The following is a 57,061-nucleotide window of genomic DNA, read 5'->3' as shown; positions in this document are numbered from 1 at the left end:
CTCCTTTTGCTGAAAATGCTCCAGCCGCACAGGCAGAAGCAAGCAGCGAAGCAGTTTTATTACTTATTATCTCAAAGTAAACCGGTTCCTCAAGATTTAAGGTGCGGGACTTTTCTATTTGCAGTAATTCACCTTCGCTCATTCTCCTTACTGCTTCTGATAGAAGTTGCAATACCCTGAAATCATTATTATCAAGGGAAAGCAAAAGTCCCTTAGCCAACAGATAATCCCCTATGAGAACAGAAACTTTAGCTTTCCACAGAGCATATGTAGAGAAAAAGCCCCGGCGCTCCATAGATTCATCAACCACATCATCATGTACGAGTGTGGCAGTATGGAGCAGTTCAACCAGGGAAGCTGCACGGTAAGTTGTTTCAGTAATGCCGCCGCAGAGCTTGGCCGTGAGTAATACGAACATTGGCCTGAGTTGTTTTCCTTTCCGCTTTACAATAAAGCTTGTAATCCGGTCCAGCATTGGGACCTTACTCTTGACAGCGTCCTTAAATCGGCTTTCGAACAGTTCCAGTTCTGCGTTTATTACTGATTGTGATAATTTCATGCTTGGGTATAACCCGGCCAAATTACTACAATGCCTTTCATTTCCAAGCAGCAAACCTAAGTTTAGGATGGTCTAATTATTGATTCTGTTGAGGTTAAATCAATTTTAGATATTGAAAATATTTGGTATTTACGTGCCAATTGATATTTTTGTGCTTATTTTGGAATAACGTATCCTGTCAATTCTTTAACCATTACTTATAAAATTCGATTATGTCAAGCAAAAAATACACTGCACTTCTTGGATTATTGTGCATGTTTGCGTCTAGCTCGTTTGCCCAGATTGGAACGAGTTATGATGTGCAAGACTCTTCTCTTATCCCCCGTAAAAGTTTACCCCAGCACAATGAGTTCATGAACAACACCTATCCTTTCCCTGCAAAACCACGTAACCAGTGGGAAGTAGGTTTGAAGGTAGGAGCTTTCGGTGTTAGTGGAGATGTACCTGCAGTTTGGCCACAACTTGGCTTTGGCGCTCATGTCAGGAAAGCACTTGGGTATGTTCTTTCTATGAGGTTGGAGTATAATTATGGAATTGGGAAGGGGCTTCACTGGTCTTCTGCTACCAACTACCAGAAAAACAATGCTTGGACAGACAATGGATATCTTCCCCGGCGGAGGGGCTCTGACGGGCAACTCACGGGAGGTGAGCAGATCTATTATAACTACAAAACGAATATTCAGGATCTGACACTCCAGGGTATCTTTACCTTAACAAACATTCGCTTTCATAAGGCAAAATCTAACCTGAACCTTTATGCTATTGCAGGTTTTGGTGGAATGATCTACGATACTAAGGTGAACGCTCTTAATGGAGATTCCAAATATGACTTTAGCGGTATTGATGGAGGTGTTTACAAAAATCGTAAGGATACAAAGAAAGCACTGCGTGACATGATGGATGATAGTTACGAAACAGATGCAGAGGGATATGATGATGCCCGTGCAAAAATCGGTGGTAAAACTTTCCGTCCTGTTTATAATGTGGGTTTCGGAATTGCTTACAAACTGAATGAGCGTTTCAACATTGCATTGGAGGAAAAAATCACTATGACCAAGGATGATCTTCTCGATGGTCAGCGTTGGCAGGAATCAGCCGCAGGTGATGCAGTTTTAACCCGGGATTACGATACTTATAATATGCTTTCCCTCGGTATCAATATGAATCTGGGTAGCAAGCGTACTGAGCCTTTATATTGGTTGAATCCTCTCGATTATGCTTACCAGGAACTCAATGCTCCAAAGCACATGAAGCTTCCAAAGCCAATTCTTGACGATGCTGATGGGGATGGTGTAACTGACCAGTTTGATCTTGAGCCAAATACTCCACAAGGAGCGCCTGTTGACAGTCATGGTGTAAGTAAGGATACAGATGGCGATGGTGTGCCTGACTTTAAAGATAAGGAACTCATTACACCAACACAATGTCAGCCTGTTGATGCTGATGGCATTGGTAAATGTCCGGAGCCTGCTTGTTGTAAAGAGCTGCGTGAAGGTGGTTTTGCACCGAAATCAGCTTGTAACATAGGTGATCTTCCAAGCATTAGTTTCACAGGACGTACCGTTACATTGAATAATGACGCTAAAGCTGTACTTGCAAGTGTTGCTGAGAAGATCAGGAACAACCCAAATTGTAAGATTGCGGTAATCGGATATGGTGAGTCAAGCAAGTCTGCACAGCAGCTAAGCTGGGATCGTGTAAATGCTGTGATTAACTATTTCGTAGAGAAAGAAGGTATTAGTGCTGACCGTTTCATCTTCAAATATGGCGAAGGTGGTGGAGATGCGAATACTGTAGATCTGCGAGATGGTACCACTGAAGAAGGACCAAATGCGGTACCTGCACCTCACCCGAACCTGAGAAGGAAAGGATAAAAGGTTAATTTTGAGATAATTAAGCCCCGCTTCGGCGGGGTTTTTTTATATTTGGAAAATCAGTTAACTTTGCAGGCCCTTTATGAGAGTATTCCTATTAGTATTAGTTATTGCCCTTTCCGGATTAGGTTGTTCCAAATTTGCAAAAGTGCAAAAAAGCACCGACTATGATTATAAACTACGGATGGCCGATCAGTATTATGCTAAGAAAAAATATCATCTTGCCCAGCAGCTTTACGAGGAGCTTTTTCCCTTATTAAAAGGCAATGAGAAGTTTGAAGATGTGTATTACAAGTTTGCCTATTGCGCTTATTATATGAGGGATTACCTTAATGCCGAGAATCTCTTTAAAGGTTTTACCGAAGTATTTCCGACCAGTAAGCGTGCTGAGGAAATGGAATATATGCGGGCTTATACTTATTATAGGCAATCCCCTAAAGTTGAGCTGGATCAAACTAATTCTCAAAAAGCCATTGGGCTTATGCAGGCCTTCATTAACACTCACCCGGGTTCTGAAAAAAATAAGGAAGCAAGTGAAATTATTGATAAGCTAAGGGTTAAGCTTGAAACCAAGGAATTGAAAAGTGCTGAATTATATTACAACCTTGGCCAGTTTAAGGCTGCAGCAATTGCCTTTGCCAATCTAATGGACAATTATCCTGATTCAGACAAAAGTGATTCATATAAACTAAATGTAATACGCTCATATTTTGAGTATGCCACATTGAGTATTGATGAGAAAAAAGCCGAACGCTTTGAAAAGGTTGTAGAAGAATGCAACGAGTTCAACGATCGGTTCCCGGAAAGTGAACTCCGTAAGGATGTAGAAAATTACCTAAATTTATCGCAAAACAATATTAAAGCAATCAAAAATGAGCAAGTTAAGACGTCAGCTTAGTTCCAACACCAGTAATGTAGCCGAGGCAAAGAACCTGTTAGAAATCAAGGGCAAAACTGGTAACCTGTATGAGTCAATTGCTGTTATTGCTAAGCGGGCAAATCAGATAAACATTGCATTAAAAGAAGAACTTCACAATAAACTTGAAGAGTTCGCAACACATACTGATAGTCTCGAAGAGATCCATGAAAATAAGGAACAGATTGAGATATCAAGGGCTTATGAACGTATGCCTAACCCTGCACTCCTCGCTACACAGGAGTTCATGGAGGAAAAAATTTATTATAGGAAAAATGAGGATAAACTATTCAGCTGATCCCATTAACATACCCAATAAGATTTCCATGGTGCCTGATATTTATATGTCAGGCACCTTCTTTTTTTAGCTCCTGAGGGAAAAACGCTAATTTTAATTCATGTTGCACGGAAAGAAAATTCTGCTGGGCATTTCAGGCAGTATTGCTGCTTACAAATCCATAACCCTTTTACGCCTACTTATTAGGAGTGGTGCAGAAGTGAAGGTATTGATGACTCCTGCTGCCCGCGATTTTATTACACCGCTCACCTTATCAACACTTTCCAAAAATCCTGTTGGCATTGAAATGTTTGATGAGAATGCCTGGGTAAATCATGTTATGTTGGGGAGATGGGCTGATCTGATGCTTATTGCTCCGTTAAGTTGTAATACCCTTGCAAAAATGGCAGGTGGCTTATGTGATAACCTACTTTTAGCCGTATATCTTTCAGCTACATGTCCGGTTTGGGTTGCTCCAGCTATGGATGATGATATGTGGAATCACCCAACTACAAAGCGAAATCTCTCCCTTTTGCAAGATTATGGGAATAAAATCATTCCTGCTGAAAAAGGCGAATTGGCCAGTGGACTCTTTGGGATGGGAAGAATGGCGGAGCCGGAAGAGATATTGGCACGTATTAACAAGTATTTTGATCAGGCTTCCCATCTGCGTAAAATGGAAAGAAATTCTTTATGGGGGAAAAAGGTACTTGTATCTGCAGGTCCCACTTTCGAGCCTATTGATCCGGTAAGGTTTATTGGCAACCATTCTTCAGGTAAAATGGGGATTGCACTGGCATCAGAGTTGGCATCACGTGGAGCAGATGTAAACTTAGTTATGGGGCCCGGCGTTGAAATTCCGGAATTAGGTGGAATAGATGTCACAAAAGTAAAGACAGCAGAAGAAATGTACCAGGCATGCATGGGTTTGTTTTCTGGTTCCGATATCGCAATTATGGCCGCAGCGGTTGCAGATTACACGCCTGTTGAAACTGCAGTTGAAAAGATTAAAAAGGAAAATGGGGAGATGACCATACAGCTAAAGAAAACACGGGATATCCTGAAAGAGCTTGGAAAGCAAAAAAGGGATGGACAGTACCTTGTAGGTTTTGCATTAGAAACAAATAATGAAAAACAATACGCACTGGGAAAGCTCAAATCCAAAAACGCAGATATGATTGTTCTGAACTCCCTGAATGATGCCGGTGCGGGTTTTGGTTATGATACCAATAAGGTGACAATTTTTGACAAAGAAGGGGGAGAATGGGCCTTCCCTCAAAAATCGAAAGCGGAAGTAGCTAGTGATATTGTTGATCTTATAATAGAGAAAAATGGGATCTAAGAAACTAATTATAATGATTGTTTGTGTCTTCTCGCTGATGTCTGTAAAGGCCCAGGAGTTACAGGCAAAAGTGGTGGTAATGGCCAACCAGGTAGGCAGCCAGGTGGATAGAAAAATATTTACAACCTTACAAAATGCCCTGAATAATTTTCTTAATAATAGAAAATGGTCACGGGATACCTATCAGCAAAACGAAAAGATCGCTTGTAATTTTCTTATTAATATCCTGGATGCAAAGGATGGGAATGTATTTCAGGCTACACTTACTATACAGGCTGCGCGACCAGTATATAATGCTGCTTACGTTTCTCCCCTGGTTAATTTCATTGACGAAAATCTATTGTTCAGGTATGTGGAGTTTCAACAACTTGAATTCAATGAGAACAGAGTAAGCGGTAATGACCCGCTGGTTTCCAATCTTACAGCAGTACTCGCTTTCTATGCAAATATAATTTTGGGGATGGATGGAGATTCGTTTGCCTTAAGAGGAGGAGATCAGTACTTTATTAAAGCCCAGAATATAGTTAATAACGCACCTGATAGTCGGGATATAATTGGGTGGAAGGCTTTTGATGGACAAAGAAACAGGTATTGGTTAATGGAAAATCTAACAGGAAATAGATATACAATGGTGCATGATGCCATTTATGGATATTTTCGGTTGGGTCTGGATCAATTTTATGAAAAGGAATTTGAAGCCAGGAAAGCAGTATTGACTTCTTTACAGCAATTGAATACTTTAAATAGTGATATTCCAAATTCAATGATCATTCCTTTTTTCTTTCAGGGAAGAACAACCGAATTAGCAAAGATGTTTCGTAAATCTCCCCCGGATGAAAAATCGGCAGCCCTTGATATATTATCGAGACTTGATATTACCAATGCCAATACCTACAAACAGGAATTGAAATGAGGAATGCTTGTGTTTTAGTTATCCTGACCATTTTCTTTTTGAACGCCTGCAAGGAAAAAAGAGAAGAGCAGATCGTTTTATCAAATAAACAGATCGTGCCAATAGTGTATGATCTTATGCTGACGGATGAATTCACAATGCAGATGAAAGGGAAGGATACAACTTACGATTTGAGTGTAAACAGGTCAGAAAAGTATGACCAGGTTTTCCGGCTTCATAAAATAGATTTCAAAACATTCTCAGATAGTTATAAATATTATCTTGGTCATCCCGGTGAGTTAAAAGTTGTTTTTGATTCTGTGGAGGCACTTGCCACCAGGCGGCGCCTTCAGATAATGAATCCATCAAAATCTCTTCCTGATTCTGCGGCCAGGGCTATTGAATTGAATTAAATCTTATGAATAAAGTATTTTTTTCTGCTAATGAGGCAATTGCTGATATTCAGGATAATGCTACTATTATGTTGGGAGGATTCGGCCTTTGTGGTATACCTGAATCCTGTATTAATGCTCTGGTAAAAAAGGGTATAAACGGTTTGACATGTATTTCAAATAATGCAGGGGTAGATGACTTTGGTCTGGGATTATTATTAAAGACCCGGCAGATAAGGAAGATGATGAGTTCTTATGTGGGTGAAAACGCTGAATTTGAACGGCAGTTATTAAATGGCGAATTAGAGGTTGATCTTATTCCACAAGGCACTTTGGCCACCCGCATTCAAATGGCGGGTATGGGTATTCCTGCATTCTTTACACCGGCAGGTTATGGAACTGAAATTGCTGAAGGGAAAGAGATAAGGGTTTTCAATGGTAAGCATTACCTTATGGAAGAAGCATTGTATGCTGATTTTGCAATTGTCAAAGCATGGAAAGGCGATCGTTTTGGAAATCTTCTTTTTAGAAAGACTACCAGGAATTTTTCAACTTCCATGGCTAAGGCGGGGAGAATAACAATTGCGGAAGTGGAAGAATTAGTGGAGCCGGGTGAATTGGATCCGGATATGATTCATGTACCAGGAATTTATGTACATCGTATTTTCCAGGCTTCCGGATATGAAAAGCGTATTGAGAAAAAGACAGTGCAATTAAGCAGACCTGAATAATAATATCCTTGAAATATGTTTACTAGTAAACAACAACTGATTGGAGGAATGGGGGTTGATCCGGAAATTGCAGCTTTTTTTGTTGATCGCAATGTGCCAAAAGATAATCGTTACTGGAAAGGAAGATATCTCTATATAGCAAGAGGAACCGGCTACCTTTTCATTCCTCTTTTTTTCGATCTCCAGTTCAGAGCTGGCATGGCTAAGGAGGATATTCTTGACCCCTCCTATGTGAGTATTATGGAAAAAATTCTGGATTATGCAGCAAAGTTTGAATTCGGAGAAATAAGTTTTACGGATCAGATCGCGGCAATACAGACTATGATTGAGCCTTTGGCTAAGCATACGTGGCTAATGAATGACCTCAGGGAATATTTTAAGGTGGAACCTCTGAAAGCAACCGGCAATCTGGGTCTGGAAAACAGCGCATTGAACAGGGGAGATGCTTTACTTTATTTGCTATGTGTTAATCAGGCTCCAACGGATCTGATTAAAAAAGTTATAGGGTATTGGTACTTGTTAGTTCCATCCTTTCTGCTTCTGGATGATATTATGGATTTTAACGAGGATAGAAAGCACCAGGAGGAAAACGCATTATCTTATTATGGTTATGATGCTGCGGGTGTGATCAAAGCTATAGAAACAGTGGAAAGAAACTTTAAATCACTTGAGGATATCAATCCATTATTAGGGGAATTCTTTCAATCAACCCTCGAGCATAAAAAGAAGACTCCTTATTTTCAGCATATACTAAATAATTAAATTATGGCCTTGGATAAATTTGGAATTGCCCGGCGGATTGCACAAGAATTGAGGGATGGGATGTATGTAAATCTGGGAATCGGTATTCCAACCCTGGTAGCTAATTATATACCCGAAGGAATGCATATTATGTTGCAAAGCGAGAATGGTATGCTGGGTATGGGGCCATATCCAAAAGAGGAGGAAATAGATGCTGATCTTATTAACGCTGGGAAGGAAACGGTTACTATTTTACCAGGTGGAGCCTTTTTTGATAGCGCAGAAAGCTTTGGAATGATTCGGGCCGGCAAGGTTGATTTGACGGTATTGGGTGCAATGGAAGTGAGTGATTCAGGTGATATTGCCAATTGGAAGATCCCGGGAAAGATGGTGAAAGGTATGGGAGGCGCAATGGATCTGGTGGCCAGCGCAAGAAATATTATTGTTGCTATGATGCATACTAATCCAAAAGGGGAATCGAAGCTGCTGCCCTCATGTTCTCTTCCTTTAACAGGAGTGGGTTGTGTAAAAAAAGTAGTAACTGAGCTTGGAGTGCTTGACATTACTCCAGATGGCTTTAAATTAATAGAAAGGGCTCCAGGCGTAACTGTTGAAGAGATAAAAGCTAAGACGGCAGGAAGGCTCATCATAGATGAGAACGTGCTTGAAATGGCACTCTAATCGATCAGGTTGTTCTTTACCGCATAGAAGACTAGTCCCGCAGTATTTTTTGTCCCGAATTTTTCCATTAAACGGTCTTTGATTGCTTCTACTGTACGAGGACTAACTTCCATTTTCTGAGCAATTTCCTGTGCAGTAAACTCCATGCAGATATATTTTATTACATCTCTCTCCCTTTCTGTCAGGGTAATTTCACTACTAAGCGATGGAACTACCTTTTGTTTGGAATGCGATTTTTTAAGCAGTATGCGGTTTACGAAGTTGTTTAAATAATACCCTTTTTCTGCAACTTCCATGATAGCTCTCCTGATTTCTGACGGATCAGCACTTTTGAGCAAGTAACCATTTGCTCCAATTTCCATAAGGTGGCTTACGAAACGTTCATCTTCGAACATGGTTAGAACTACAATATGGATGTGGGGGAATTGTTTAGCAATATATTTTGTGCTTTCAATACCATCTTTTTGAGGCATACGCAGATCCATTAGGATCACATCGGGTTCTGATTTTGTAAGTCCTTCAATAAGTTCCTGGCCATTTTCTGCTTCCTGAACGAATTTTATATTGGTAAAAGTGCGGAGTGAGAGTATAACACCTTTCCGGAAGATTTTGTGGTCATCAGCAATGGCTACTTTGATTACTCTCATAGGTATCGTGCAGTTCGGCTCCTAAAAGTACAGATTCCCCGCTAAGGCTGCAAGGAATTATCCTCCTTGTTAAGTTCAATAGTTACTTTGTAATAGGTTTGGGATGGATCCTTTTCAAAGAATATCCGTCCCTGTAATACTTTTAACCTGCTTTGAATGTTTTTAAGTCCAAGTCCGGCAGAACTATAATTCATACGTTCGAAATCAGCCTGGGTTATTCCTTTTCCATCATGATGCATTCGGATATAGAATTTGTTTCCATTCATGTTCTGAGTTAAATGAATGAAACTGGCATTACTATGCTTGAGAATGTTATTTATAAGTTCCTGTATAACCCTGAATACTATAAGCTCGTTATCTGTTGCGAGGCGTTCCCGGTAATCATGGAATCGACAACTTGCATTGATAGATCCGGATCCGCTTATTTTTTGAAATAGATCATTTACAGCCGATTCAAGTCCAAAGTTTTTAAGGGTAGGTGGCATCAGGCTATGAGAAATGTTCCTGATCAGTTGAATAGTGTCGTCAATGATCTGTTTGGCATTATAAATACTTTGTAATTGGGTTGTTTTATCGAGATTAACGAGATTTTCGTTGAGATAGAGTCTGGCAGTTGCAAGGAGTGGACCCGCATCATCATGTAAATCGGCGGCAATTCTTTGTCTTTCTTCTTCCTGAAGCCGTATAGATGCATTTAAGAGCATTTTCTGCTGTTCATGCTCCATTTTTTGCAGGGTCATCTGGTACCTGATCACCTTCCTTTGGTGGAAAATGATAAAGACGATCAATCCGATCGTCAGTGCCAGCATTCCAATTGTGCCAAAAAACAGCACTATCGAAACATTGGCATTTTGGTTACTTACCTGTAAAAAAAACATTTTATGGGCTAGGGTTTGGGTTAGTTAGTCAAGTTCTTTGAATAAGGAAAATTCTGTTTTTATTTCATTTTCAATATGGTAAGGGTTTTCTTTGGGTAAATAAAATGCAATAGAGAATAGAATGTTTTTTAAGATTATGCATACCCAATTGATAATCCAGTAGCTGTATTGTTCTTGTGAAGAGAGCTCGGAAAATTGAAGGAATAAAAAGAAGGTTCCAGCAAAATAGAGCATTATACCTACTACAATCCAAAAATTAGATTTACTGTAAATGAATGAAACTTCTGGATTTTGAATCTGCTCAAATAAATATAAAATACTGAATATTATTAACGTAATAGCACTGATACTAATTGGAATTGTGCTAAATATGTTCTGATTTTGAGTTCCCTTAAATAAAAAGAAGAAATCAATAAGAGAAACTATCAGAAAGATTGATATTCCAAAATAGATAGCCTTTCTATTGGATTTATTTTTAATTATGAGTAGGAAAAAGGCACTAAAGAATAAGAATTCTACAGTTGTAAATAATGATGAGAGAATAGATTCAACATGAAGACTGTTTGAATTTTGCTTGTTTTTTACAAAAGTTATAAGGATGTCATTAAGAATTGAATAAAACTGGTATAATGCAATAACCCTTACTGGTTGATTATTATTTCTTTTAAAGAAAATAACAAATACCAGTAAGGGTATAAAACTTGTTAAATATGTTCCGTAAAATAGAATACTATTCATGGGATTGATATCCCAAATATAGCAATACCAATGAGTTAATAAAATACAAATGACTAATTAAGCCCACCAATCAAGAGTAATCCCAGTTTCTTTGGTACCAGGTCTATTAATTCGATCGGCTACAATACCCTTTTCTTTGGTTAATTGACCTTCCGTAGAAATAGTAGTGTATTCAACAATAATATTTTCCTGTGCATCAATACCAACAAATACCAGGGTTTTATTGCCATCTTCATCAATAGCATTGTACATTCGAATTCCTACGCAACCAGGTTGAGAAAGAATTTTGTCTAAAATGTTACGACCAGCATAAAACCACTCTGTTTCATTTGGATTGTTATCCTGGAAATCCTTAACCATTTTGGCGCCCAGCTCTTGGCCAATATCTTCTCCAACAGCTGCCAGGTTAGCGGTCAAAATTTCATTTTGAGTCATAATAGTAAGTTTTAGTAAGAAGGGTTTGGTTTTCAGAATGTGAATAACCCGCAAAAAAAAACCAGTATCAATAGGGCTTATCATCAGGAAATTGTTATAAATTGACTAAAATTCAATGCCCTAGTGCATTTACGAAGATTTATTTCGTAAACATACGAACTAAAATTTAGTAAAACTACTATATAAATATAGTAAAAATACGGTCAATGAAATTGAATTTCAGCATGAATTATTTTTTTCATAATGGTTTCTGGGTATAAATAATAAGTTTTTAGTAGCTCTAACTTCTTCTTTAATACCATTTTAGCGGTTAGTTTTACGATAGTAATTTTCCCAGTCCATTCTTATTGATGCTATTTATTTGTTTCCGGAAAAGTGAAATTTTCGCGTGGAAATACGAGAATGTCCTTATTTGCGTTAAATGAACCAAAAGAAGATCCTAAAAAACTGCCTATACCTATGAGTACTGAGTTAAGTATCAAGATTAGTATTGCAGATGACCATAAGATTTTTAGGGACGGTATTCGTATGGCCCTTAAAGACAAAGATTATCTCAAAATATTATGGGAAGCAGAAGATGGGAAGGATCTTATGCACAAGATGCAGTTAAAAAAGCCTGATGTCTTATTAATGGATATTAGGATGCCAGAAATGGATGGTGTAAATGCGATTGGTTTATTACGTAAAGAGTATGATGATGTGAGAATCATTGTTCTTACGATGTATGATGATCAGGAAATGATCAGTAAGATGATGGAACTAGGTGCAAATGCATATTTGACAAAAACCACCGATCCTGAAGAGATATATCAAGCAATTTTAGCTTGTATGAATGAAGATTTCTATTTTAATGACTTAGTAAATAAAGCAGTATTATCAAAGCTTCAAACTAAAAAAGCAGTCAGACAATTTTATCCAAATCCCATAAAATTTTCAGAGAAAGAGGTTCGGATTTTAAAACTTTTGGCAGAAGACAAAACGACAGAAGAGATATCAAAGGAAGTATTTTTAAGCCCAAGGACAATTGAAACAATTCGTCAGAATATGAAGTCCAAGGTAGGGGCCAAAACTATTGCAGGATTAATTATGTATGGAATGAGAAATAAGATTATTGATTAGTAAAATATTATAAAATATTAGTTGGCACCTTAACAACAATGTTTGTACCAGTTCCTATAATTGATTTGATTTCCAAATCTCCATCTAACGCAGAAATTCTTTTTTTTATGTTTTTTAATCCGGAATGTAGATTATTTGGTGAATTATAATTATCTAATTCAAATCCAATTCCATTGTCCTTAAAGGAACATTCAATAAGATGGCCTCTGCATTTAATTTTAATTTCGACCTCAGATGCCTTGCCGTGTAACATTGCATTTTTTATTACTTCTTGAAAAATCCTATAAAGAACAATTTCGACTTCCTCACCAGGCCTTACAAAATCACCATCTGTATAAACGTAAATTTGAGTTCTATTCATTGAATTTATTCTCTCGCATTCAATCTCCATACTTCGCAGTAAACCAGTCTCCTTAATAAAATCTGCACCTAAACCTTTTGAAATATTGTTTAATTCCACTATGCCTCGAATTAAGAAATCTTGGGATAGTTTAAGATTATTATTTATTTGATTATTTTCCATTATTGCAATATCTAAGTTTAATTTTGATAAGGCTAATACCTGGTTAATGTTATCATGAATTTCTTTAGAGATTTTATCCATAGTGTCTTCTTGAGTTTTAATTTTGGATATTAAAACTTGTTTATCCTTTTCAATGATTAAATCTCCAATTAACTCAGTCATTTCAGACTTGTTTTTGATGTGTAGGATTATTAAGCGATATACAAAAAGTAGTAGAATTATTAAACTCACTACTGAGACTGAAATTGTCCAAGTAATAATTTGTGTTGTTGATATTTGCATATAAATGCTTTAATGAATATTAAATGCAAGCAGATATTTAAAATCACAAAAATGGTGAATAGAATCTGCGATAGTTCGTAATTGAGTTCTTCGATATTGCTTAATTTGAATAAGATCTCACTTATCCAATAAGGTATTGATGCAGTATAGCAGACAATAGTTCCCAATATTATCCAATAATGTGGTGTTGTACTTACATTGACATTGTTCTTGTGAGTAATTAAAAATTCTAAATACAAGTAGCAGTTGTATGATAAGTATATTCCAGTAATCAGCATTGGAAATAATGTGTAATCGTGTAGAAGTATATATGAACAGATAGGTGACAGGAAGCAAATTGCAACAATTCTAAGTGTGTATTTTTTTCTGCCAATTACAGATGAAATATATTGGGATATAAAAAAGATTTCACACCATGAAAAAATAATAATTATAATTTGAAAATAATTTGGATAACGGCCGATTAAATGATTTATCACTATTACCCCTGTAACAACTAAATCAATTATACAAAAAGGAAGTATGTAGGTTTTTTCTGGGGATTTCCCTTCCCTTAAAAGTCGTAACCCAACTAAACAAGTTGCTAAAATTACTACGAATTGAACTACCTGGAATTTTTGATATAGTTCCATGCCCTTGAATTTGACACAAATTAATACCTGTCAAATTCATTTAAAAGGGTGAAAACACCCAATTTCAGCTTCTAATGAGTAATCGTATGAAGATATCTTTCCACTCCATCAAAGGAATCGGTAAAAACTGCTAATTTTCTAATTACGTCTTCTACAATTGCATCGGGGCACGAGGCTCCACTTGTAATTAATATCCTAACCGGGCGGAGACTTGGTAAATAATTGGTCGAAACTAATTCCCTTTTAGTATGAAAATCAAAATGTTGGATCTCGTTTGGGGAGATTAATTTATCCGGGTTATTTATAAAGTAGGTGGGTAATTTCTTTTCGCATAACTCAACCAGGTGGGTAGTATTAGATGAATTGTATCCTCCCACAACTATGGCAAGATCAGCAGACGTTTCAAGCATTCCTGACACTGCCGTTTGATTGTCATTGGTTGCATAACATAGGGTATCACGGGTGTCAGCAAATCTTTGATTAATGGTGGAAGAATCTAGTTGATAATGTTCCATTACCAGCATTTTTAAATATTCCGCAATTTCCTGGGTATCGCTGGCAAGTTGCGTAGTCTGATTAACCACACCAAATCGGCCAAGATCTTTCGAAACATCAAAGCCCTCAGTATAGCGCCCCTTGAAAATCTCATAAAATGAATCAGGCGGTAATTCCCCCTTAATGAATCCACCCAGGATTTCAGCGTCGTGAAAGTCATTTAATATAACCGCGGGCGCATTGGCAGCAGCATGGGAAAATGTCGCACGGGTTTCTTCATGCATGGGTTTACCATGTATTATAATACTATATCCTTTAGAGGCGATCTGCTCACTTCGATTCCAAACCTTTTCAACGAAAGGACAGGTTGTATTATATTTTTCAGTTTGGATGCCCTTATCGCGAAGCATTTTTTCAATTGCCAGTGTGGTGCCAAATGCCGGAATCAGAACAATGTCATTTGCATTTATCTCATCGAACGGAATGATTTGTTTGCCGTAAGTGTCCTGAAGAAATTGAACTCCGTGCTTTTGTAAATCTGCATTTACCTGTGGATTGTGGATCATTTCACTTAACAGAAATATTCGCTTTCCGGGATTTTCATCTACCGTTCTGAAAGCAATCTCAATGGCGTTTTCCACTCCATAACAAAAGCCGAAATGACGTGCAAGGAAAACCTTTAAATTGCCCAGGTCAAGTTCTGTTGGGGTAAAATCTTTTTTTAACCGGTCTTCCAACTTTCTTTTCTCCTTCACGGCAGTTATCAAAGGACTACGGTATTTTACAGGCACATCAAATTGCTTCATTACTTCTCGATTGATGATCTTTTCACTTAAACAATTGCAAAGTTAGTTGGTTTGATCATGCAGTGCCTTTGCGATTTTTTATCTTATTTTCACCCCGCTCAACTCTCAAAACCTATATAAAAATGAGTAATGTTGTTTTCGAAGCACTGGATTGGGTCCGCTCTACAAATGTTTACGAGGTCAATCTCCGTCAATATACAAAGGAAGGCACCTTTGAAGCTTTTAGCCGTGAAATGCCCAGATTGAAAGAGATGGGTGTTGAAGTATTGTGGTTCATGCCCATAACACCAATCGCAACCGAGCAAAGAAAGGGAAGCCTCGGAAGTTATTATGCCTGTTGCGATTTTACCTCTACAAATCCAGAATATGGTTCTCTTGACGACTTCCGGAAAATGGTGGCGAAAGCCCATGAACTTGGATTAAAAGTTATAATTGATTGGGTAGCTAACCATACAGGTTGGGGGCATAGCTGGACGAAGACCAATCCGGATTTTTTCAAGATCAATGAACACGGCCATTTTTTTGACTCAAACGGATGGGATGATGTTATTGATCTTGATTTTAATAACAGGGATATGCGCCTGGCACTCATCGAAGCGATGCGGTTTTGGGTCAGGGAAACTGGTATTGATGGCTTTCGATGTGATATGGCAATGTTGGTGCCGCTGGATTTCTGGAAAGAAGCCCGCACGGAATTAGACAGGGAGCGAAAGTTGTTCTGGCTTGCAGAATGTGAAGAAGCTAATTATCATGAAGCATTTGACGCAACCTATACCTGGGAATGGATGCATAAAACGGCCGACTTTTGTAAGGGTAATACTGATGTTAATGGGTTGGACCACCTTCTTCATAAGTATGAACAACATTTTATTCCAGCTGCAGTGAGAATGTACTTCACAACAAACCATGATGAGAACAGCTGGAACGGAACTGAATATGAAAAATATGGAGAGGCAGCCCTGGCATTTGCTGTTTTCAGTGCTACCTGGAACGGAATTCCTATGATATACAGTGGACAGGAGTTGCCAAATAAAAAGAGACTAAAATTTTTCGATAAGGATACTATTGAGTGGAACGGCTCTTACCAATTACATGAATTTTATAAAGTGTTACTGAATTTGCGTAAAACAAATCCAGCATTAAGAGCCGGTGATAAAGAAGCTATTGCCCGACGAATATATACTGGTAGCAAAGAAGGATTGTTCTCCTTTATAAGAAAAAAAGGGAACAGAGAAGTGCTGGTTATACTTAATTTGTCTGCTTCCGATGCATCTGATATTTCGTTTAATAGGGAAGATGTAAGGGGTGAATTCACAAATGCATTTAGTGGAGATCTGCATGATTTTACCACCCAACCAACCATTAACCTCAAGGGGTGGCAATACCTCGTTTTTGTCAAATGATTTGGTTCAGCGAAATGAAAAAGCTACCTGAATTCAGGTAGCTTTTTATATTGGTTTTTCTGTTGTTAATCTAACTTCATTGGGTATCTGAAAACACCCTCATATCCGGGATACATTCCATCCAGCGTTACAGAGATTCCCGCCTTTTCCATTTCTAAACGAAAGTCATCTACAGTATTCACTTCTTTTCCATTCACCTTGAGGATCACAAAACCTTCTTCCATTCTGGTTTTAGAAAAGGCGCCATTTTCATCTATCGATTTCACGATCACCCCACCTTTGATTCCCATCTCTTTTGCAAGCTTTGCGTCTATAGTTGCCATTTCTGCGCCCAGTTTATCTAAAACGCTCGTCTTAACTACATCAGTTGTTCCGCTACTATTCCTCAAAATCACATCGCTTATCATTTCTTTTCCATCTCTGCGGAAGCCGATCTTTACCTTATCACCAGGCCTATAGGTAGCAATCTGACCCACCATCTCAGCTCCGGATCTTACAGGTACATTATTAATGCGAGTAATAAAATCACCTTTTTTAATACCTGATGCTGCCGCCGCACCATCTTTTGTAACATCCATTACAAAAACTCCTTCGCCAGATTTAATCCCCTCCTTGGTCTTTATTTCCTCGCTTAGATTATCAGGAGCATAGTTAATACCAAGATAAGCACGCTGAACTGTTCCAAATTTCATAAGATCCGCTACAATCTTCTTAACCATATTAACCGGAATGGTAAAAGAATAGCCTGCATAAGATCCTGTTGGAGACGCAATAGCAGAATTAATTCCTATAAGTTGTCCGGCAGTATTAATGAGCGGTCCGCCACTATTACCTGGGTTCACTGCCGCATCTGTTTGGATGAAAGACTCAATAGGAGTGCGGCTCTGCCTGCGGTTAATTTCAAGGGTCCGGCTTTTCGCACTTACGATACCCGCAGTAACCGTTGTTTCCAGGTTCAGGGGATATCCTATCGCCAAAACCCACTGTCCAACTCTTACTTCATCCGAATTGCCATACATCAGGAATGGCAGCCCCTTTGCGTCTATCTTGATCAATGCAAGATCACTACTTGGATCAGATGCCACCAACTTGGCCTTGTAGGATTTCTTATCACTCATAGTTACAGTAATATCATCAGCTCCGTCTACCACATGGTTATTTGTTACGATATAACCATCATCACTTATAATGGCGCCTGACCCGGAAGCCATTTGTGGTAATGAACGGGGCGCCATGCCTTCATCCCAGTCGAATCCGAAAAGATCGAATAAGGGACTACGTTTGGGAAGATTGTTGCTGGCAGTACGAGTACTCTTTGTTTTAATGTGAACTGTTGCTGGTATAGCGCTTGCTGCTGCATCACTAAAGTCTGTGGGACTACCATTAATACCGTCAAAAAAACCTGCATAATTGACAGGAACACGATTGCTGTCTGATCCGATATAGGTATATGCTTCTTTGCTTACATATTTATTGTAAGCATACATACTCCCTATTGAAGTGGCTGCACTGATCAGGATAACCGGTAAAATTTGCTGCAATTTCATATGATGATCCTTAATTTTTTAACTTGATGGTCAAACAATATGCCTGACGCACTACAAAATAACGAAGGTGACAAGGTTTCAGTTGCATCGTAATCCAGTTTAACAATAGTTTTACTAAGACCTTCGTAGATGACACTCATAAAGTTACCAAAAATGCCATTGTGTTAACACCGTCGGCATAATCTTCCCATCCAGGGCATTGAGCAGTTCCAAAAGGGGTATGCCCATGTCCTACCAGGCATTGGACAGAAGGGTTACTCTTTAAGTTTTCCAGAACCTGTTCTTTATTTTCATAATGCTCATAATGTAGCTGGCTGATGGGGGAGTATAAGGAACTTGCTTCAACCAGTAATATAGAACCATTGGTCATATAGTATTTATTATTCAGCAATTGAATGGCCAGTTGGTAATCGTAATTATTCTTGTATTTATTGTGCTCAAAAAAATACAGGTATTTATTCATGGCACCTAAGAGAGGGATGAAATCGTAATTATGTGGCAGGTAAAGTTTGGTAACATTTCGGCAGCCCAATCCAAAGTACATGTTAATATCATCTGAAAGGAGATTGAGTTCCTCACTTGTCTCAGTGCCATCCAGAATTGCTGCTGAAGTTCGATTACGGCGAATTATATGCGGGTATTTGGAAAAATAATAATCGAAGTACCTGGATGTATTATCGCTTCCGGTAGCCAGGTAGGCATCACATCCTTTAAGCAATTCACCAAAGATTGTATTCTGCTTTACCTTATCCTCCCACTCATATAGTTTTTTTATAAGATGTTCCAAAAGGATATTGTCTTTTGAGCTTAACTTGATCATGGCGTTATGCCCACTCATGAAAACACATAACCAATCATGGAAACCTACCATAGGAATATTGCCTGCCATTACGATCCCAACTGTTTTGGGGGATTTCTGAAGATTGGGAAGCTCGTATTTAGAAGCAACCTCGTCAAGTTTGGCCCGGCAGAGGAAATTATTTGCAATATTAGTAGCCGATATGTCAACAAATTCTTTCGTAAACCACGCATTGCTCAGGGATGCTTTTTGTTTAATATCCTGCCATTCCGGCCCATCTGCCTTGATATATTTACCCAATTCTACCAATAAATCGATCCTGTGTTGTAAATTCAACATGTACCTCTTAATTTGCGTGCAAAGTTAACTTATACAACCCACTAAAAATTTCTACTCATGGCTATCAAAATAACAGAAGAATGTATCAACTGTGGTGCCTGTGAACCCGAATGTCCGAATAATGCTATTTATGAGGGTGGCGTTGAATGGGCGCTCAGCGATGGAACATCCGTTAAAGGCAGTTTTGCTTTAATGGATGGCACCGTTTTAGACGCAGATCAGCGCAATACCCCAATAAGTGTTGACACCTATTATATCGTGCCCAATAAATGCACAGAATGCCAGGGATTTCATGAGGAACCCCAGTGTGCTGCTGTTTGCCCGGTAGACTGTTGTGTTCCGGACGAAATGTATCGGGAAACAGTAGATGAACTGCTCGCTAAAAAAGAAAGGTTGCATCTTTAAAATTTCCGATTTTCACCGGGAAAATGTATCTTACAGGAACACAGTTTAATTGTAGCGAAAGCTACTTCGTATAGGTGGGTGATATTTCCCATCGTGTAACGGGTGAAGGATAAGATCCTTCACCTTTTTGTTAAAAACCAATTGATTATTAAATGAGCGAGAGACCAGTCATCGCCTTCCTTACCGGTGGATATTCCGGTGAGGCAGAGATCTCCTACAAATCAGCTATTACCATCGAAAAGAATATTGATACGGACAGATTTGAAGTTTACAAGATTGATATCCGCAGAGATGGATGGTGGCATACTGCCGCTAATGGTGAAGACATTCAGGTTGATCGGAATGATTTCAGCTTAAATTTCCATAATCAAAAGGTGGTGTTTGATGGAGTATTTATTGGCATCCACGGAACTCCGGGAGAAGATGGGAAATTACAAGGCTATTTTGACATGATCGGTCTGCCTTATACAACATGTGATGCTGCAAGTTCAGCCCTTACTTTTAATAAGAGGTACACTGTTGCAGTTGCAGCTTTTGCAGGTATTCACGTGGCAAGGTCACTGCACTTGTTTAGCAACCGCCATGCCTCCGCCGTTTCAATTGCTGCCCAGTTGAACCTCCCGGTTTTTGTTAAACCTAACAATGGTGGAAGCAGTATTGGTATGAGTAAAGTTAATAAGGCAGAAGATCTTCCTGAAGCACTTGAGAAAGCTTTTCTCGAAGACGACCAGGTACTGGTGGAGGAATTTATTGAAGGAAGGGAGTTTACAATTGGTGTTTTCCGGCATAAAGGGGATATAGTTACGCTGCCTTTCACAGAGGTAATTACCAAAAAGGAATTTTTTGATTTTGAAGCGAAGTATGAGGGATTAAGCGAAGAAATAACTCCTGCAGTTGTAAGCGATGATATTGCCGGGAAAGTACGTCAAACAGCAGCAAAAGTTTACCAGGTTTTTAATTGCAGCGGTGTAATACGCATTGATTTCATTTATAATGAAGCAATCGGGCAACCTTTCCTCCTGGAGATCAATACTGTTCCCGGACAAAGTGAAGCCAGCATCGTTCCTCAACAGGTTAATGCTATGGGCTGGACATTGCGTGATTTTTACTCAGCGCTCCTGGATGAAGCCTTGACGGGTAAATAATTTTCATTTTCTTTGAAATCCATTTCTTATTTTAAAAAGTAGCCTGTGTTTGCATCACTCTCAAAAAAATCTGTTTGGCTGAATCTGCTGATAGCCATATTAATCGTGGCAGGATTGATTCTCTTATTCTTTAACTCACTTGATTTTTTCACCAGGCATGGAGAGGAGGTAAATGTTCCATCTGTTACAGGTAAATCTTTTGAGGAAGCAAGAGACCAATTAGAATCTATTGGCTTTGAAGTGGTGATTCAGGATTCTGTATACCGCGATACCATAAATGCCAGGGCAGTAGTGAAACAGTTTCCTGAACCCGAGGCCAAAGTAAAAAAGAACAGAACTGTCTATTTAACGGTTAACAGAACAGTTCCACCTGATGTGGTGATGCCCAATCTGGTCGGGATGAGTGTGAGAAATGCAGCCATAGTTTTAAAGCAGTTTGGATTAAAAATGGGTGACACTACTTACAAACCTGATTTTGCCAAGAACTCTGTTCTTACCCAATTAAAAGATAAAGAAGAGATCAAGCCAGGAACCCGCTTACCCATGGGTACTCCCATCAATCTTGTTCTGGGTAGCGGATTATCGAATATTGATATGGGGGTTCCTGACCTTTTTGGAATGACATACACAGATGCAAAAGAAATTTTGAATGCTAGTGGAATTAGTTTTGGGGCAAGGGTTCTGGATGATGATGTTAAGGATACTGCCAATGCATTTATTTACCGGCAAAGCCCTGAACGGAATACTCCCGACCGGAGGGTGAACAGGATCAGGCCTGGACAAATGATTGATGTCTGGTTAAGTACGCAAAAACCTCAGCGTGATACCACAACCAGGGTAGCACCTGCTGTTGATAACAACTATTAAACATAACCCGTAAATTTCTGATTATGGACATTATTACTGTTGAGGAACTAAAAAGGCGCATGGATGCAGGGGAGAAGCTGAACATCATTGATGTGCGTGAACCCGAAGAATATGCAGAGTTCAATATTGGAGCAAAGCTTATCCCTTTGGGGAAGATCCAGTCAATGCAAATTGATGAATTAGAAGACCTGAAGAACGAAGAACTTATAATCCATTGCAGAAGTGGTAAAAGAAGTATGACGGCCTGCCTGTTTCTGGAAACAATGGGTTTCATTAATACAAAAAATCTTGCTGGAGGGATGCTTGAATGGCAGGAAAAGTTTTCTGGAAAGTAATTAGTTTTAGAAATAATAAAACAAAAGCGTGAGAGATATGAATCCTCACGCTTTTTTTTGTTACCTGCCGCCGGCAAATAAAAAGACCAGGTAAAAGATCAAAATAATGGCGACGTTCAGGGCGATGGTTTTTTTCATCAGGTACGGATTAAAGTATCTGACTATAATCCTAAATGATGCCAAAGATGGTTTTTACATATAGGAGATATACCGGTAATTCTACTTCGTAATTGTTACAATCGAATATTTACTCCCGCCATCCAGTTTATTCCCGCCATTGGGTAAACGTAGTTTTCCGTAAATAAGGTTTTGTCGTAAATATAGCTGAAAGTATAACCGTTTGGTTCGTATAGTTTATTGAACACATTATTTACTTGCAGCACCAAGCCCAGTTCATCCACGATCTTTCCTTTTATAGTATAACGGAATCGTAAATCCTGCGTGTAAAATGCCGCCAGACTTCGATCTGCTGATGAAGTATTATCAAGAAATTGTTTGCCTACATATTTCCCGATTATTGCTAATTCTGCATTTTTAAACGGAGTAACTAAAGCAGTTGCTGTTCCTATGACTCCTGGCGAAAAAGATATATCTGTTTTATCATAAGAATTTAGCTTTTGTATACCCTCATCATAATCATCAATATATTCAGTGAATCCAATCACTTTGTTTTCACTTAAAGTAAGATTACCAATCAAATGCAGCCAGCTGGTGGGTCTTGTGGCTCCCTGTAGTTCAATTCCAACCCTATAGCTCTGGTCAATATTTGATCTCGTGTATGCGCCAACGTCATTTATTTTTCCGGTAAGCACCAATTGATTCCTATATATCATATAAAAAAGATTAGCACCAAATGAATGATTGCCACTCTTACGTTCAAGTCCAACTTCAAAATCATGTAGTTGTTCTCTTTGAGGTTGTTGTTCTTCACCCGCTTCAAAATCGTCACGGTTTGGTTCCTTGTTGCCAACAGAATAGGAAGCAAAAACGTTCCAATTATTTCTGGAATAACTTATCCCGGCTTTCGGATTGAAGAAACTATATTTAGTGGAAGTGGTTATTCCCGGATTGTTACGAAAACCGGTTATATCATAACTCACATTGCGGTATTGCAAATCCAGAAAGCTATGCCAATTCATTCCCAGTTTTTGCTGCCATTTCCCAAAAAAATTAAAATCCTTTTTCAAGGCATCATTGTCATACCACCTATGATCTTTACTTATTGCGTTAGTTGCCCAAATCACTTTGCCGAAATGGTTGCCATCATACTTTGTATAAGCGCCGCCGAAAGTAAGTTGGGTTAATTTATGTTTGTACTGTAAGGAATAAGTTGCTCCATAAAAATGATTGTCGAGCCAAAGTTGACGTACCAGATCTGTTGTTTCCAGTTCTATTCCGCCTGCAACCGGATTCTCTAACCCATAATCGTTGTATGATTCTTCTGCTTTATATTGTTCGTAGTATCCTCTCCCACGTGTAAGAAAAGTTGCGAGATTGAGAGATAACTTTTCTGAAAAAGCATGATTAAAGAAAAGTTGATAATGATCCTGTTGGTAGTTGTCGGTTTCATTGTCATAAGGTTCTCCCGGCTTTTCAGTGCCTGCACTATTGAAGGTACGATTGGTTTTGGCCTCTGCCTGTGGAAGGCCATTCCAGGCTTGATAAGTTTTTTCTTTACCTGAAAACATATTGAAACGAATACTCGACTTATCGTTAAGATAAGCTCCTGAAACATAAAAGGAAGAAAGGTTAGAGCTTGCCCTGTCAATATAGCCATCACTTGTTATTCGTGAAAGGCGTGCGTCAATAGTGAAATGATCACTTAATAGACCACTGCCCGCCTTAACAGTATTTTTCCACGTGTTGAACGACCCATAACTATTATTAATTTCAGCATAGGCTTGTTCATTGAATTCATTGGTGCTGATATTTATACTGGCACCAAATGCCCCTGCTCCGTTACTGGATGTTCCCACACCCCTTTGAATTTGAATGCTGCTCACTGAGGAAGCAAAATCTGGCAGGTTCACCAGGAACAACCCCTGGCTTTCGGCATCGTTATAAGGAATTCCATTGAGAGTCATATTGATGCGTGTGGCATCGCTCCCCCTGATCCTGATACCCGTATATCCCACTCCATTTCCTGCATCTGAACTTACCACCACAGATGGGGTCTGGTTTAATAAGAAAGGTAGGTCCTGGCCCAGGTTCTGCTTTGAAAGTTCTCTTCCCGAAATGTTAGTGTGGGCAAACGGACTTCTATCTCCGGCTCTCACCGCCCTTACCTCAACAGGCTGTAAGAATAGATTGTGCCTTTCCATTAAAACAGTATCAACTTCATTACTAATGGTGATTTTAGTATTGCGGTAACCAATACTACTTAGTAATGCAAAGGTTGAATTTGTGGGAATTATTGCATTACCCTCAGCATCCGTCACCACGGTATTACCGTTCGGTAATTCAATTGTTACCCCGGTAAGAGGTTGTTTACTCTGTGCATCAATAACTGTAAGCTGGCGTTGTTGGGCCAGCAAGGGGAGAACTGACAATAAAGCGCAAATCCCCAAAAGCAATTTTTTCATTTGAAATTATTAGTTTGAAAAAATGATTTGTGAGAAATGCTGCGAAAGCAAAAGGAGGAATGAATAGATTTGAACCACCTTCCCTGCGCAGGCATTACCCTGTCCAGGTTCTACGGGTATTATCTCAGCATCCGGCAAGTATTACGTAGCCGGGAGCACCCCGAGGAATCTGTTGATTACGATAGTAACCGAAGCGAAATTAAGGTCATTTTTTTTAAATAAGCTGTAACTTTTTGGAATTGTGGTCCGTCTCACTCAAAATACCTTTTTATGAAGAAGATAATATTGATGGCTTTCATGGTTATGGCTGCAGCAGGTGCGTGGGCGCAAACAACCACTGTTAAGGATAGTAATGCCCGCACAAGAAATGTGAGTGGTTTTAAAGGAGTAAAGGTTTCAGCAGGCATCGAATTATTATTGCAACAGGGTGATAAAGATGCAGTTGCGGTGAGTAGCAGTAATCCTGAATATACCGATCGGATTACTACCGTGGTTGAAAATGGCGTGCTTAAAATAGGGATAGATAATAAGGGGCTGGACTGGAAATGGCGCAGGAATGTAAAATTCAAGGCCTATGTTTCTCTCCGCGAATTAGAAAGTTTGAGCGCTTCCTCCGGTTCAATGGTCAAAACGGGAAGTGCCATTACAGTGGATAAGCTCGAACTTGATGCCAGTTCGGGAGCAATAATCAATGCAGAATTTAAGGCAAAAACTATTAGTTCCGATAATAGCAGCGGAGCAATAACGGAATTAAAGGGCACTGTTGACCAGCTCAGTGTTGAAGCCAGTAGTGGAGCCATTTTTAAAGGATATGATATTTCCAGCTTGAATTGTTCAGCTGATGCCAGCAGTGGTGCACTTATTCATGTAAATGTGTCAAAAGAACTCAGTGCTGAGGCTAGCAGTGGTGGATTGGTAAACTACAAAGGAACCGGAATTATCAGGAAAGTGAGTACTTCAAGTGGTGGAAGTGTAAAATCTAAAAGCTAATTAAGCCTAAAATACTATCATGAAAACATTATTTCTTTCGCTGCTTGTAACATTTGCCTCATTGGCGGTGAAAGCACAGAAATTCATCGTAAATGACCCTAATGCCCAGGTTCGTACAGTAAGTAACTTCAAAGGCATAAAAGCGGATACCAATTTTGATGTATATATTACCCAGGGAGATGAAGATGCCGTTGCCGTAAGTGCTTCAAGCGCAAATCAACGAGATCGGATAATCACCAAGGTGGAAAATGGTATTTTGAAAATAGGATTTAATGGGAATGGATGGAAATGGACTGGAAACCAGAAACTAAAAGCATATGTTTCAGTTCGGCAACTGGAAATGATAAATGCTGATGGAGCCTGTGACGTAGAGTTGATGGGAGTAATTAAAGTTGAGAAAATGAGCATTAAAATGGACGGGGCAAGCGATATCTACGGTGAACTGAATGTTAGCGAATTAGAAATGGTTCTTGAAGGTGCAAGTGATAGCAGACTAAAAGGCAGGGCAGGCTCATTGTCAGTAAAACTGGATGGAGCAAGTAAGTTCAATTCTTATGGACTCATTACTGATTTTTGCGAAGTAGATGCAGGTGGTGCTTCAAAAATGGAGATCACCGTTAATAAAGAACTCACCGTGAGTGCAGATGGAGTGAGCAAGGTCGATTTTAAAGGGACGGGCATTATCCGAAATATGAGATCGAGCGGAAACGCAAAAATTACTAAGAAGGACTAACATTTAAAAAAAATATATTTCAATTTTATTTGGCAGGAAAGCTATTGCGCTGTACATTTGCAATCCAAATCGCGAAGTAGAGCAGCGGTAGCTCGTCGGGCTCATAACCCGAAGGTCGGAGGTTCGATCCCTCCCTTCGCAACAAAGAAAAAGCAGCTTTAAATCAGCTGCTTTTTTTATGCCCCTTCCCAAACCAATGGAAGAACTACCATAAAATTCTTTTGCCCTTCCATTACCTGGAAACCTTCGTGCCGAAGGTGAGTAATTTATACATCACTCCTTTTCTTGAAACAATGGCAGTGAAATTCTTCTCTTATATTCATTTTCTGATATTACCACTTTATTCTCTGTTTCTTATGAATTGCTGAATTGCAGGATTGAAACGGAATAAACCCTTATCTGAGGATATCCAGATATTCCCGGAAATTTCATTCGTTTGGCATTTAACCTGCATTTGACTACCTTTGCACCCTTTATTCCCTTGCGGCAATAGCAGCCACGCAGCGAATCTGATTACCTCCTCATGTATTCTTTAGCGTTATTCTATTGCCCGAAATAGCTAAAGATGAAAGTAGGATTCGTAAATATCTTCGGTAAACCAAATGCAGGAAAGAGCACATTGCTCAATGCCTTCATGGGCGAAAAACTCGCTATTGTTTCCCCTAAAGTGCAGACAACACGTCACCGTATTAAAGGAATACTGTCTGAGCCTGGTTACCAGGTTATCTTTTCTGATACCCCTGGTATCATAGAGCCCAAATATAAACTCCATCAGAAAATGATGCATGCTGTGAAGAGTGCATTGGAGGATGCGGATCTGGCTTTGTTGATGGTAGACATATATGACGACTGGGCCGAAAGCGACGCCATATTCTCGGCATTGAGATTAAGGGTTCCGGCATTACTGGTGCTGAACAAGATAGAAGGGTTATCGCCGGCAAGGGTGGAAGAAGCACGTCAATTTTTTTCCGGAAAACCTTATGTAAAAGAAATAGTTACCGTTTCAGCCCTGCATAAAACAGGGGTTGAAAAGTTGCTTCAGAAAATTCTTTCTTTTCTTCCCGAGGGCGAACCTTTCTTTGATGAAGAAAATCTTACGGACCTGCCTACCCGATTTTTTGTTGGCGAATTAATTCGCGAACAGATTTACCAACTTTATCAGGATGAGATTCCTTACCATACCGCTGTGCTTGTTCAGGAATTTAAAGAGAAATCTACCCTTATTAAGATCCAGGCCGATATTATCGTTCAGCGTGATACCCAGAAAGGGATCATATTAGGCGAAAAAGGAAAGGGTATTAAAGATCTTGGTACCAGGTCAAGGCAGGAAATTGAAAAATTTCTTGGTCAAAAGGTGTTCCTCGAGCTATTTGTAAAAGTGCGTCCCAAGTGGAGGGATAATGAACTATACCTTAGGGAGTACGGATACAATTAGATAAAGGAAAAAAATTAAATGTTGCATCAAACAAAAAAATATTGATATGGCTGGATATACAGTTGCAATTGTGGGAAGACCAAACGTTGGAAAAAGTACTTTTTTCAATCGTTTACTGGAACAAAGAAAGGCCATCGTGGATGATGTGAGCGGGGTAACTCGCGATCGTCAGTATGGTATTGCGGAATGGAATGGCAAGACATTCAATGTAATTGATACCGGTGGTTTTGTGCCTCGCAGCCAGGATGTATTTGAGCGGGAGATAAAAAAACAGGTACTTATTGCACTTGATGAGGCTGATGCGCTGATCTTCGTTACAGATGTTGCTACAGGAATTACCGACCTCGACGAATCAATGGCGGATGTTTTAAGAAGAACTACCAAGCCTGTATACCTTGCAGTAAACAAAGTTGATAATCCACAAAGACAGCTTGAAGCAAACGAGTTTTATAGTATGGGTTTTGAGGATATTTTCTTTATATCAGCTATAAGCGGTAGTGGATCTGGTGAAATCCTGGATGCGATAACCGAAAGGATCCCCGAAGATCGCTATGCGGAAAACGAAGGGGATAGTGTTCCTAAATTTGCTATAATTGGACAGCCTAACGTGGGCAAGAGCAGCCTCCTGAATGCTTTGGTGGGCCAGGAAAGAACCATTGTTAGTGAGATCGCCGGCACAACACGTGATACTATTCACACCCATTATAATCTATTCCAGAAAGAGTTTATTCTTATAGACACGGCTGGAATACGAAAGAAGCAAAAGGTACATGAAGACCTGGAATTCTATTCTGTAATTCGCGCTATCAAAGCCCTTGATGAAGCAGATGTATGCATGCTTGTACTGGATGCTGAAAAAGGAATTTCCGCACAGGACCTTAGTATTTTCAGCCTGGCAGCAAGGAAAGGAAAAGGAATCGTTTTACTTGTGAACAAATGGGACCTTGTGGCAAAAGAAACGAACACGGCCCGTGATTATGAAAAGCAACTCAAGGAAAGACTCGCTCCCTTTACAGATGTGCCGGTACTTTTTATTTCAGCTAAAGAGAAAACAAGGATTTTTAAAGCTATTGAAATTGCCCTCGATGTAGTGGAGAACCGTAAACGGAAAGTTCCGACATCACAGTTAAATGATGTTATGCTTAAAGCCGTAGCAGCTTATCATGCTCCTGTAGTAAGAGGAAACCCGGTTAGTATTAAGTACGCTACCCAGCTTCCAACGGTGGTTCCATCATTTGCTTTTTTCTGTAACTACCCCGATGACATTAAGGCTCCATATCGTAACTACCTGGAAAACAAGCTTCGGGAAAGTTTCAATTTTACCGGTGTGCCAGTAAGGATATTTTTCAGGAAAAAATAAAAAATATGGCCTGAAACTTGTAAGTGTGGCGGAAACAGGTAATTTTGCGCCTGTTTTATAAAACACATAAACGTCAAAGAAAATGAAAAAGGTATTTGCTGTTCTGGCTATCGCCGCTGCTTTCGCTGCCTGTAATGATGGTGCTGAAACAACTGAAGTTACTATCACTGATTCTTCTGCAATCAATGCAACTCTCGATTCTGCTGCTGCTACTGTAAATTCAGCTTCTGCTGCAATTGATTCAACTGTTAGTGCTGCTGTTGATACTATCAATGCAAAAGTTGATAGCCTGAAGAAATAATTCTTCCGGAATAGTATTGAATGGGGCCGTTTCCGGTTTTTTTATAAAACTGTAAACGGCCTCAACTTTTCCCTCCAATAGAGCTAAAAATAGGGACCAGATAGGGACCAGATAGGGACCCGGAGTAAGGTAGTACCTACCCTGCGCATTAGAGATATGTGTATTGCTCCCACCTAGTCATAAGCTACACTATTGCCGAATAAGCTCCGAAGGATACTAATACAATTGACGGCACCGTAAGGGCATCGTAATAGCATCGTGTCGGCACCGTAGACCAAATACCGTTTTTTAACCCTAACTGGTTACAGCTCTTGCCAGCTTTACCATTACCCGCTAATTTGCACCAAAGCAAAATGGTGTGTTATGAGAAGAAGTGTTTGGGTTTTGCTATTACTGCTTTCGGTGGAAGCAGTGGCACAAATCAGGTGGACAGGGATGGCGGGTAACGGTAGATGGGACGACCCTATCAATTGGGAGTCTGGCTTGGTTCCATCTATAACAGATGATGTGTTGCTAGATAACAGTCTCATTCCCGGCTCTTATAACATCCAGCTTTCTGACCAACAGGTATCAATCCGCTCATTGCAGATAATTGCTGATGCGGGCAATAGCATCACAGTTTTGTTGCCTCCAACCAATTTGCTTACCAGCAGCTCAGGAAGCCTCGAGCCAAGGGCTTTTTCAACTACCGGTACTGGGTATACTCTCCTAATTGGCTCAGGTGGAATTTTTATAAATGCAAGTAACAGCAGCAGCGGATATTCAATCAGAATAAATGATTCTTTAAGAATTGATAATGGTGGGAGATATGTTCACCGAACCAGAACAGGGCATGCAGACATTGTTCAGCAGCTTAGCAGGGATATCGGAACCGAACTGGGGATTTTCAGATTTGAGAATACGGATGCCGCTTCAACTATATCATTGAGCAACAGAATCTATGGCACCTTACAATTATCAGCAGCTGCAGCACCTAATGATACCACTTCCTATTCTTCTTCAGGAACAAATCCCTTAAGAATAAGAGGCAACCTGGAAATTGAATCAGGGGTATCATTTGCCATAAATTTTTCAGATACTATTAGCGTTGCAGGAGATCTTCAGCTTGATCATGCCGGCTTTAATATGGCCACCAGCACCCGTTCATGCGTGCTTGCACTTAAAGGAAATTGGCGCCAGCAAAACGCTATCATTTATGAATCAAATCTATCGGGAAGTACCGGCACTATATTATTGAATGGTGTGGTACCCCAGCATGTACAGGCTGGTGGTACTATAAGAGACAGTATTCGACTGGCTTTTATGAATAACAATTCAATTTTTATAGATGCTTTACCAGCACTGCCTTTCGAAGTTCATCTTATAAATGGCATAATCCAAATTGATGCTTCCGAGCAACTGATCCTGGAACGTACCGGGTATTTTCGGTCTGATAGCCTGAACCTTGGATCATACATTGATGGGTCTATCCTTAAAAGAAGCATTGAAGGCCAGGATTTTCGTTTTCCTACAGGTTCAAATGGCCAGCAAAGGTGGATTATTCTAAAAACAGGATACGGTGATTTTCTCGTTCGGTATTTCCGTGCAGACCCCTACACAATATCATCACTAATGGGGGATGGCCTGGATCATATTTCACAGGTGGAATACTGGGAAGTCAGTGGGGGTTCCGGATCAACAGCCTATGTAGAACTTTCTTTTGATGAAATATATAGCGGTGGAGTGTCAGATCTCGAAAGCCTTCGCGTGGCAGGTTCAAATGGAGGTGATTGGTTTAGTTTAGGTAATACTGCTACATCTGGACTGGCATTTTTATCTGGTTCTGTAACAAGTGAAGTTTTTGATAATGAGACTGTTCAATTCCTGACCCTTGCCAGTTTTCTGCCTGGCATGAACACCTTGCCTATAAAAATAAACAGGCAATGGATGGAACAAATAAATTCAAAGTGGATCTGCAAATGGGAGACCGGAATATCCACTGATAATTCATGGTTTGAAGTGGAATTGTCTCATGATGGTAATCTTTTCCAAAGCGTAGGAACTATACCGTCATACAAGCACCAGAATAATTATAAACTGAATTTGCCGATAGAGTGGGAGAGTGGCTACTGCAGGATAAAATCAATAGATAATAATGGTCAGTTAAGCTATGGAAAAGCTATGCAGTTTGGTACAGGTTATACAAACAACCAGGTGATTACTTTATCTTATAATCCTGCGCTATATTGTTTGCAATTTTATAGCCGGGGTCAACAATCATTAATGCTCGAAATATTCAATATAAGCGGTCAGCCTGTGTTAAGGGAATGGGTAAAGCTTCCTGGGGGTAACCATAACCATCATCTAACTCGGAAACTACCGGCAGGTATTTATATAATTCGGGTAATCAGTAACGAAACTGTCCTTCTTGTAAATCAGTTATTTCTTCAATAAATTGTTTACAGTTTTCCTGTATGAATTCAGATGAAGTCTGTCTTCAAGTATAAAACTATTTTCTTCCAGTTTTCCAATTACAGCCTCCAACTCCTCTTTATTGTCATATACCATTTGGCGAAAGGGGTTTTTATAATCTTTGGCTCTTGTGGCATGAATCTGATCAGAGACCTGCTTTCGGAATAGTATGCTATGTTGTAGTAATGCTCTTACCTCATTTGGATTCGAATTTAATTCAACACCATGCATTTGTTTGTACAAGGATATTGCATGTGCCAGTTTTTTCGCTGGATAATTAACGCCTTCCTTTTTGTAGAAATCATGAAGGCTTCCCCAACTATCAATAGCTCCCTTCCTGATTTGCTGCAGGCATTGGTTTACGATTTCTACTGGAATGAGTTGTCCCCCGATATTTTCCCATTCATTTATTTTCCCGGCTGCAGGAAGTTTTGCAACCATCCTGTTGAAGGTACTTAATGGATTAGCTTTAAATGCACCTATAATTTCTCTGGCTGCATAAAAATCAAGGAATGCTTTATACCACTGATAGGCCATTGCTGCTTTCTTTACAATAACCTGCCTGGTGCTGTTTTCTGCGTTAGGAAGAATGATCTCAAGATCATCCAGTTCCTCAGATCTTTCTGTAAGGAGTGCTTTCCCTTTTTTTCGCATGGAAGATTCCAAACCGGATTTTCCATTTTTGCGGAACCAGGCAATTCCGGTAATAGATTCTAATATGCCTAATGCCTTCCAGATATCATTTGCGGTATCAGGAGCCAGAAAATCATATTCAATTTCTTGCGTTTTGTCGGTACGCTGGTCACGGGCTACATATTTCCAGCTGTTCCGGGCAAGTGCATATAAATTGTATTGAAACCAATAGCCCGGAATAACCAATAGCCTGTCGTTTGAAACATCATTACTAACAAGGGAGAATGGAAGTTCAATATTGAGTTCGGCGGGAAAGTCCCCTTTCGCAATAATTGTAAATGCAGCAAACTTTGAATTGTGCTTAAGACTCACACAAAGGCCTGGCCAGAAACCGCGACCGGCTATAAGTTCTCCATCAGCGGCCCTGGAATTGTGATTGGATCCGATTGTAGCCCCGGCAGCCATATTGCTTTGTCCCATTATTAAGGCAGCACATAAAAATGAGTTATTATGGTGCTGTTCATGCGCGGGAAATATAAGAGAATTCAAAACTTCGCAACAAGATATGGTGGCGTTATTTCCCAGGTATGAATTGATGAGCCTTGCACCATATTTTAACTGGGAATGGCTTGCCATTACAAAACGTACCGCTTTTACCCCATAAAATATCCTGCATCCTACCCCAATTATGCCATTCACCAATTCACACCCCTCACCAACCTGGGTGCGGGCCTCGGGGGTAGAATTGAGCGTGATATTTTTTATTTTATTTGCTCCCTTTATGTATGCATCCGTGCCTATCATGGTGTCTTTGATGATCCGGCTATTCTTTATGACAGTACGGTCACCAACCATCCCGTAATATCCTCTGAGTGAATCGTATCGCTTAGAGGTAAAAGCTACAAATTGTTTCTGCAGCACTTCATCCTGCCTGTGCCGGCTCCATAGATAGGCATCGCCGGGTAGCATTCCATCAAAGGGCAAAATGCTTCGCCCCCCGTTTTCATTACATACTTCCAGCCATATTCTTGTTTTTTCATCTTCCCCATCCTTTAATATACCATTCCCGAATTTTGCATGACTTGTTGTGGCAAGCTCATTGATGTTAACAAGCATTACCTCATTTCCAATGATGTAATGAGATAAATAATTCACATTATCAACTACAACGTTATCGCCAAAATCACTGCTGGTAATAGTACTATTGTACAAACCAACAGGCATGCGGAGATTTTTAAATTCAAGACAATAAGGTTCCAGTTTACCAATTCTTACAAGGCCGAAAAACTTACAATTCTTAACGAGTTCGGGGTTGAATGCATCAGAAACAAGTATTTTGTTCCAGTCGTCACTCTGGTTGCGGTTCCTTACGAGTACTTCAATTTCGTAGGCATTGAGGTGGCGGTAATTGATTCCGCTGTTATTCTGCCTGTTGCGAAGGTAATATTCATCTTTTCCGGATGGTTGGAACTGTGGCTCAATAAAGCCATAACCTAGGGTCTGTATGGGGCTTTTTCTGATGATGTTCATAAAAAGATTTTTGGTAGATGGACATTATTCCACGGTTACGCTTTTAGCCAGGTTCCGCGGTTTGTCTACATCAAATCCTTTTGCGACACCAATATAATATGCAAGTAATTGCATGGGTATAACATTGATCATTGGCGCGATTAGTTCATCCGCATAAGGCACAATAATTGTGTCATCGGCCAAAGCATCAGCGGCATCATCTCCTTCACTTACCACGGCAATCACCTTACCCTTCCGCGCCTTGATCTCCTGCATATTACTCAATACTTTTTCATGGAAACTATCCTTTGTTGCTACAAAAACCACAGGAAGGTTTTCATCAACAAGTGCAATGGGACCATGCTTCATTTCTGCGGCCGGATATCCTTCCGCATGTATGTAAGAGATCTCTTTTAGCTTTAGAGCACCCTCCAGGGCGATGGGAAAGTTATAACCCCTGCCTAAATACAATGCATCTTTAGCATCCTGGTATTTAAGGGCGATCTCCCGGATCTTTTCATGTTGCAATAATGCTGCGGAAACCTTTTCGGGAACATCATTTAGCTCATTCAGCAAATGAATGAATCGTTTCTCACTAAGTGTTCCTTTCATCAAACCGATCTTCAGCGCCATCATGGTTAACACCGCAAGTTGCCCTGTGAAGGCCTTAGTACTTGCTACCCCAATTTCCGGGCCTGCATGTGTATAGGCGCCACCATGCGATGTGCGGGCAATTGATGATCCCACCACATTCACTACACCAAGAATGATGGCTCCATTCGACTTGGCACTTTCAATTGCAACCAGGGTATCTGCTGTTTCACCACTTTGCGAAATCGCTATGATTACGTCACCTTTGTTTACAATTGGATTCCGGTATCGAAACTCTGAAGCATATTCTACTTCAACTGGAATGCGGGTCACCTCTTCAAAAATATATTCAGCTACCAATCCGGCATGCCAGCTTGTTCCACAGGCAATGATAATTATCCGGTTTGCATTCACCAATTGGTCTGCATATTGTTGGATACCACTCATCGTTATGGTTCCATTATGGGCATCCAGGCGTCCTCGCAAACAATCAAATATGGTACTTGGTTGCTCAAATATCTCCTTCAACATGAAATGGTCGTAGCCTCCTTTCTCAATGGCTGCCAGTTCAAGATCGAGTTTGGTGATAAATGGAGTTATCTTTTCATTACCCAGATTCTTGAGTATGAGTTCGTCTTTTTTGATGATAGCAACTTCGTAATCGTTTACATACACAACTTCTTTGGTGTATTCAATTATTGGTGATGCATCAGATGCAAGGAAATGTTCTCCTTTGCCAATTCCTATGACAAGAGGTGATCCTTTGCGCGCTGCTATTAATGTATCCGGATTGTCAGCATCAAGTAACACGATCACATAGGCACCAACTACTCTTTTCAGGGCAATTCGAACTGCCTCCTCCAGGCTGCCCTCATTATTCAGATGGATATCCTCTATGAATTTGAGCAATACCTCCGTATCAGTATCACTGACAAATTCATATCCTTTACTTACAAGTTCTTTTTTGATCTGCACATAGTTCTCTATGATCCCATTATGGATCATAGATAACTTACCATTACCCGACAAATGCGGATGCGCATTTCTGTCACAAGGTTCACCATGCGTAGCCCAGCGCGTATGGCCAATACCAATATTAGAATGAAGATCCTTTCCAACCAGGGTTTCTTCCAGGTCAGCTACTTTGCCCTGTTTCTTGTATACTTTAAGACCACCATTTAATAATGCTACTCCCGCGCTGTCATAACCCCGGTATTCCAATCTCTTCAAGCCTTTCAAAATGACGGGATAAGCCTCGCGATGTCCGATATATGCAACAATTCCACACATAAATTCAATATTTCTTTTGTAATAGAAGGGTACTTAAATAATTGGCAAACTTAGGCAAAATAATTTAAGCAATCGATTGCGTAAGCTTGTAGGGGCTCCGATGATATACTCCAGACTTATAGCATAAGTCCCCGGAGAAAGAAGTATGCCACGGAGAAATATATTATCAATCCCGTTACATCTACCAATGTTGCTACAAATGGGGCTGACGATACCGCAGGATCGGCTCCCGCGCGTTTAAGAAATATTGGTAACATCGAACCACTTAATGTTCCCCATAGAATTACACCCATCAGCGAAACACCAACAGTAGCGCCGAGCATTAAATAATGCGATCCATAAACATCAGGGAAAAATTGCGACCATAACACTACCCTGAAAAATCCTATTATTCCCAATACTGATCCTAATAGTATACCGGAAATTATTTCCCGTCTTAAAACTCTCCACCAGTCACTAATGGTAATTTCGCCTACAGCCATTGCCTGAATAATAAGTGTGGAAGCCTGTGAGCCGCTATTCCCACCACTTGATATTATTAGTGGTACAAAAAGGGCCAATACCACAGCCTTTGCAATTTCATCTTCAAAATAGCCCATTGCCGTAGCTGTGAGCATCTCACCAATAAAGAGTACAACCATCCAGACAACCCGTTTCTTGAAGAGTTTTAATATTGGCATTTCAAGATAAGGTTCATCTAATGCTTCCGTACCTCCAATTCGTTGTATGTCTTCACTGAATTCTTCATTCGCTACCCATAATACATCATCAATGGTCACAATTCCCAACAAAATATTTTGATCGTCTACAACCGGTAAGGCCACCCTGTTATTCATACGGAATATCTGGTTGGCAACTTCCTGGTCGTCATTTACATTCAGAGCAATGAAGCGGTAGTCGATCACTTCACTAACAACTTTTTCAGGATTAGTCAGAATTACTTCCCTGATCCGCATGTCATCCACAAATTCTCCTTTATCATTCACAACATAGATAACATCAATTGTTTCAGAATCACGACCCACATCACGGATATGCTCAAGTACCTCTGCCATTGTCCAGTCACTATTCACAGCAATGTAATCAGGAGTCATCAGCCTCCCTACACTTCCTTCCGGATATCCAAGGAGGGAGAGCGTTATCCGGCGTTCTTCCGGATCAAGTGTTTTGATCAACTCTTTTACTACTTCGCTGGGTAACTCTTCCAGGAAAGCGGTTCGGTCATCGGCAGGGAGTTCATTTAATAGCTCCGCAGATTTTAAAGGGGGAAGTTCCTGGATCACATCCTTCTGAACAGAAAAATCAAGGATCTTAAATACACTGGCAGCACGATGTGTACTCATGTTGCCAATGATCTGACTGGCAAACTCATCATATTCATCAACCAGTTCCGCAACATCACTGATATTCTGGTTGTTTAGAAATTCCCGGATGCGCAATTTATCCTCAAGGTGGATGAGGTTTTCAAATTGCTCATTGAGCGATGGTGGAGTTTCCAATTCTTCGGTCATGCATCAAATTTACAGTTTAAATTGCATCATGATTTTGCCTTCCTTATTTGTTGCTCCAACCTCTTCGATGGGCCGGGGGGTGTTTTCTTCCGAAAACATTGCAGCGGGTACAGTAGTGGAGCAGAGTCCGGTTATCGTAATGTCAACTGCCGACCGGGCCTTGCTCGATCAGACCATCTTGCATGATTATATTTTTGAATGGGGCCCTGATCTTAACCAATGCTGTATGGCCTTGGGATATATTCCCCTTTATAATCACTCCTTCAATAGTAATTGTGAATATGAAATGGATTATGATTACAACCTGATTAAGGTCACAACTGTTCGCGACATTATGGCTGGCGAAGAATTGTTTATAAACTATAATGGTAATTGGGATGATCCAACCCCGTTGTGGTTTCCCGTATCCTGATCAACGCCCGGGTATATTGCTGATTAACAGATCTGCATTTCCGGTAAGAGTGGCCTGTACCTGTACATTGTCGCGGTTTATAATAAGGCCATTTAACCTAAGCTCACTGGTGTTCCCTTTCAGTCTTATGCCCGTTGTAATCTCCCTGTTGAATTGATCGTCTATTTTCTGTTTGTTTTTTAAGTATAGCTCGTTCACATTTATTTTTGCCTGCTTCCTCAAATTTTCGAGGATCTGGCGGTTGAAAAAGGTTTTACCAAGAACTAGTACAATACTGGAAGAATTAAGGTCATATTCCAGATCGGGCACGGTTAGTTGCTGAGTGCTCACCTCAAGATCTGGTGTGCCCTTTAGAAAGAGTGTACCTCTTTTTGTTCCGGTGAACGTTATTTTGAATTCCACCATATAGCCCTCCAAACCCTTTACCTGAACCTTTTCAATCCGGATTTTTTCTCCTTTAACTTCAAATGATCTGTCCCTTAATGTACGCGTCAATAAACTGTCAATAGTTTTGTAATCGTAGATAGCATTTGAAGTGAGTGCAAAACCATCACCAGTTGTATTGTTGGTTAAGGGAGGTAGGTGCTTCGTAACACTATGGTTTATACTGTCAGAGCTAATTTCCGGATAACAGGATACGCCAGCAGTAAATCTCAAAGTGTCTGCAGAAAAATTTATTGGTCCCATCCTGACGGCACTGGCATTTAGTTTCATAAAACCATAAGTTCCAAGCGGAATTTTCTTACCGGCTTTTTCTCCAATGGGTGTTAGGTAGTTGCTGAAATTCATCTCCTTTACAATCTTGTCAATATTAGTGCCGAACAGATTCACCGAAGCGGCAATACTATCCATGACCTCTGTTGTAACGTCGTTATTGAAAATAGTTACAAGACATTTATCAATAGGCACAACCTTCTCAGTTCTGGTGGTGCTCTGAAGCCTGTAATCTGGCGTGAACCGGAGATCAGAAATGAGATTGATATTCACTTTGCGCATAGGTTCATTACCAAATCCACAACTTCCATTTATCCATGGTGAAACAGATTGCCCCATTACGCAAACGGTTTTACTTCCTGCGATCTGGTAATTGCCGTTCATGGCAACGGATATCCTGTTGTTGATACAGCTAAATTGAAAAGTGGAGCGTACAAACCTGTATTTATACCTGAAATCACAACTGCTAATCATGTATTCCGGCCAGCCATCTGATCTTATCTCTTTTGGGGCAATACTTTCAGCCTGTTTGAGGAAAGGAGTTATCACTACTTTAACCGGAATGTTCAACACTGATTCAGTCAGGGGTGGTAATGACCTGGATGTAGGGATGGAGTTAGGGTTAACAGTGGTTTTTCGGGTACTGGTGCAGCCCACCGCGAGTGAGAATGTAAAAACTAAACATAAGGACCACCTGAAAGCCTTTAAATAATTCATAGTTTAGGAAAAGATTTCATTTACGTGCAGCTTAATATTCTGTGATAACTTTTCAGTAGGAACATCGTTGGCATCACCACCAAATGGATCTTCTATTTCTTCTGCGATCAACTCCAGACTTGCCAATACATAAAAGACGAATACTACAACCGGAATTACAAGATAACCCAGATTGAACACGAATCCAATTGGCAGCGTGATAACATAAATGAAAATAAATTTTTTAATGAATACACTATATGAGTAGGGGATAGGTGTATTTTTTATTCTTTCACATGCCCCACAAATATCTGTAAAGGAAGCAAGTTCATTGTTCAGCGTTATAAGTTGATCGCCACTGATCTGTTTATTTCGATATAGATCATGTGTTCGTTTAAGCATGAGTGATGCAACCTGGTTGGGCAGGTGTCGGCTTTGATCAATTTCGAGTTCAGGATGATCAATTTCGTCAAGTGCGAGCCTTGTTTTTTCTGAACGGAGATGATCCCGAAGCATACTTGCATACAGAGGGATAGACTTCCTGAAAAAGTTGCGATTAATGTTGTCGTCTACCCCCAGTATTGCATTCAGCTTGACAGCGAGATTTCGGGAATTGTTGGTTAGTGAACCCCAAAGCTTCCGCCCCTCCCACCAGCGATCATAGGCTGTATTCGTTCGAAATACCAATAACATTGAAATTGCAAAGCCCAACAGGTTGTGCATGATAGATACATTCTTGACCGTGCTGTTTTGTGAGAGCTTTAATATTTCCACTTCAATATAGGCCACTCCCCATGAATAGAGACTGATGACGATCATCATGGGGAATAACTTCCTGAATGTATCTGCTTTATGAAAATTGAAAAGGACTGAAAGCCAGTCTTTGGTATTGTAACTGATCATATAGAATTATACATTGTCCGAGAATCGGTATCCTCTTAAAAAATCACCTATTGGTAGTCGTTTTTTTCCCTGCAACTGGAGATCAGTCAGGTGCAGATAACCATCTGTGGCGGCAAATTTAAGGTAGGTTTTCCTGTCCGTTTCAAAACTCCCCGGAAGCCCGAGTGGATGTGTAAATTCTTTTGTTGCGGCAAAAATTTTAAGGGTCTTTCCTTCTAATTCTGTGAATGCCCCCGGATAGGGTGAAAGGCCACGAATTAAATTATGGCAATTTTCAATTGATTGTTTCCAGTTGATCCTGCAGGTTTCAGTGAAAATCCTTGGTGCATGATGCAACGAAATGTCCTCCCCGGTCTGGTCTGGCTGCGGTTTTTCTTTCAGTTCACCACTTGCAAGGCCTATAACTGTTTCCACCAACAATCGGGCTCCCAGTTCTTTCATCCGATCATGAACAGTTCCTGCGTTATCGTCCTCATTGATCGCTAATTTTTCCTGTAGCAGGATATTACCCGTATCTATTTCATGCTTTAGTTTAAATGTGGTAATACCAGTTATCTTTTCTCCATTGATTATTGCCCAGTTAATAGGGGCGGCACCCCGGTATTGTGGTAATAAAGAGCCGTGCACATTTACGGTTCCCATAGGAGCCATATTCCAGACTATTTCAGGAAGCATCCGGAAAGCCACTACTACCTGCAGATCAGCTTTCAACTGGCGGAGATTATCAATGAATTCGGGTGACCGTAGTTTTTCGGGCTGCAATACAGGAATATCTTTTGATTTCGCATATTTTTTCACTGCAGGTTCCTGCAACTGCATTCCCCTGCCTGCAGGCTTATCAGGCGCTGTTACCACTGCCACAACATTACATCCCGCCAAAACCAATGCGTTTAAGGAAGCAACAGCAAATTCAGGAGTACCCATGAAAATGATGCGAAGATCATGATAGTCCGTTTTTTGTGTTGTCTGATTACTCTTCATACAGCAAGTACTTTTTTCTGATAATTTTGAATTCCTTCAGCCCAGGTTCCCACGAACGCCTGATCTCAGCCATAGTTAACTGTTGTTTTACCTGTTCCATTAATTTTGCATTGCCTGATAATTTATTAAAGAAGTACTCTGTGGGTTTGGCCCCTTCCTTACCAATAAAAAACTTATTCTTCTCCGGGAAAAGTTTATATGCCTCGAGTAAATATTCAAGATGGATCTGATTGTTTATGGTTTCCAATACTTTATCCGGCGTTCCCGAAATATTCCAACCAAAACATAATTTATCCTTATGTTTCGGATCCTTGGCCCCCTCGCGTGAAACAGGCGTAAAACTATAAAGGTTTTTTGGAAGGTCGGGATGGCCGAAAACCTGGAATGGTTTATCTGTACCCCTTCCTTCGCTCAGAACCGTCCCTTCAAACAAACAGGTTGACGGATACCAGTAAATACTGGCCATATCGGGTAAGTTTGGCGAAGGCTTTACAGGTAATTTATATCTGCTACTGTGTGTATAGTTGATACAGGGTATTACAGTAAGCCTGAGCTTATTACCAGGAAATTCACTGCCGAGCCAATTTTCGCCTGCAAGCATTTTCGCATATTCTCCAATCGTCATCCCATACACGATTGGAACCGCCTGCATACCAACAAATGAACGGAATGGTTTTTCAAGAACCGGACCATCAATATAAAATCCATTCGGATTTGGCCTGTCCAATACAACTAATGGTTTATTGAACTGAACGGCACTTTCCATAAATTCTTCAAGGGATGATATGTAGGTATAAAACCGAACACCTATATCCTGGATATCAAATAAGAGGATGTCAACATCTTTCATGTCTTCTTCACTTGGCTTCCTCTTTTTTCCATACAGGGAGATGACCTGAATGCCTGTCTTCTTATCGACTGAATTATCCACCTTTTCCCCGGCATCTGCTGTACCGCGGAATCCATGTTCAGGCGCAAATATTTTAACGATATTCACCCCTATGTTTCGTAATTCATCTACCAGGTGTATACTGTCATTAACAACCGTGGTCTGGTTGGCAAATAGCGCTACCCTTTTCCCTGAAAGCAATGGGAGATAGACTTTAAAGTTCTCTGCTCCGGGTTGTATTCTGTTTTTGGAGTTAAAGACAGGCTCTGCATCTTTCGCGCTTTTATTATGGGAAGTCGATTTCTGAGCGCATGCAGAAGTCAATAATATTAATGCCCAGAGGCAGGTTAATAAACGCTGTTTCATGTTCCAAATATAAGCCTTCAGCAACGAGTCGCTATCTCCCAGTTTTCCCTTAACTTGCTGCCTGATTTGAACAATTTAAAAAAATCTTTTATGCAACAAGTACAATCCGGCGATACCGTTAAGGTTCATTACCATGGCCGCCTGACTGATGGAACTACTTTTGATAGTTCAGAGGGTCGTGATCCGTTGGAGTTTCAGGTGGGTAGTGGCCAGGTGATTGCCGGCTTCGACAACGGGGTGATGGGTATGGTTATTGGTGAGAAGAAAACAGTGCAGATTCCTGTTGATGATGCATATGGACCGAAAAATCCGGAAATGCTGATTGAGTTCCCACGCGAACAGGTTCCTGAGGATATGCCCCTTGAAGCTGGTATGCGCCTTAACCTCAACAATAGTCAGGGACAGGTTGTACCCGTAGTTATTACAGAAATCAGGGAAGAAGTGATTTTGCTTGACGCAAATCATCCCCTTGCCGGAGAAGACCTCACTTTCGATATTGAACTGGTTGAAATTATAGGTACTCCTTCAAAAATTATTATGCCTTGATTGGATATTCAGCTATAATTTTATATAAAGCAGAAACCCCGATAATTGTCGGGGTTTCTGCTTTATAGCTTACTGTAGGGATATTTCTTCCGCCCTTTTCCAGGCTAGTTTTTTGCCAAAACCCAGGCTGCTGTCGGTCATTTTAATTGTTTCGATTCTAATAGTAAAAACCTGGCCTGGTATTAATAGCCCTACGGGGTATTTTTTATGGTAAGATGAACTCGCTGTTATGGCGGAAATCCCATCTGCTGATATTACTGTTCCCGTAAATTGTATTCCCTTTGTTATTAGTTTATTCAATTTATCTGGCAGTATAGTTCCTGACACTATGGGATTATTCTGTATTGATATACCATGATAGGTATCCGGGGAAGATTTAAAATACAGGTATACATCGTCCGCATGTATTGCATAATAACAATTGAAACAATATGGCTTCCCATGCTGATCTATGCAACAGATACTTGCACAGGTTTGGTTTTCCATAAAATCTAAGATTTCCTTATACATTATCGTCTTTTTGCTTTTACAGATTTTCGAATGATCGCTTCTTCATAATCTTTCTTTTGCTGTGCGGTTACAGGTTTTACGGGTATTACGGGAGCAGGATGACCCATATCATCCAGCGCAACAAAAGTGAAATACGCCTCGCTGATAAGAATTTTTGTGGTGCCCGTAACTTTTTTAGCGAATGCATCCACCAACACCTCCATTGAACTACTAAATGCCCTTGTTATTCTTGCATTGATAATCAGAATATCGCCAATCTTAGCCGGGTGGCGAAACGCTACTTCATCAATAGATGCAGTAACACATATCTTACCTGCATGTGTTTGAGCACACACTGCAGCAGCTATATCCATCCATTCAACTAGTCTTCCTCCCTGAAGTATACCCATGGGATTGGTGTCATTTGGACAAACTACTTCTGTCTTTATGGTCTCAGACTGTGAGGGTGTTCTGGACTGTAGTTTTTTCATCAAAATATTTTTCTTTGATTATCTCCAGGAGCTCGCGTGCTTCAGCATAATCAAAGTCTTCGTGCTGATTTTTACGAATGCCAAAATCACTTAATTCCAGATGCAGATCGGCGCTTATATTGTGATTAGCAAGGCATGCCTTTGTACAGGCAAGCGGACAACCATCTATTGCAATAATATTTCTTCCTGATGCCGCCAGTCGAACAAGTTTTTTCACATTTCCCCCAACTCCAGCAATGCATGACATTTCTGCAAGTTGCTGACGATCTAATTGTAAGGCTAACCAGTTGCTCATTTGTGCTGCACTGGAACATCCACTGCAGGAATAAACCAGGGGTGAGAGATTCTTTTTTAATAGGCTCATAGATAGAATTATTCTGTAAAAATAATAATAAAGGATAAATATATCCTTAAATATTTGCTATTTTCTGGTACTAATACATACATTTGGAAAAAAAGGTCAATGTTTTCCAAGACCACTGAATATGCCCTCAGGGCTGCCATATACATTGCTCAAAAGAGTACAGCGGATAAAAAGCTAGGCATTGCCGAAATTGCTAAAGCTATTGATTCGCCTCAATCATTTACTGCCAAGATAATTCAGCAACTCACCCGTGGAAACACGCTGGTAAGCTCTGTTCGTGGCCCTAATGGGGGCTTTTTTATGACCGAAAAAGCTAAACGTTTACCTGTACGTGTAATCCTTGACCTTATGGGAGAGGATAGTAAATTCCAGACCTGTATTCTGGGCTTGAAGCAGTGCTCCGAACTTAAGCCTTGTCCCATGCATTTTGAGTACAAACCTATTAAAGAACAATTGATCAGTTTATTTGCCGACCGCTCCATTGAGAGCCTTGCAGAAGATATCAATAATGAGCATGCCTTTATAAACAGCCGAAATAAACGTGGCTAAAAAACACTATTTATTGCATGGTTTTTTGAAAATGGTAAACCGTTCCAAGCGTCACAATAACAATACAGCTTAAAATAGTATTGATCAAAGATCCCTCAAATCCAAAGTTGCCGCCTGTCAGCAATTGATTTGCTGAACTGGTATGTATCAACATTGAATTCAGCTCCAGTCCGCTTACTTCATATCCGAGAACAGGGCCCTGCAGGAAATTCCATGCAAAATGAAAAGCGATCCCAAACCATAGATTCCTTGTGTAAATGAAATTCAGGCCCAGTAAAATACCCGAAAGGAATATGTTTATCGTGGTTAACCAATTGGATCCGGGATTTCCTGAATGAAATATGGCAAAAACAATTGCAGAAACCAGAAGGCTTAAAAAGGGTTTCATGTTTTCAAGAAGGTTGGTAAGAATATACCCTCTGAATACCAATTCCTCTGAAATGGTCACCATCAACATTAGGCCTATTGCAAGAGCAAGATCATTACCATTAAATTGATAGTCCATCCATTCTATTTCACCCATGGCCGCTAAAATAAGAGTACCAACACCAAGCATAGCAATGGCCAAAACAATACCTGTGTAAAAATGTCTTTCATTCCCTTTCCAATGCCAGCCAAGGCTTGTGAAAGTTCGCCGGTCAACCACCCCCCGGAATACTATGACCAGTATAATGGTGGCAATGAAAATGACAGTGAACCTGCTGTATAACGACAATTCGAGTAAGCTTACAGCAAGCAAAGCAGAAAGGTAAAGAACCAAAAAAAAGGTAACCCGTAGAATTGGATGCGGCACCAATGGTGATCTGGTATCGGGCTTTGCCATCAAAAATGTAATTTGCCCGAAATTAGCATTAATGAGCAATTCCTATAAATATACTGTAACGGAACGCTTTTTGAATTATGTGACCATCGATACCCAGAGTGATCCGCATAGCACAACTTTTCCCAGTACAGAAAAGCAAAAGGATCTTGGTCGTATACTGGTCAAAGAATTGCTGGAAATAGGTATTAGCGATGCGCATTTGGATGAACACGGATATGTTTATGCGACAATTCCTGCAAATACGGATAAGGTGGTACCCGTATTATGCTTTTGTGCCCATATGGATACTGCTCCTGATTGCAGCGGAACCGGAGTGAAACCCATCCTGCATAAAAACTATACTGGTGCTGACATTATTTTGCCTGACGATGAAACGCAGGTGATCAGGATTAGTGATCATCCATATCTGAAAGAAAAGATAGGAGATGATATAATAACAGCCTCTGGTACCACTTTACTGGGTGCCGATGATAAGGCAGGTGTAGCCGTAATCATGGATCTTACAAACTATCTTATAACAAACCCACAGGTTAAGCATGGCGCTATACGAATATTGTTCACCCCCGATGAAGAAGTAGGAAGAGGAGTGGAGCATGTGGATATGGAAAAGCTAGGGGCGTCAATTGGTTATACCCTTGACGCAGGCCAGGCCGGTAGCCTGGAGGATGAGAACTTTTCGGCTGATGCTATGTCCATTCATTTTCACGGTATCAGTGCCCATCCGGGAACAGCAAAGGGCAAGATGGTAAATGCATTGAAGCTGGCAGGCACTTTCCTGGCAAACTTACCGAAGGAAAAACTGGCGCCAGAAGTAACTGAAGGCAGGGAAGGCTTTGTTCACCCCGTTCATATTAATGGTAATGCCGAGAAGGCAAGTGTTCAGTTTATTATCCGCGATTTTGAAACGTCAGGTTTGGGCGAATATGAATATATGTTACAACATATGGCCGATGAAGTAGTTAAAATGCACCCTGGTGCAAGCAGCACCTACGAAGTGCGCGAACAATATCGGAATATGAAGGAGGTTTTGCAGCATCACCCACAGGTTGTTGCTTATGCTGAAGAAGCAATTTTACGTAGCGGCCTTCAACCAATTAAACTACCTATCAGGGGGGGTACTGACGGCTCCAGGCTTTCATTTATGGGATTGCCATGCCCCAATCTTTTTACAGGTGAAATGGCGCTTCACAGCAAACATGAATTTGTAAGCGTGAGAGACATGGAACGCAGTGTTGATACCCTTGTTCATTTGGTGGAGTTATGGGAACAGCGGAGCTAAGCAATTCTTGACTATCTTGTAACCCAAAAACCGTAATAATGCTGGATTTAATTTTGTCCAATTGGTGGATCATTTTACTGGTATTGATCGTATTCATGGGATTGAAAACAGTCAACCAGGGAACAGTAGGAGTAGTTACAATGTTCGGAAAATACAGGAGAGTACTCCATCCAGGTCTTAGTCTGATCATCCCTTTCCTGGAAGTGATTTCCAAACGAATTTCCATCCAGAACAGATCTATTGAACTTGAATTCCAGGCAGTAACTGCCGATCAGGCCAATGTTTATTTCAAGAGTATGCTTCTTTTTGCTGTGCAGAATGAGCAGGATGAAACTATAAAAAAGGTAGCCTTTAAGTTTATTAGTGAACGTGAACTTATGCAGGCTCTTAGTCGTACCATTGAAGGAACGATCCGTTCTTTTGTGGCCACCAAAAGACAGGCAGAGATCCTCGGTCTTAGAAAGGAAATTGTTGAATACGTGAAAGATCAGATCGACCAGTTGCTGGAAGAATGGGGATACCACTTGCTTGATCTCCAGATTAATGATATAACATTTGACCAGGCTATCATGGATTCAATGAGCAAAGTAGTGGCTTCCAGTAACCTTAAAGCAGCGGCAGAAAATGAAGGCCAGGCAATGCTGATCACTAAAACAAAGAATGCAGAAGCAGAAGGTAATGCTATAAAGATAGCGGCTGAAGCTGAACGTGAGGCTGCCAGATTACGCGGACAGGGGGTGGCATTATTCCGGGAAGAAGTGGCCAAAGGTATGAGTGAAGCTGCCGACAGGATGCGCCAGGCTAACCTCGATACCAATGTAATTCTCTTTAGCATGTGGACTGAAGCAGTTAAGAACTTTGCTGAATATGGAAAAGGCAACGTTATTTTCCTGGATGGAAGTGCTGAAGGCATGGAAAAGACTATGAAACAAATCCAGGCTATGATGGTGAAGCAGGTGGGTGCCTGATGTGGAAAAGTGTATAATCTTTAGAAATCCTTAGCAAATAATAGACTTATTTTCACGTTTGACAAATCCGAAAACTACCATAGATGAATTTGTTCCTATTACAGATCACCGACACCGCAAGAAGATTAGCCGATAGTACAAGTGCAGCTGCCGCCGCTGGAACACCAGGGCAGGAATTAAACCTGATCAATCTCCTTTTCCAGGGGGGAGTGCTGATGATTCCATTATTCCTTTTATTGGTCCTGGCCATTTATTTTTTCTTTGAGCGTTATATAGCCATCAATAAGGCAAGTAAGATCGATGAGAATTTTATGAGTATCATTAAGGATCACATCCTGAGCGGAAATGTAGCTGCCGCCCGTTCGCTTGCCAAAAATACCTCCAATCCCGTTGCCCGAATTATTGATAAGGGCATTCAACGTATTGGCAAGCCCATTGACGCCATTGAAAAAAGTATGGAGAATGTTGGACGGCTGGAAATGTATAAAATGGAACGTAATCTTTCCGTCCTTTCTCTGATTTCTGGTATTGCTCCGATGTTCGGATTTCTCGGAACAATTGTAGGTATGGTTCAGTTATTCTATGGCATCTCTTCAACCGGGGAGTATACATTAAGTACAATTGCCAGCGGTATATATGTAAAGATGATTACATCCGCAACCGGGCTTATAATCGGACTGCTCGCTTATGTGGGCCATAGTTTCCTAAATGCGCAGGTTGATAAAACGGTTAATAAAATGGAAGTTGCCAGCGCCGATTTCATCGATACCCTGCAGGAACCAACAAGGTAGTCAGGTTCCTTTAATATTACCTAAGAAATGAATATAAAAAGACGACTTAGAGGCCATGCTGAAGTGCATACAGGGGCGCTGAATGATATCTTATTCATATTGTTACTATTTTTCCTGATTGTTTCTACACTAGCCAACCCCAATGTGATCAAACTTTCGCAACCCAAAGCTAAAAGCGATACAAAGGCCAAACAAACCGTGGTTGTATCCATTGATGCTAATAACCAGTTTTTTGTTGGTACCACCAAGGTTAGTGTTGAGGAACTTAAAGCCAGTCTCCAGCCTATTCTTGCTAAAGAATCTGATCAACCCTCAGTTGTTATAAATGCTGATAAAAACGTGCCTATAGAAAATGTAGTGGCAGTTATGCGCGTAGCGCGTGAACTTGGCGCCCGTTCAGTACTCGCCGTCGATAAAAGCGGCGCCCAGTAATTCCACTATATAAAAAAATCTCCTTCTATGGCCCACCATATTGTAAAGGTTTTACAGGCCAATTACATCAACCATGATGTGAAACGATTCATTGTTGAGAAGCCTGCTGGCTATTTTTTTCAACCAGGTCAGGGTTGTTATGTAGCTATCAATCACCCCGATTGGAAAGATAAATTCCGTCCATTCACTTTTACTTCTCTGGGCGACTGGCCCTATCTTGAATTTACCATAAAAATTTACGAAGAACATAGAGGAGTTACCAATGAATTAGGTAAGATCAATGCAGATGCCGAATTGATAATTCAGGATGCATTTGGTGTATTGCAGTATAAAGGTCCGGGCGTTTTCATTGCAGGAGGCACAGGCATAACTCCATTCATTTCCATTTTCCGGGCATTAAGAACTATGAACCTTATGACCAATAACATGCTCGTTTGGTCAAACAAAACATCCGATGATCTTTTCCTGGAGAAAGAACTGGAGGAAATGTTAGGCGATGATTTTATAAGGATATTTACGAGAGAGGGAGTCATTGGATTTATGGAACGACGCATTGATAAAAAAAAGCTGATCGATATAATTCAGGATTTTGGCCGTCATTTTTATGTATGCGGACCCAAGGATTTTGTTAGCCAGATCAGCGCACACCTGGTTAGTCTGGGAGCAAGAGCAGATTATATAGTTATAGACCAGAAATAGCTCTTATCATCCTTTCTTTACCCTGCATATCCTTCCGCGTTTCAATCTTCCTTAAACCAGATCGCAGGAAACATTCCCTGACATTTTCAGCTAAGTCCTCGTGGATTTCCACATATATCCGGGCGCCCGGGCTGGTATGTAACCGGGCAAACCGGGCAATTGCCTCATAAAATACCATCGGATCCTCATCTGGTACAAAAAGGGCCATTGATGGTTCGTAATCAACTACGTGGGTGGCCATCTCTGACCTTCCACTTTGTGGTATATAAGGTGGATTGCTGACCAGTACGTCGGCCTTTGGCAGTTTTAGCCACTCCGCTTCCTGAAGGAAATCAATATGGTGCCAATTCACTTTTAAACCAAGATCTGACGCATTTTTCCGGGCCACTTCAAGGGCACCCATACTTATATCACAACTATGAATAACCGCATTCGGTAGTTTTTTTGCAATGCTTAAGGGAATGCAACCGCTCCCACTTCCGATATCTAGTATAGTAGTGGAGAGTCCCGATTTTTCTTCCCTTACCACCCATTCTACCAGTTCTTCCGTTTCAGGCCGTGGTATCAAGACCCGCTCATCCACATAAAATCGCATATTTTGAAACCATGCCTCCCCCAGTACATACTGAATTGGTCGGTGCCTCAGTAATTGGGATAGCATCGCATTCAATGCAATTTGATTTTCCGGCGACAGGTCTGCAGTTTTCAGATTTAATAAAGCACGCTTAGGTAAGTCTGCGATTTTTTCAAGCAGCATGTCGGCAATTAACATGGCTTCCCGGTTGCCATATAACGGTGTAAGCTGTTCTATAATAGATTGTCGGACCTGCAAAATGCTCATTGCCAAAATTACTGTTCCCCACTTTAGTTATGGCTATAGATTTAATATTCTTAATTTCAATATATCCCATAGCCTTAATATTATAAAATGAACCCGAAAATAAACTTTATAACATTGGCGGTCGCAGATCTGCAAAAGTCATTCGATTTCTATAAAGAGGGTCTCGGATTCCCTGTTTCCGGGTATAAGGAAGGAGATGATCATATTGTGTTTGAAATGGAAGATAGCATAGGGCTGGTATTGTACAGAAGAGAAAAGTTCCTCCTCCTCACTAACAACCCAATTGAACAAGTGCGGTCAGCCGGTTTTATTCTGAGTCATTTTACAGGTAATCAGGAAGATGTTGATAGTTTACTTGCATCAGCCATAAAAGCGGGCGCAATTCTTGTAAAAGAAGCTAGAGAAGAAAGTTGGGGATATTCTGCCAGCTTTTCGGATCCTGACGGTCATTTATGGGAGATATGTTTTAATCCTAATATTCTTCCAGATGGCGATACCTTCTTTTAAGCGTATAATGATTTAACATATCAAAGTTTATGTAATGAAAAAGTTGCTTTTCGCCTTTCTGTTAATATCAGTCATCGCTTGCCAGAATAATACACCCAAAAAAGATAACCAGGTCGTATTTGATTCAATAATTTCAACTGCTCCATTATCTTCCTCATATTGTTATCAGAAAGCTTCAAATCGTGATACGGTAAGATTAGAATACTCACTCATGGGTGATTCTGTTAATGGATTTCTTTCGTATAATTTTTATGGTAAAGATAAAAGTAAGGGAACCATTAGTGGCCGGATGTTGGGCGATACACTACTGGCTATGTATACATTTTTTTCAGAAGGGATGACCTCTTTTCGTGAGGTGATCTTTCTTAAACAAGGAAACCAAATGATAGAAGGTTATGGGGAGATGAAAGAGAGGGAAGGAAAAATGTATTTCACAGATCGCCATCTGAACGAATTCGGGAAATTTAATGTTCTTGATGTTTGTGCTACTCACGAGAATGAAATAGTCTCTTCCGGAAGTGAATCCCTTTATCAATTTCAATGGCACATGTTTGAGCTGAAAGGTAAATTGGTTGATACGAGCGTTGTCAAAGGGGCCTATCTTTCATTTATTCCAGGAACAGTTGGTACTGTTAATGGAAATACCGGTTGTAATAGTCTGCGTGGCAGTTTTGAATTGGCCGCTGACCAAAGCATTAAATTTTCTCCCCTGATTATGACACGAAAGGCTTGTATCGGAATGAATATTGAAAATGATTTCCTTGAGGCCCTTTCTCAAATAACTAATTGGAAGATTCGGGACAACAAGCTTTTATTCTATTCCCGGGATACACTCCTGATAAGGTTCAATGCAGTTGCTCTGTCAGGTTCCTAGATCAGGCATCTTTGTCAAATGGGTATTCAATGCCGGTTTTATCACGGATATCGTCTAATACCTGCATTAATTGAAGACTATCATCCATTGAATGCAATAGAGAATCTTCCTTATTGAAAATGTAATTAGTAAATGTTTCAATTTCGTATTGAAATCCACGACCTTCCCAATCGAGAGAAACTGTCTCAGGTTCTCCCTCATTATATTCTATAACTATAGCTGGTGGTTTTTCATTCCATTGTTCCTCTAATATAATTCGACCCTTAGTTCCTGTGATCACAGCCGTATTTGCCGTTTTGGTAATAATGGATGATTCACAATAGGCAAACTTATTGCCAGGAAAGCGCAGAATAGCCTGGCAGTATTCATCAATATTATCATCTGTAAGTTTGGCAAATGCTTGTAATGATTCTGGTTCTCCAAATAATAATAAAGCCAGATATACAGGATATATTCCCAGGTCCATTAATGAACCGCCTCCAAGATTTTCGTTATAAAACCTGTTTTCCTTGTCCTTAGGCGCAACATAACTCATAGATGCATTAAGATGTATTGCATCACCAATTTTACCGGAAGCATACAGGTCAAGCATTTTATTGATGGATGGTAAGTAACGTATCCACATCCCTTCCATAACCCTGGTTTCATTGTTTCGCGATGCTTCAATTATTTCACTGACCTGGCCAGCATTCATGGCCAGTGGCTTTTCACATAATACCGGAATTTTATGCTCTAAGCATATTATGGTCTCCTTATGATGAAATGGATGGGGACTTGCAATATAAACTCCATCAATACCCCCTTCTTTTACCATTTCGTGTATGCTTTCATAGGCCCTCTCTGCCTGATGTTCTTTAGCAAAATTTCCAGCCGATTCCATAGAGGTACCCATCACAGCCACCACTTTATGATTTCTGCCATTCACAAGTTTCATATCTGCAACAAATGCCTTTGCGATTTCCCCTGTTCCTACTATACCCCATTTAAAATCATCCATAATAAAGATATTTCTTCTCCAAAATGCAAAATATCTGCCAGCACATACACAATATCATTAAGATGCGGATAAGCACTTGCATTATTGGTGGATTATGCTAATTTGGAGCCATAAAAGAATCTCATGGCAATATTTAAATCTGGCAACCCAACCCTTTCTGAGAAAAGATTCGATATGTCACTTACGGGTGATCTTTCTGATACGATGACCGAGAAGGGAACAATGAATAAATTTCTATTCCTGTTTTTTATGGTGATGGCTTCTGCCGTCTTTACCTGGAATGCATTCAACCAGGGCGTTAATGTATTCCCATGGATGATAGGCGCGGCTATAGGAGGATTGATTCTTGCCCTCATTATTTCATTCAAACCAAAACTCGGACCATATCTGGCTCCACCTTATGGACTTCTTCAAGGTGTTTTTGTTGGCGGATTAAGTGCAACTTTCAGTAATGCCTTTGCCTCAACAGCACCCGGTATTGTGATGCAGGCTGTTGCCCTAACATTCGGTACTGTACTGGCAATGTTCATTCTCTATCGTACTGGAATAATTAAGGCCACCCAGAAATTTAAATCCATCGTCTTTACAGCTACTGCCGGAATAGCAATATTTTACCTGATCGCTTTCGTGCTTCGTTTATTCAATATTAATATCGCATTTCTCCATGAAGGAAGTTTAATGGGCATAGGTTTTTCCTTATTGGTTGTAGCCATCGCCGCCCTAAACCTTATTCTCGATTTCGATATGATAGAAAACGGCGTTGCCAAAGGCGCTCCAAAGTATATGGAATGGTTCGCTGCATTCGGACTTCTGGTAACCATAGTGTGGCTTTATATTGAGATGTTGCGTTTATTGGGAAAGCTGAATAGCCGCGACTAACAATGAATTGGCTTATACTCATTATTGCCGGACTTTTTGAAGTTGGGTTCGCCGCATGCCTTGGAAAAGCCAGGGAAGCCAGCGGTAATGAAGCTGCCTTCTGGTACGGAGGCTTTGTTCTTTGTCTGGCAATCAGTATGATTCTATTGGTTAAAGTAACCGCCGTGTTGCCCATCGGAACAGCTTATGCAGTTTGGACAGGAATAGGGGCTGTAGGCACCGTAATTGTTGGTATAATCTTCTTTAAGGAACCTGCCGATTTCTGGCGTATTTTTTTTATTGTTACCCTTATTGCCTCTATCGTTGGCCTGAAAGCTGTATCTCATTGAGATACACATGGCACAGTTTTTTGATTAGACTATAGAAATTCGTAAATTATTAGTCCTCAAACAATTGTGTTATGAAAGCGATCTGGACAGGGTCCTTAGGCTTTGGCCTGGTTAATATACCGGTCAAAATGTACAGCGCCGTGGAAGAAAGCAATCTTGATTTTGATATGCTTGACAAAAAGGATCATGCCAATATCAGGTTTAAGCGGGTCAATGAAAAAACCGGAAAGGAAGTTGTTTGGGAGAATATCGTTCGGGGATTCATGCTCAATGATAAATATGTAGTACTTGATAAAGAAGATTTTGAAAAAGCCAGTCCGGAGAAAACAAAACATATAGGCATCTCTCAATTTGTGAAACTGGCAGAGATCGATCCCAATTATTTTGAGATGCCCTATTTTCTTGAACCTGATAAAACTGGTGTTCGCGCATATGCCTTACTAAGAGATGCCCTTAATAAATCGGGTAAAGCAGCAATAGGTAGCTTCGTCATGCATAACCGTGAACACCTTTGTGTGATAAAAGCCCAGGATAATGCCCTCGTGCTTAATCGCATCCGTTTTGAACAGGAGTTGCGCTCTTCAAAAGAATTAAAGATACCCGCAACAAAAGCTACCCCCGCTGAACTTAAGATGGCGCTCAGCCTTGTAGATCAACTCACCAAAAAATTTGATATAAGCTCCTTCAAAGATGAATACAGTGATAAACTGATGAAACTCATCAGGGCCAAATCAAAAGGAAAAGCAGTGAAAGTTCCGCAAATGAAGGTTGTACATTCCAACTCAAAAGATCTGATGGAACAACTAAAAGCGAGTTTATCAACTTCCAAACGTAAAGTTTCATGAGTCTGGCAACTTATAAGAAAAAGAGGGATTTTTCTCAAACCTCAGAACCAGCAGGTAAGAAACTGGGGGAAAGCTCTTTTCGTTTCGTAGTTCAAAAGCACCAGGCTTCGCGATTGCACTATGATTTCAGACTTGAACTGGGAGGTGTATTGAAAAGCTGGGCCGTGCCAAAAGGTCCCTCACTTGATCCCGCTGATAAAAGACTGGCCGTTCAAACAGAAGATCATCCAGTCGACTATATTGACTTTAAAGGAATAATTCCCAAAGGCAATTACGGCGCTGGTAAAGTTGAGATATGGGATAATGGAAAGTTTATGCCGGTAGATGGAAAACATCAAGCAATTTCTGAACGGGCAGCAATACTCGCGTTGAAAAAAGGGGAATTGAAAGTATTGTTGAAAGGAAAAAAATTAAAGGGTGAATTTGTGTTGGTAAGGATGAAGGATGAAAAGAACTGGCTTCTGATAAAGCATAAGGATGCAGAAAGCTCCGCCACAAAGGAAGAGGCCCCCGTAGCCAGCATCCGTCATGGTAAAGGAATAAAGTTAGAAGAACCTGTGAAGCCAATGCTGGCATCAATAGAGAAGATGCCTTTTGATGATAAGGATTGGATTTTTGAATTAAAATGGGATGGTTACAGGGCAATAGCTGAAATTAATAGTAAGGGCAACAGACTTTATTCCAGGAACGGGATTGATCTTCAACAACGTTTCCCTGCAGTACAGCAGCACCTTCAAAAGATTAAGCATGATTGTATACTTGATGGTGAAATTGTTTTATTGAACGAGCATAATTTGCCCGACTTTCAGAAACTGCAGAACTACGAATCAAATACTTCATTACCGCTGATCTTCTATGTTTTTGATATTCTGTCATTGTCAGGAAAGAATATGGAAGAACTGCCATTGATTGACCGGAAGAAAATCCTGAAAAAATTATTACCTAAAGATCCGGTTATAAAGTACTGTGATCATGTTGAAGAAAGGGGGATTGAGTTTTTTGAACTCGCCCGGCAAAAGGGACTGGAAGGTGTTATCGCAAAAAAAGCAGATAGCAGTTACAGTCGTGGTTATAGAAGTAAACAATGGTTAAAGATCAAGAACGTACAGAGTAGTGAGGCAGTGATTGTGGGATATACTGAACCCAAAGGGAGTCGTGAACATTTTGGCTCTCTTATACTCGCTGGTAAAAAAGGTAGAGCATGGCAATATCGTGGACATGTAGGAACTGGATTTAATGCAAACCTCCTGAAATCTATAAAAGCCAAACTTGCAAAATTGCATACTGATGTTTCACCCTTTAAAGAAAAAGTTCCTTTGAATGGAGTTGTTACCTGGGTGAAACCTAAATTGGTTGCGGATATCGGCTATACAGAATTAACCTCTGAAAACATTTTCCGTCATCCTGTTTTTCTTCGCCTGAGAAACGATAAGCCTGTAAAGGATCTTAATGAAGAAATTCTCCCTGAACAGCCGGTAGCAAAAGCGCATGGAGTTGCCCTCACAAATCAACAAAAGATATTCTGGCCCGATGAGGGGTATACTAAGGGTGATCTTATAAATTATTATGCAGCAGTTGCAGAATTTATTCTCCCCCATCTCAAAGACAGGCCTATGTCATTAAAACGAAATCCTAATGGAATAAAGGATGAGGGATTTTATCATAAGGACGCAGGTGAGAATGCACCATCTTTCGTAAAAGTGTTTCCGGTAAAGAGTGAAAGCAGTAATAAGGTGATCGATTATATAGTCTGTAATAATCAAAAGACCCTGCTGTACCTCGCTAACCTCGGATGTATTGAAATGAATCCATGGAACAGCCGAACCCAGAAACCAGATAATCCTACCTGGCTATCCATTGATATTGATCCCTCTGATAAAAACACGTTTAAAGAAGTAGTTGATGTGGCCCTGGTTGTAAAGGAAGTATGCGACAGTGCAAAGCTAACTTCATACTGCAAAACATCGGGTGCATCAGGTTTACATGTTTACATACCACTCAGGAACAAATACGATTTTGATACTGTCCGGAATTTTGCAAAACTGATTGCAAGCATGGTGCAGGAAAAATTATCCGATACAACCAGTATAGTTCGTTCTTTGAAAAAAAGAGGCAATAAAATATATATCGATTTTCTGCAAAACCGCTCTGGTCAAACATTAGCATCGGTTTATAGCCTGCGCCCTGTTAAAGGAGCACAAGTGTCAGCTG

General features: G+C 40.3%; 58 protein-coding genes, 1 tRNA gene and 1 riboswitch (2 of these 60 only partly in view). Of the genes, 36 read left to right on the top strand and 23 right to left on the bottom strand.

Annotation, left to right across the window (positions count from 1 at the left end; genetic code table 11):
* Positions 1–559: the 5' portion of a polyprenyl synthetase family protein gene (locus HY58_RS16940; protein ID WP_039134799.1), read on the bottom strand. It extends 404 nt beyond the left edge of the window; the window shows 559 of its 963 coding nt (coding positions 1–559); the start codon lies at positions 557–559; its stop codon lies off the left edge, out of view.
* A 212-nt stretch (positions 560–771) separates the two neighbouring features.
* Between HY58_RS16940 and HY58_RS16935 the strand changes: the two genes are divergently transcribed.
* The 9 genes from HY58_RS16935 to HY58_RS16895 all read left to right on the top strand — a co-directional run bounded on the left by HY58_RS16935 (position 772) and on the right by HY58_RS16895 (position 8,405).
* Entirely contained in the window at positions 772–2,433 is a 1,662-nt protein-coding gene (locus tag HY58_RS16935) for an OmpA family protein (RefSeq protein WP_039134797.1), read from the top strand.
* Between the two features lie 82 nt (positions 2,434–2,515).
* Complete coding sequence (locus HY58_RS16930; RefSeq protein ID WP_039134795.1) at positions 2,516–3,331, top strand: outer membrane protein assembly factor BamD; 816 nt, start codon at positions 2,516–2,518, stop codon at positions 3,329–3,331.
* A complete protein-coding gene (locus HY58_RS16925; protein ID WP_039134792.1) occupies positions 3,306–3,647 on the top strand; it encodes a DNA-directed RNA polymerase subunit omega in 342 nt (113 codons plus the stop codon). The genes HY58_RS16930 and HY58_RS16925 overlap by 26 nt, the downstream gene beginning before the upstream one ends.
* A 100-nt stretch (positions 3,648–3,747) precedes the next feature.
* Positions 3,748–4,968: a bifunctional phosphopantothenoylcysteine decarboxylase/phosphopantothenate--cysteine ligase CoaBC gene (coaBC, locus tag HY58_RS16920; RefSeq protein WP_039134789.1), complete on the top strand. Its 1,221-nt coding sequence runs from the start codon at positions 3,748–3,750 to the stop codon at positions 4,966–4,968.
* A 13-nt stretch (positions 4,969–4,981) separates the two neighbouring features.
* On the top strand, positions 4,982–5,881 hold the full coding sequence (locus HY58_RS16915) for a DUF4835 family protein (RefSeq protein ID WP_253271604.1): 900 nt from the start codon (positions 4,982–4,984) through the stop codon (positions 5,879–5,881).
* Entirely contained in the window at positions 5,878–6,273 is a 396-nt protein-coding gene (locus tag HY58_RS16910; protein WP_039134783.1) for a DUF4296 domain-containing protein, read from the top strand. Before HY58_RS16915 ends, HY58_RS16910 begins: the two co-directional genes overlap by 4 nt.
* A gap of 5 nt (positions 6,274–6,278) precedes the next feature.
* Complete coding sequence (locus HY58_RS16905; protein ID WP_039134781.1) at positions 6,279–6,983, top strand: CoA transferase subunit A; 705 nt, start codon at positions 6,279–6,281, stop codon at positions 6,981–6,983.
* 15 nt (positions 6,984–6,998) lie between these two features.
* Positions 6,999–7,745, top strand: coding sequence for a hypothetical protein (locus HY58_RS16900; RefSeq protein WP_039134778.1), 747 nt, complete (start codon positions 6,999–7,001; stop codon positions 7,743–7,745).
* A gap of 3 nt (positions 7,746–7,748) precedes the next feature.
* Positions 7,749–8,405 carry a CoA transferase subunit B gene (locus HY58_RS16895; protein WP_039134775.1) on the top strand — a complete coding sequence of 219 codons (657 nt, stop codon included), beginning with the start codon at positions 7,749–7,751 and terminating at the stop codon, positions 8,403–8,405.
* Here the strand turns inward: HY58_RS16895 and HY58_RS16890 are convergent.
* Genes HY58_RS16890 through HY58_RS19060 form a run of 4 tightly spaced genes read right to left on the bottom strand, consistent with a single transcriptional unit; the run spans position 8,402 to position 11,187 of the window.
* The gene (locus HY58_RS16890; RefSeq protein ID WP_039134773.1) at positions 8,402–9,052 is read right to left on the bottom strand and encodes a response regulator transcription factor; all 651 of its coding nucleotides are present in this window, start codon (positions 9,050–9,052) and stop codon (positions 8,402–8,404) included. The two genes, HY58_RS16895 and HY58_RS16890, sit on opposite strands and share 4 nt — an antisense overlap.
* 41 nt (positions 9,053–9,093) lie before the next feature.
* Entirely contained in the window at positions 9,094–9,930 is an 837-nt protein-coding gene (locus HY58_RS16885) for a sensor histidine kinase (RefSeq protein ID WP_039134770.1), read from the bottom strand.
* A 24-nt stretch (positions 9,931–9,954) separates the two neighbouring features.
* Positions 9,955–10,668: a hypothetical protein gene (locus HY58_RS16880; protein ID WP_039134767.1), complete on the bottom strand. Its 714-nt coding sequence runs from the start codon at positions 10,666–10,668 to the stop codon at positions 9,955–9,957.
* Between the two features lie 57 nt (positions 10,669–10,725).
* The gene (locus tag HY58_RS19060; RefSeq protein WP_052324240.1) at positions 10,726–11,187 is read right to left on the bottom strand and encodes a hypothetical protein; all 462 of its coding nucleotides are present in this window, start codon (positions 11,185–11,187) and stop codon (positions 10,726–10,728) included.
* A 318-nt stretch (positions 11,188–11,505) separates the two neighbouring features.
* Between HY58_RS19060 and HY58_RS16870 the strand changes: the two genes are divergently transcribed.
* The gene (locus tag HY58_RS16870) at positions 11,506–12,222 is read left to right on the top strand and encodes a response regulator transcription factor (RefSeq protein ID WP_253271603.1); all 717 of its coding nucleotides are present in this window, start codon (positions 11,506–11,508) and stop codon (positions 12,220–12,222) included.
* A gap of 7 nt (positions 12,223–12,229) precedes the next feature.
* Here HY58_RS16870 and HY58_RS16865 read toward each other — a convergent pair whose 3' ends face one another.
* A complete protein-coding gene (locus HY58_RS16865; RefSeq protein WP_172644675.1) occupies positions 12,230–12,907 on the bottom strand; it encodes a sensor histidine kinase in 678 nt (225 codons plus the stop codon).
* A gap of 823 nt (positions 12,908–13,730) precedes the next feature.
* On the bottom strand, positions 13,731–14,960 hold the full coding sequence (locus tag HY58_RS16860; protein ID WP_039134762.1) for a 4-hydroxy-3-methylbut-2-enyl diphosphate reductase: 1,230 nt from the start codon (positions 14,958–14,960) through the stop codon (positions 13,731–13,733).
* A gap of 122 nt (positions 14,961–15,082) precedes the next feature.
* Between HY58_RS16860 and HY58_RS16855 the strand changes: the two genes are divergently transcribed.
* Positions 15,083–16,363 carry an alpha-amylase family glycosyl hydrolase gene (locus HY58_RS16855; protein ID WP_039134761.1) on the top strand — a complete coding sequence of 427 codons (1,281 nt, stop codon included), beginning with the start codon at positions 15,083–15,085 and terminating at the stop codon, positions 16,361–16,363.
* A 65-nt stretch (positions 16,364–16,428) separates the two neighbouring features.
* Here the strand turns inward: HY58_RS16855 and HY58_RS16850 are convergent, their stop codons facing one another.
* Together HY58_RS16850 and HY58_RS16845 are read right to left on the bottom strand one after the other, a co-directional pair.
* On the bottom strand, positions 16,429–17,910 hold the full coding sequence (locus tag HY58_RS16850; protein WP_039134760.1) for a trypsin-like peptidase domain-containing protein: 1,482 nt from the start codon (positions 17,908–17,910) through the stop codon (positions 16,429–16,431).
* 136 nt (positions 17,911–18,046) lie between these two features.
* Complete coding sequence (locus HY58_RS16845) at positions 18,047–19,048, bottom strand: acyl-CoA reductase (RefSeq protein WP_253271602.1); 1,002 nt, start codon at positions 19,046–19,048, stop codon at positions 18,047–18,049.
* 57 nt (positions 19,049–19,105) lie between these two features.
* On the opposite strand from HY58_RS16845, the gene HY58_RS16840 reads away from it, so the two are divergent.
* From HY58_RS16840 to HY58_RS16825, 4 genes are all read left to right on the top strand, one after another.
* Positions 19,106–19,453: a 4Fe-4S dicluster domain-containing protein gene (locus tag HY58_RS16840; RefSeq protein WP_039134759.1), complete on the top strand. Its 348-nt coding sequence runs from the start codon at positions 19,106–19,108 to the stop codon at positions 19,451–19,453.
* A 152-nt stretch (positions 19,454–19,605) separates the two neighbouring features.
* Positions 19,606–20,598 (top strand): D-alanine--D-alanine ligase, encoded by a 993-nt coding sequence (locus HY58_RS16835; RefSeq protein WP_039134756.1) that lies wholly within the window; start codon positions 19,606–19,608, stop codon positions 20,596–20,598.
* Positions 20,599–20,643: 45 nt separating this feature from the next.
* Positions 20,644–21,465, top strand: coding sequence for a PASTA domain-containing protein (locus tag HY58_RS16830; protein ID WP_039134753.1), 822 nt, complete (start codon positions 20,644–20,646; stop codon positions 21,463–21,465).
* Between the two features lie 23 nt (positions 21,466–21,488).
* Positions 21,489–21,800 carry a rhodanese-like domain-containing protein gene (locus tag HY58_RS16825; RefSeq protein ID WP_039134750.1) on the top strand — a complete coding sequence of 104 codons (312 nt, stop codon included), beginning with the start codon at positions 21,489–21,491 and terminating at the stop codon, positions 21,798–21,800.
* Positions 21,801–22,033: 233 nt separating this feature from the next.
* On the opposite strand, the gene HY58_RS16820 is transcribed toward HY58_RS16825, so the two are convergent.
* Positions 22,034–24,382, bottom strand: coding sequence for a TonB-dependent receptor plug domain-containing protein (locus HY58_RS16820; RefSeq protein WP_039134747.1), 2,349 nt, complete (start codon positions 24,380–24,382; stop codon positions 22,034–22,036).
* 63 nt (positions 24,383–24,445) lie between these two features.
* Positions 24,446–24,555: riboswitch (TPP riboswitch) on the bottom strand.
* Between the two features lie 97 nt (positions 24,556–24,652).
* Between HY58_RS16820 and HY58_RS16815 the strand changes: the two genes are divergently transcribed.
* The 7 genes from HY58_RS16815 to HY58_RS16780 all read left to right on the top strand — a co-directional run bounded on the left by HY58_RS16815 (position 24,653) and on the right by HY58_RS16780 (position 31,634).
* On the top strand, positions 24,653–25,372 hold the full coding sequence (locus tag HY58_RS16815) for a head GIN domain-containing protein (protein ID WP_052324239.1): 720 nt from the start codon (positions 24,653–24,655) through the stop codon (positions 25,370–25,372).
* 19 nt (positions 25,373–25,391) lie between these two features.
* Positions 25,392–26,105, top strand: coding sequence for a head GIN domain-containing protein (locus HY58_RS16810; protein ID WP_039134744.1), 714 nt, complete (start codon positions 25,392–25,394; stop codon positions 26,103–26,105).
* A 70-nt stretch (positions 26,106–26,175) separates the two neighbouring features.
* Positions 26,176–26,247: transfer RNA gene (locus HY58_RS16805), tRNA-Met, on the top strand.
* A 423-nt stretch (positions 26,248–26,670) separates the two neighbouring features.
* A complete protein-coding gene (gene era / locus HY58_RS16795) occupies positions 26,671–27,540 on the top strand; it encodes a GTPase Era (protein WP_039134740.1) in 870 nt (289 codons plus the stop codon).
* A 46-nt stretch (positions 27,541–27,586) separates the two neighbouring features.
* The gene (der, locus tag HY58_RS16790) at positions 27,587–28,900 is read left to right on the top strand and encodes a ribosome biogenesis GTPase Der (protein ID WP_039134737.1); all 1,314 of its coding nucleotides are present in this window, start codon (positions 27,587–27,589) and stop codon (positions 28,898–28,900) included.
* Positions 28,901–28,982: 82 nt separating this feature from the next.
* Positions 28,983–29,201: a hypothetical protein gene (locus tag HY58_RS16785; RefSeq protein ID WP_039134735.1), complete on the top strand. Its 219-nt coding sequence runs from the start codon at positions 28,983–28,985 to the stop codon at positions 29,199–29,201.
* A 363-nt stretch (positions 29,202–29,564) separates the two neighbouring features.
* Positions 29,565–31,634 (top strand): T9SS type A sorting domain-containing protein, encoded by a 2,070-nt coding sequence (locus HY58_RS16780; RefSeq protein WP_039134732.1) that lies wholly within the window; start codon positions 29,565–29,567, stop codon positions 31,632–31,634.
* On the opposite strand, the gene HY58_RS16775 is transcribed toward HY58_RS16780, so the two are convergent.
* The 3 genes from HY58_RS16775 to mgtE form a co-directional block, all read right to left on the bottom strand.
* Positions 31,620–33,815 (bottom strand): DUF4954 family protein, encoded by a 2,196-nt coding sequence (locus HY58_RS16775; RefSeq protein ID WP_039134729.1) that lies wholly within the window; start codon positions 33,813–33,815, stop codon positions 31,620–31,622. The two genes, HY58_RS16780 and HY58_RS16775, sit on opposite strands and share 15 nt — an antisense overlap.
* Before the next feature lie 24 nt (positions 33,816–33,839).
* Positions 33,840–35,675 carry a glutamine--fructose-6-phosphate transaminase (isomerizing) gene (glmS, locus tag HY58_RS16770; protein WP_039134726.1) on the bottom strand — a complete coding sequence of 612 codons (1,836 nt, stop codon included), beginning with the start codon at positions 35,673–35,675 and terminating at the stop codon, positions 33,840–33,842.
* A 116-nt stretch (positions 35,676–35,791) separates the two neighbouring features.
* The gene (gene mgtE / locus HY58_RS16765) at positions 35,792–37,186 is read right to left on the bottom strand and encodes a magnesium transporter (protein WP_039134724.1); all 1,395 of its coding nucleotides are present in this window, start codon (positions 37,184–37,186) and stop codon (positions 35,792–35,794) included.
* Between the two features lie 28 nt (positions 37,187–37,214).
* Between mgtE and HY58_RS16760 the strand changes: the two genes are divergently transcribed.
* A complete protein-coding gene (locus HY58_RS16760; protein ID WP_039134721.1) occupies positions 37,215–37,598 on the top strand; it encodes an SET domain-containing protein in 384 nt (127 codons plus the stop codon).
* Here the strand turns inward: HY58_RS16760 and HY58_RS16755 are convergent, their stop codons facing one another.
* Genes HY58_RS16755 through HY58_RS16740 form a run of 4 tightly spaced genes read right to left on the bottom strand, consistent with a single transcriptional unit; the run spans position 37,599 to position 42,147 of the window.
* A complete protein-coding gene (locus HY58_RS16755) occupies positions 37,599–39,029 on the bottom strand; it encodes a DUF4403 family protein (protein WP_082022205.1) in 1,431 nt (476 codons plus the stop codon).
* 3 nt (positions 39,030–39,032) lie between these two features.
* The gene (locus HY58_RS16750) at positions 39,033–39,911 is read right to left on the bottom strand and encodes a bestrophin family protein (RefSeq protein WP_039134716.1); all 879 of its coding nucleotides are present in this window, start codon (positions 39,909–39,911) and stop codon (positions 39,033–39,035) included.
* 6 nt (positions 39,912–39,917) lie between these two features.
* Complete coding sequence (gene fmt, locus HY58_RS16745) at positions 39,918–40,892, bottom strand: methionyl-tRNA formyltransferase (protein WP_052324238.1); 975 nt, start codon at positions 40,890–40,892, stop codon at positions 39,918–39,920.
* A complete protein-coding gene (locus HY58_RS16740) occupies positions 40,882–42,147 on the bottom strand; it encodes an exo-beta-N-acetylmuramidase NamZ domain-containing protein (protein ID WP_039134714.1) in 1,266 nt (421 codons plus the stop codon). Before HY58_RS16740 ends, fmt begins: the two co-directional genes overlap by 11 nt.
* A gap of 90 nt (positions 42,148–42,237) precedes the next feature.
* Here HY58_RS16740 and HY58_RS16735 point away from each other — a divergent pair, with 90 nt between their 5' ends.
* Positions 42,238–42,693, top strand: coding sequence for a peptidylprolyl isomerase (locus HY58_RS16735; RefSeq protein WP_039134711.1), 456 nt, complete (start codon positions 42,238–42,240; stop codon positions 42,691–42,693).
* Between the two features lie 69 nt (positions 42,694–42,762).
* Here the strand turns inward: HY58_RS16735 and HY58_RS20050 are convergent, their stop codons facing one another.
* The 3 genes from HY58_RS20050 to HY58_RS16720 are packed head-to-tail and all read right to left on the bottom strand — an operon-like array spanning position 42,763 to position 44,037.
* Positions 42,763–43,203, bottom strand: a complete 441-nt coding sequence (locus HY58_RS20050) for a pyridoxamine 5'-phosphate oxidase family protein (RefSeq protein ID WP_052324237.1) — start codon at positions 43,201–43,203, stop codon at positions 42,763–42,765.
* Entirely contained in the window at positions 43,203–43,673 is a 471-nt protein-coding gene (locus HY58_RS16725; protein WP_052324236.1) for an acyl-CoA thioesterase, read from the bottom strand. The genes HY58_RS20050 and HY58_RS16725 overlap by 1 nt, the downstream gene beginning before the upstream one ends.
* Complete coding sequence (locus tag HY58_RS16720; protein ID WP_039134702.1) at positions 43,636–44,037, bottom strand: putative zinc-binding protein; 402 nt, start codon at positions 44,035–44,037, stop codon at positions 43,636–43,638. The genes HY58_RS16725 and HY58_RS16720 overlap by 38 nt, the downstream gene beginning before the upstream one ends.
* Before the next feature lie 99 nt (positions 44,038–44,136).
* Here HY58_RS16720 and HY58_RS16715 point away from each other — a divergent pair, with 99 nt between their 5' ends.
* Positions 44,137–44,586, top strand: a complete 450-nt coding sequence (locus HY58_RS16715) for an Rrf2 family transcriptional regulator (protein ID WP_039134699.1) — start codon at positions 44,137–44,139, stop codon at positions 44,584–44,586.
* A 10-nt stretch (positions 44,587–44,596) separates the two neighbouring features.
* On the opposite strand, the gene HY58_RS16710 is transcribed toward HY58_RS16715, so the two are convergent.
* Positions 44,597–45,409 carry a CPBP family intramembrane glutamic endopeptidase gene (locus HY58_RS16710; protein ID WP_039134696.1) on the bottom strand — a complete coding sequence of 271 codons (813 nt, stop codon included), beginning with the start codon at positions 45,407–45,409 and terminating at the stop codon, positions 44,597–44,599.
* Positions 45,410–45,440: 31 nt separating this feature from the next.
* Here HY58_RS16710 and pepT point away from each other — a divergent pair, with 31 nt between their 5' ends.
* The 5 genes from pepT to HY58_RS16685 all read left to right on the top strand — a co-directional run bounded on the left by pepT (position 45,441) and on the right by HY58_RS16685 (position 49,578).
* Positions 45,441–46,688 carry a peptidase T gene (gene pepT, locus HY58_RS16705; RefSeq protein WP_039134693.1) on the top strand — a complete coding sequence of 416 codons (1,248 nt, stop codon included), beginning with the start codon at positions 45,441–45,443 and terminating at the stop codon, positions 46,686–46,688.
* A 38-nt stretch (positions 46,689–46,726) separates the two neighbouring features.
* On the top strand, positions 46,727–47,656 hold the full coding sequence (locus tag HY58_RS16700) for an SPFH domain-containing protein (RefSeq protein WP_039134690.1): 930 nt from the start codon (positions 46,727–46,729) through the stop codon (positions 47,654–47,656).
* Positions 47,657–47,739: 83 nt separating this feature from the next.
* Entirely contained in the window at positions 47,740–48,447 is a 708-nt protein-coding gene (locus tag HY58_RS16695; protein ID WP_039134688.1) for a MotA/TolQ/ExbB proton channel family protein, read from the top strand.
* A gap of 27 nt (positions 48,448–48,474) precedes the next feature.
* The gene (locus HY58_RS16690; protein ID WP_039134685.1) at positions 48,475–48,879 is read left to right on the top strand and encodes a biopolymer transporter ExbD; all 405 of its coding nucleotides are present in this window, start codon (positions 48,475–48,477) and stop codon (positions 48,877–48,879) included.
* A 27-nt stretch (positions 48,880–48,906) separates the two neighbouring features.
* A complete protein-coding gene (locus HY58_RS16685; protein WP_039134682.1) occupies positions 48,907–49,578 on the top strand; it encodes a flavodoxin reductase in 672 nt (223 codons plus the stop codon).
* Here the strand turns inward: HY58_RS16685 and prmC are convergent.
* A complete protein-coding gene (gene prmC / locus HY58_RS16680; RefSeq protein ID WP_039134679.1) occupies positions 49,562–50,419 on the bottom strand; it encodes a peptide chain release factor N(5)-glutamine methyltransferase in 858 nt (285 codons plus the stop codon). The two genes, HY58_RS16685 and prmC, sit on opposite strands and share 17 nt — an antisense overlap.
* An 87-nt stretch (positions 50,420–50,506) precedes the next feature.
* Here prmC and HY58_RS16675 point away from each other — a divergent pair, with 87 nt between their 5' ends.
* Together HY58_RS16675 and HY58_RS19055 are read left to right on the top strand one after the other, a co-directional pair.
* A complete protein-coding gene (locus HY58_RS16675; protein ID WP_039134676.1) occupies positions 50,507–50,926 on the top strand; it encodes a VOC family protein in 420 nt (139 codons plus the stop codon).
* Between the two features lie 34 nt (positions 50,927–50,960).
* The gene (locus tag HY58_RS19055) at positions 50,961–51,800 is read left to right on the top strand and encodes an META domain-containing protein (protein ID WP_052324235.1); all 840 of its coding nucleotides are present in this window, start codon (positions 50,961–50,963) and stop codon (positions 51,798–51,800) included.
* Position 51,801: 1 nt separating this feature from the next.
* Here HY58_RS19055 and HY58_RS16665 read toward each other — a convergent pair whose 3' ends face one another.
* Positions 51,802–52,797 carry a Gfo/Idh/MocA family protein gene (locus tag HY58_RS16665; RefSeq protein WP_039134673.1) on the bottom strand — a complete coding sequence of 332 codons (996 nt, stop codon included), beginning with the start codon at positions 52,795–52,797 and terminating at the stop codon, positions 51,802–51,804.
* Positions 52,798–52,920: 123 nt separating this feature from the next.
* Between HY58_RS16665 and HY58_RS16660 the strand changes: the two genes are divergently transcribed.
* The 4 genes from HY58_RS16660 to ligD form a co-directional block, all read left to right on the top strand.
* A complete protein-coding gene (locus HY58_RS16660; protein WP_039134670.1) occupies positions 52,921–53,676 on the top strand; it encodes a Bax inhibitor-1/YccA family protein in 756 nt (251 codons plus the stop codon).
* Between the two features lie 2 nt (positions 53,677–53,678).
* Complete coding sequence (locus HY58_RS16655; RefSeq protein WP_039134667.1) at positions 53,679–54,005, top strand: multidrug efflux SMR transporter; 327 nt, start codon at positions 53,679–53,681, stop codon at positions 54,003–54,005.
* A 71-nt stretch (positions 54,006–54,076) separates the two neighbouring features.
* On the top strand, positions 54,077–54,850 hold the full coding sequence (locus HY58_RS16650) for a Ku protein (RefSeq protein WP_039134665.1): 774 nt from the start codon (positions 54,077–54,079) through the stop codon (positions 54,848–54,850).
* Positions 54,847–57,061, top strand: the 5' portion of a protein-coding gene (ligD, locus tag HY58_RS16645) for a DNA ligase D (protein ID WP_039134662.1). It continues 155 nt past the right edge of the window; the window shows 2,215 of its 2,370 coding nt (coding positions 1–2,215); its start codon is at positions 54,847–54,849; its stop codon lies off the right edge, out of view. Before HY58_RS16650 ends, ligD begins: the two co-directional genes overlap by 4 nt.

This window comes from Flavihumibacter sp. ZG627, from assembly GCF_000814325.1.
In the GTDB taxonomy this organism is placed as follows: domain Bacteria; phylum Bacteroidota; class Bacteroidia; order Chitinophagales; family Chitinophagaceae; genus Flavihumibacter.
Note: the sequence above shows the minus strand (reverse complement) of the source record. Positions and strands in the feature narration are given on the sequence as shown.

Bases quoted from the DNA above. Each gene is read 5' to 3' on its own strand.
- HY58_RS20050 (WP_052324237.1), bottom strand. From the start codon at position 43,203: ATGTATAAGGAAATCTTAGATTTTATGGAAAACCAAACCTGTGCAAGT.
- HY58_RS16755 (WP_082022205.1), bottom strand. From the start codon at position 39,029: ATGAATTATTTAAAGGCTTTCAGGTGGTCCTTATGTTTAGTTTTTACA.
- HY58_RS16735 (WP_039134711.1), top strand. From the start codon at position 42,238: ATGCAACAAGTACAATCCGGCGATACCGTTAAGGTTCATTACCATGGC.
- era (WP_039134740.1), top strand. From the start codon at position 26,671: ATGAAAGTAGGATTCGTAAATATCTTCGGTAAACCAAATGCAGGAAAG.
- glmS (WP_039134726.1), bottom strand. From the start codon at position 35,675: ATGTGTGGAATTGTTGCATATATCGGACATCGCGAGGCTTATCCCGTC.
- HY58_RS16690 (WP_039134685.1), top strand. From the start codon at position 48,475: ATGAATATAAAAAGACGACTTAGAGGCCATGCTGAAGTGCATACAGGG.
- prmC (WP_039134679.1), bottom strand. From the start codon at position 50,419: ATGAGCATTTTGCAGGTCCGACAATCTATTATAGAACAGCTTACACCG.
- HY58_RS19055 (WP_052324235.1), top strand. From the start codon at position 50,961: ATGAAAAAGTTGCTTTTCGCCTTTCTGTTAATATCAGTCATCGCTTGC.
- HY58_RS16760 (WP_039134721.1), top strand. From the start codon at position 37,215: ATGATTTTGCCTTCCTTATTTGTTGCTCCAACCTCTTCGATGGGCCGG.
- HY58_RS16650 (WP_039134665.1), top strand. From the start codon at position 54,077: ATGAAAGCGATCTGGACAGGGTCCTTAGGCTTTGGCCTGGTTAATATA.
- HY58_RS16785 (WP_039134735.1), top strand. From the start codon at position 28,983: ATGAAAAAGGTATTTGCTGTTCTGGCTATCGCCGCTGCTTTCGCTGCC.
- HY58_RS16715 (WP_039134699.1), top strand. From the start codon at position 44,137: ATGTTTTCCAAGACCACTGAATATGCCCTCAGGGCTGCCATATACATT.
- HY58_RS16695 (WP_039134688.1), top strand. From the start codon at position 47,740: ATGAATTTGTTCCTATTACAGATCACCGACACCGCAAGAAGATTAGCC.
- mgtE (WP_039134724.1), bottom strand. From the start codon at position 37,186: ATGACCGAAGAATTGGAAACTCCACCATCGCTCAATGAGCAATTTGAA.
- HY58_RS16750 (WP_039134716.1), bottom strand. From the start codon at position 39,911: ATGATCAGTTACAATACCAAAGACTGGCTTTCAGTCCTTTTCAATTTT.
- HY58_RS16870 (WP_253271603.1), top strand. From the start codon at position 11,506: ATGTCCTTATTTGCGTTAAATGAACCAAAAGAAGATCCTAAAAAACTG.
- HY58_RS16895 (WP_039134775.1), top strand. From the start codon at position 7,749: ATGGCCTTGGATAAATTTGGAATTGCCCGGCGGATTGCACAAGAATTG.
- HY58_RS16775 (WP_039134729.1), bottom strand. From the start codon at position 33,815: ATGAACATCATCAGAAAAAGCCCCATACAGACCCTAGGTTATGGCTTT.
- der (WP_039134737.1), top strand. From the start codon at position 27,587: ATGGCTGGATATACAGTTGCAATTGTGGGAAGACCAAACGTTGGAAAA.
- HY58_RS16710 (WP_039134696.1), bottom strand. From the start codon at position 45,409: ATGGCAAAGCCCGATACCAGATCACCATTGGTGCCGCATCCAATTCTA.
- HY58_RS16910 (WP_039134783.1), top strand. From the start codon at position 5,878: ATGAGGAATGCTTGTGTTTTAGTTATCCTGACCATTTTCTTTTTGAAC.
- pepT (WP_039134693.1), top strand. From the start codon at position 45,441: ATGAGCAATTCCTATAAATATACTGTAACGGAACGCTTTTTGAATTAT.
- HY58_RS16915 (WP_253271604.1), top strand. From the start codon at position 4,982: ATGATTGTTTGTGTCTTCTCGCTGATGTCTGTAAAGGCCCAGGAGTTA.
- HY58_RS16780 (WP_039134732.1), top strand. From the start codon at position 29,565: ATGAGAAGAAGTGTTTGGGTTTTGCTATTACTGCTTTCGGTGGAAGCA.
- HY58_RS16930 (WP_039134795.1), top strand. From the start codon at position 2,516: ATGAGAGTATTCCTATTAGTATTAGTTATTGCCCTTTCCGGATTAGGT.
- HY58_RS16900 (WP_039134778.1), top strand. From the start codon at position 6,999: ATGTTTACTAGTAAACAACAACTGATTGGAGGAATGGGGGTTGATCCG.
- HY58_RS16905 (WP_039134781.1), top strand. From the start codon at position 6,279: ATGAATAAAGTATTTTTTTCTGCTAATGAGGCAATTGCTGATATTCAG.
- HY58_RS16820 (WP_039134747.1), bottom strand. From the start codon at position 24,382: ATGAAAAAATTGCTTTTGGGGATTTGCGCTTTATTGTCAGTTCTCCCC.
- HY58_RS16810 (WP_039134744.1), top strand. From the start codon at position 25,392: ATGAAAACATTATTTCTTTCGCTGCTTGTAACATTTGCCTCATTGGCG.
- HY58_RS16655 (WP_039134667.1), top strand. From the start codon at position 53,679: ATGAATTGGCTTATACTCATTATTGCCGGACTTTTTGAAGTTGGGTTC.
- HY58_RS16700 (WP_039134690.1), top strand. From the start codon at position 46,727: ATGCTGGATTTAATTTTGTCCAATTGGTGGATCATTTTACTGGTATTG.
- HY58_RS16660 (WP_039134670.1), top strand. From the start codon at position 52,921: ATGGCAATATTTAAATCTGGCAACCCAACCCTTTCTGAGAAAAGATTC.
- HY58_RS16890 (WP_039134773.1), bottom strand. From the start codon at position 9,052: ATGAGAGTAATCAAAGTAGCCATTGCTGATGACCACAAAATCTTCCGG.
- coaBC (WP_039134789.1), top strand. From the start codon at position 3,748: ATGTTGCACGGAAAGAAAATTCTGCTGGGCATTTCAGGCAGTATTGCT.
- HY58_RS16685 (WP_039134682.1), top strand. From the start codon at position 48,907: ATGGCCCACCATATTGTAAAGGTTTTACAGGCCAATTACATCAACCAT.
- HY58_RS16880 (WP_039134767.1), bottom strand. From the start codon at position 10,668: ATGAATAGTATTCTATTTTACGGAACATATTTAACAAGTTTTATACCC.
- HY58_RS19060 (WP_052324240.1), bottom strand. From the start codon at position 11,187: ATGATAAGCCCTATTGATACTGGTTTTTTTTTGCGGGTTATTCACATT.
- HY58_RS16925 (WP_039134792.1), top strand. From the start codon at position 3,306: ATGAGCAAGTTAAGACGTCAGCTTAGTTCCAACACCAGTAATGTAGCC.
- fmt (WP_052324238.1), bottom strand. From the start codon at position 40,892: ATGAAGAGTAATCAGACAACACAAAAAACGGACTATCATGATCTTCGC.
- HY58_RS16855 (WP_039134761.1), top strand. From the start codon at position 15,083: ATGAGTAATGTTGTTTTCGAAGCACTGGATTGGGTCCGCTCTACAAAT.
- HY58_RS16825 (WP_039134750.1), top strand. From the start codon at position 21,489: ATGGACATTATTACTGTTGAGGAACTAAAAAGGCGCATGGATGCAGGG.
- HY58_RS16835 (WP_039134756.1), top strand. From the start codon at position 19,606: ATGAGCGAGAGACCAGTCATCGCCTTCCTTACCGGTGGATATTCCGGT.
- HY58_RS16720 (WP_039134702.1), bottom strand. From the start codon at position 44,037: ATGAGCCTATTAAAAAAGAATCTCTCACCCCTGGTTTATTCCTGCAGT.
- HY58_RS16840 (WP_039134759.1), top strand. From the start codon at position 19,106: ATGGCTATCAAAATAACAGAAGAATGTATCAACTGTGGTGCCTGTGAA.
- HY58_RS16675 (WP_039134676.1), top strand. From the start codon at position 50,507: ATGAACCCGAAAATAAACTTTATAACATTGGCGGTCGCAGATCTGCAA.
- HY58_RS16885 (WP_039134770.1), bottom strand. From the start codon at position 9,930: ATGTTTTTTTTACAGGTAAGTAACCAAAATGCCAATGTTTCGATAGTG.
- HY58_RS16845 (WP_253271602.1), bottom strand. From the start codon at position 19,048: ATGTTGAATTTACAACACAGGATCGATTTATTGGTAGAATTGGGTAAA.
- HY58_RS16860 (WP_039134762.1), bottom strand. From the start codon at position 14,960: ATGAAGCAATTTGATGTGCCTGTAAAATACCGTAGTCCTTTGATAACT.
- HY58_RS16850 (WP_039134760.1), bottom strand. From the start codon at position 17,910: ATGAAATTGCAGCAAATTTTACCGGTTATCCTGATCAGTGCAGCCACT.
- HY58_RS16815 (WP_052324239.1), top strand. From the start codon at position 24,653: ATGAAGAAGATAATATTGATGGCTTTCATGGTTATGGCTGCAGCAGGT.
- HY58_RS16665 (WP_039134673.1), bottom strand. From the start codon at position 52,797: ATGGATGATTTTAAATGGGGTATAGTAGGAACAGGGGAAATCGCAAAG.
- HY58_RS16865 (WP_172644675.1), bottom strand. From the start codon at position 12,907: ATGACTGAGTTAATTGGAGATTTAATCATTGAAAAGGATAAACAAGTT.
- HY58_RS16740 (WP_039134714.1), bottom strand. From the start codon at position 42,147: ATGAAACAGCGTTTATTAACCTGCCTCTGGGCATTAATATTATTGACT.
- HY58_RS16935 (WP_039134797.1), top strand. From the start codon at position 772: ATGTCAAGCAAAAAATACACTGCACTTCTTGGATTATTGTGCATGTTT.
- HY58_RS16725 (WP_052324236.1), bottom strand. From the start codon at position 43,673: ATGAAAAAACTACAGTCCAGAACACCCTCACAGTCTGAGACCATAAAG.